This window comes from Rhizobium sp. Root491 (assembly GCF_001427205.1).
Classification (GTDB): Bacteria; Pseudomonadota; Alphaproteobacteria; order Rhizobiales; family Rhizobiaceae; genus Agrobacterium; species Agrobacterium tumefaciens.
In genome coordinates this window covers 113,317-169,898 of sequence record NZ_LMFF01000002.1, presented here as the reverse complement: position 1 = coordinate 169,898, position 56,582 = coordinate 113,317, and the positions used below count along the sequence as shown (strand labels likewise).

General features: G+C 58.7%; 54 protein-coding genes (1 of these 54 running past the window's edge). 18 read left to right on the top strand and 36 right to left on the bottom strand.

What is annotated here, in order from left to right; all coding sequences use genetic code 11:
• Positions 1-67 precede the first annotated feature (67 nt).
• A complete protein-coding gene (locus ASD46_RS07595) occupies positions 68-1,306 on the bottom strand; it encodes a saccharopine dehydrogenase family protein (RefSeq protein WP_013762136.1) in 1,239 nt (412 codons plus the stop codon).
• 59 nt (positions 1,307-1,365) lie between these two features.
• Positions 1,366-2,463, bottom strand: coding sequence for a carboxynorspermidine decarboxylase (nspC, locus tag ASD46_RS07590; RefSeq protein ID WP_013762135.1), 1,098 nt, complete (start codon positions 2,461-2,463; stop codon positions 1,366-1,368).
• Between nspC and ASD46_RS07585 the strand changes: the two genes are divergently transcribed.
• From ASD46_RS07585 to galE, 4 genes are all read left to right on the top strand, one after another.
• Positions 2,462-2,695 carry a hypothetical protein gene (locus tag ASD46_RS07585; protein ID WP_004432079.1) on the top strand — a complete coding sequence of 78 codons (234 nt, stop codon included), beginning with the start codon at positions 2,462-2,464 and terminating at the stop codon, positions 2,693-2,695. The two genes, nspC and ASD46_RS07585, sit on opposite strands and share 2 nt — an antisense overlap.
• A gap of 67 nt (positions 2,696-2,762) precedes the next feature.
• Positions 2,763-3,107: a DUF883 family protein gene (locus tag ASD46_RS07580; protein WP_004432077.1), complete on the top strand. Its 345-nt coding sequence runs from the start codon at positions 2,763-2,765 to the stop codon at positions 3,105-3,107.
• A gap of 9 nt (positions 3,108-3,116) precedes the next feature.
• The gene (locus ASD46_RS07575) at positions 3,117-3,554 is read left to right on the top strand and encodes a hypothetical protein (RefSeq protein WP_004432075.1); all 438 of its coding nucleotides are present in this window, start codon (positions 3,117-3,119) and stop codon (positions 3,552-3,554) included.
• Positions 3,555-3,752: 198 nt separating this feature from the next.
• Positions 3,753-4,736, top strand: a complete 984-nt coding sequence (gene galE / locus ASD46_RS07570; RefSeq protein WP_004432073.1) for a UDP-glucose 4-epimerase GalE — start codon at positions 3,753-3,755, stop codon at positions 4,734-4,736.
• A 100-nt stretch (positions 4,737-4,836) separates the two neighbouring features.
• Here the strand turns inward: galE and ASD46_RS07565 are convergent, their stop codons facing one another.
• Entirely contained in the window at positions 4,837-5,412 is a 576-nt protein-coding gene (locus ASD46_RS07565) for a PRC-barrel domain-containing protein (RefSeq protein ID WP_004432071.1), read from the bottom strand.
• A 238-nt stretch (positions 5,413-5,650) separates the two neighbouring features.
• Between ASD46_RS07565 and ASD46_RS07560 the strand changes: the two genes are divergently transcribed.
• The gene (locus ASD46_RS07560; RefSeq protein ID WP_004432069.1) at positions 5,651-7,375 is read left to right on the top strand and encodes a sensor histidine kinase; all 1,725 of its coding nucleotides are present in this window, start codon (positions 5,651-5,653) and stop codon (positions 7,373-7,375) included.
• Positions 7,376-7,674: 299 nt separating this feature from the next.
• Here ASD46_RS07560 and ASD46_RS07555 read toward each other — a convergent pair whose 3' ends face one another.
• Both ASD46_RS07555 and ASD46_RS07550 read right to left on the bottom strand, forming a co-directional pair.
• Positions 7,675-8,664, bottom strand: a complete 990-nt coding sequence (locus ASD46_RS07555; RefSeq protein WP_035252645.1) for a sensor histidine kinase — start codon at positions 8,662-8,664, stop codon at positions 7,675-7,677.
• A 95-nt stretch (positions 8,665-8,759) separates the two neighbouring features.
• Positions 8,760-9,554, bottom strand: coding sequence for a response regulator (locus tag ASD46_RS07550; RefSeq protein WP_004432063.1), 795 nt, complete (start codon positions 9,552-9,554; stop codon positions 8,760-8,762).
• Between the two features lie 137 nt (positions 9,555-9,691).
• On the opposite strand from ASD46_RS07550, the gene ASD46_RS07545 reads away from it, so the two are divergent.
• Together ASD46_RS07545 and ASD46_RS07540 are read left to right on the top strand one after the other, a co-directional pair.
• Positions 9,692-9,898, top strand: coding sequence for a NepR family anti-sigma factor (locus ASD46_RS07545; protein ID WP_004432062.1), 207 nt, complete (start codon positions 9,692-9,694; stop codon positions 9,896-9,898).
• Positions 9,898-10,464, top strand: a complete 567-nt coding sequence (locus ASD46_RS07540) for an RNA polymerase sigma factor (RefSeq protein WP_004432061.1) — start codon at positions 9,898-9,900, stop codon at positions 10,462-10,464. Before ASD46_RS07545 ends, ASD46_RS07540 begins: the two co-directional genes overlap by 1 nt.
• A gap of 66 nt (positions 10,465-10,530) precedes the next feature.
• On the opposite strand, the gene ASD46_RS07535 is transcribed toward ASD46_RS07540, so the two are convergent.
• On the bottom strand, positions 10,531-11,001 hold the full coding sequence (locus ASD46_RS07535) for an Lrp/AsnC ligand binding domain-containing protein (RefSeq protein ID WP_004432060.1): 471 nt from the start codon (positions 10,999-11,001) through the stop codon (positions 10,531-10,533).
• Between the two features lie 175 nt (positions 11,002-11,176).
• Between ASD46_RS07535 and putA the strand changes: the two genes are divergently transcribed.
• Positions 11,177-14,863: a trifunctional transcriptional regulator/proline dehydrogenase/L-glutamate gamma-semialdehyde dehydrogenase gene (gene putA / locus ASD46_RS07530; protein WP_060641920.1), complete on the top strand. Its 3,687-nt coding sequence runs from the start codon at positions 11,177-11,179 to the stop codon at positions 14,861-14,863.
• 43 nt (positions 14,864-14,906) lie between these two features.
• On the opposite strand, the gene ASD46_RS07525 is transcribed toward putA, so the two are convergent.
• From ASD46_RS07525 to ASD46_RS07510, 4 genes are all read right to left on the bottom strand, one after another.
• On the bottom strand, positions 14,907-15,734 hold the full coding sequence (locus ASD46_RS07525; protein ID WP_004432043.1) for an ABC transporter ATP-binding protein: 828 nt from the start codon (positions 15,732-15,734) through the stop codon (positions 14,907-14,909).
• 8 nt (positions 15,735-15,742) lie between these two features.
• A complete protein-coding gene (locus ASD46_RS07520; RefSeq protein ID WP_060641919.1) occupies positions 15,743-16,522 on the bottom strand; it encodes an ABC transporter permease subunit in 780 nt (259 codons plus the stop codon).
• A gap of 23 nt (positions 16,523-16,545) precedes the next feature.
• Positions 16,546-17,499, bottom strand: coding sequence for an aliphatic sulfonate ABC transporter substrate-binding protein (locus ASD46_RS07515; protein ID WP_004432036.1), 954 nt, complete (start codon positions 17,497-17,499; stop codon positions 16,546-16,548).
• A gap of 258 nt (positions 17,500-17,757) precedes the next feature.
• A complete protein-coding gene (locus tag ASD46_RS07510; protein ID WP_013762124.1) occupies positions 17,758-19,287 on the bottom strand; it encodes an aldehyde dehydrogenase family protein in 1,530 nt (509 codons plus the stop codon).
• 215 nt (positions 19,288-19,502) lie between these two features.
• On the opposite strand from ASD46_RS07510, the gene ASD46_RS07505 reads away from it, so the two are divergent.
• Entirely contained in the window at positions 19,503-20,405 is a 903-nt protein-coding gene (locus ASD46_RS07505; protein WP_004432029.1) for a LysR family transcriptional regulator, read from the top strand.
• Positions 20,406-20,409: 4 nt separating this feature from the next.
• On the opposite strand, the gene ASD46_RS07500 is transcribed toward ASD46_RS07505, so the two are convergent.
• Positions 20,410-21,390, bottom strand: coding sequence for a glutathione S-transferase family protein (locus tag ASD46_RS07500; protein ID WP_004432027.1), 981 nt, complete (start codon positions 21,388-21,390; stop codon positions 20,410-20,412).
• Between the two features lie 105 nt (positions 21,391-21,495).
• Complete coding sequence (locus tag ASD46_RS07495) at positions 21,496-22,383, bottom strand: DMT family transporter (protein ID WP_004432025.1); 888 nt, start codon at positions 22,381-22,383, stop codon at positions 21,496-21,498.
• Between the two features lie 376 nt (positions 22,384-22,759).
• Between ASD46_RS07495 and ASD46_RS07490 the strand changes: the two genes are divergently transcribed.
• The gene (locus ASD46_RS07490) at positions 22,760-24,091 is read left to right on the top strand and encodes a UDP-glucose dehydrogenase family protein (protein ID WP_035252640.1); all 1,332 of its coding nucleotides are present in this window, start codon (positions 22,760-22,762) and stop codon (positions 24,089-24,091) included.
• An 86-nt stretch (positions 24,092-24,177) separates the two neighbouring features.
• Entirely contained in the window at positions 24,178-25,200 is a 1,023-nt protein-coding gene (locus ASD46_RS07485; RefSeq protein ID WP_004432021.1) for an NAD-dependent epimerase, read from the top strand.
• A 1-nt stretch (position 25,201) separates the two neighbouring features.
• On the opposite strand, the gene ASD46_RS07480 is transcribed toward ASD46_RS07485, so the two are convergent.
• From ASD46_RS07480 to ASD46_RS26280, 4 genes are read right to left on the bottom strand one after another with little or no spacing between them, the layout of a single operon-like run.
• Positions 25,202-26,248, bottom strand: a complete 1,047-nt coding sequence (locus tag ASD46_RS07480; RefSeq protein WP_004432010.1) for a glutathione synthase — start codon at positions 26,246-26,248, stop codon at positions 25,202-25,204.
• Positions 26,249-26,265: 17 nt separating this feature from the next.
• A complete protein-coding gene (locus ASD46_RS07475) occupies positions 26,266-28,143 on the bottom strand; it encodes a flavohemoglobin expression-modulating QEGLA motif protein (protein ID WP_060641918.1) in 1,878 nt (625 codons plus the stop codon).
• Positions 28,140-28,970, bottom strand: a complete 831-nt coding sequence (locus tag ASD46_RS07470) for an N-formylglutamate amidohydrolase (RefSeq protein ID WP_004432005.1) — start codon at positions 28,968-28,970, stop codon at positions 28,140-28,142. Before ASD46_RS07470 ends, ASD46_RS07475 begins: the two co-directional genes overlap by 4 nt.
• Complete coding sequence (locus ASD46_RS26280; protein ID WP_075807788.1) at positions 28,951-29,214, bottom strand: hypothetical protein; 264 nt, start codon at positions 29,212-29,214, stop codon at positions 28,951-28,953. Before ASD46_RS26280 ends, ASD46_RS07470 begins: the two co-directional genes overlap by 20 nt.
• Positions 29,215-29,258: 44 nt before the next feature.
• Between ASD46_RS26280 and ASD46_RS07465 the strand changes: the two genes are divergently transcribed.
• The 4 genes from ASD46_RS07465 to ASD46_RS07450 all read left to right on the top strand — a co-directional run bounded on the left by ASD46_RS07465 (position 29,259) and on the right by ASD46_RS07450 (position 32,087).
• Positions 29,259-29,486, top strand: coding sequence for a hypothetical protein (locus ASD46_RS07465; protein WP_004431991.1), 228 nt, complete (start codon positions 29,259-29,261; stop codon positions 29,484-29,486).
• A 17-nt stretch (positions 29,487-29,503) separates the two neighbouring features.
• Positions 29,504-30,064, top strand: a complete 561-nt coding sequence (locus ASD46_RS07460) for a type 1 glutamine amidotransferase domain-containing protein (protein WP_004431989.1) — start codon at positions 29,504-29,506, stop codon at positions 30,062-30,064.
• Between the two features lie 146 nt (positions 30,065-30,210).
• Positions 30,211-31,437 (top strand): NAD(P)/FAD-dependent oxidoreductase, encoded by a 1,227-nt coding sequence (locus tag ASD46_RS07455; RefSeq protein WP_004431988.1) that lies wholly within the window; start codon positions 30,211-30,213, stop codon positions 31,435-31,437.
• Between the two features lie 149 nt (positions 31,438-31,586).
• Positions 31,587-32,087 carry a ferritin-like domain-containing protein gene (locus ASD46_RS07450; RefSeq protein ID WP_004431986.1) on the top strand — a complete coding sequence of 167 codons (501 nt, stop codon included), beginning with the start codon at positions 31,587-31,589 and terminating at the stop codon, positions 32,085-32,087.
• Positions 32,088-32,167: 80 nt separating this feature from the next.
• Here the strand turns inward: ASD46_RS07450 and ASD46_RS07445 are convergent, their stop codons facing one another.
• The 13 genes from ASD46_RS07445 to ASD46_RS07385 all read right to left on the bottom strand — a co-directional run bounded on the left by ASD46_RS07445 (position 32,168) and on the right by ASD46_RS07385 (position 46,431).
• A complete protein-coding gene (locus ASD46_RS07445) occupies positions 32,168-34,504 on the bottom strand; it encodes a glucose/quinate/shikimate family membrane-bound PQQ-dependent dehydrogenase (protein ID WP_019566511.1) in 2,337 nt (778 codons plus the stop codon).
• 104 nt (positions 34,505-34,608) lie between these two features.
• The gene (locus tag ASD46_RS07440; RefSeq protein ID WP_004431981.1) at positions 34,609-34,839 is read right to left on the bottom strand and encodes a hypothetical protein; all 231 of its coding nucleotides are present in this window, start codon (positions 34,837-34,839) and stop codon (positions 34,609-34,611) included.
• Between the two features lie 71 nt (positions 34,840-34,910).
• Positions 34,911-35,198, bottom strand: coding sequence for a hypothetical protein (locus ASD46_RS07435; protein WP_233283685.1), 288 nt, complete (start codon positions 35,196-35,198; stop codon positions 34,911-34,913).
• A gap of 152 nt (positions 35,199-35,350) precedes the next feature.
• Entirely contained in the window at positions 35,351-36,394 is a 1,044-nt protein-coding gene (locus tag ASD46_RS07430; RefSeq protein ID WP_050923926.1) for a helix-turn-helix domain-containing protein, read from the bottom strand.
• Between the two features lie 117 nt (positions 36,395-36,511).
• Complete coding sequence (locus ASD46_RS07425; RefSeq protein ID WP_025595201.1) at positions 36,512-37,297, bottom strand: 3-hydroxybutyrate dehydrogenase; 786 nt, start codon at positions 37,295-37,297, stop codon at positions 36,512-36,514.
• 4 nt (positions 37,298-37,301) lie between these two features.
• Positions 37,302-39,257 (bottom strand): acetoacetate--CoA ligase, encoded by a 1,956-nt coding sequence (locus ASD46_RS07420; RefSeq protein WP_035199957.1) that lies wholly within the window; start codon positions 39,255-39,257, stop codon positions 37,302-37,304.
• Positions 39,254-40,138 (bottom strand): 3-hydroxyisobutyrate dehydrogenase, encoded by an 885-nt coding sequence (gene mmsB, locus ASD46_RS07415; protein ID WP_025595203.1) that lies wholly within the window; start codon positions 40,136-40,138, stop codon positions 39,254-39,256. Before mmsB ends, ASD46_RS07420 begins: the two co-directional genes overlap by 4 nt.
• Positions 40,139-40,151: 13 nt before the next feature.
• Positions 40,152-41,747, bottom strand: coding sequence for a GMC family oxidoreductase (locus tag ASD46_RS07410; RefSeq protein WP_004431964.1), 1,596 nt, complete (start codon positions 41,745-41,747; stop codon positions 40,152-40,154).
• Positions 41,748-41,820: 73 nt separating this feature from the next.
• On the bottom strand, positions 41,821-42,828 hold the full coding sequence (locus ASD46_RS07405) for a branched-chain amino acid ABC transporter permease (RefSeq protein ID WP_004431962.1): 1,008 nt from the start codon (positions 42,826-42,828) through the stop codon (positions 41,821-41,823).
• Position 42,829: 1 nt separating this feature from the next.
• A complete protein-coding gene (locus ASD46_RS07400) occupies positions 42,830-43,717 on the bottom strand; it encodes a branched-chain amino acid ABC transporter permease (protein ID WP_004431959.1) in 888 nt (295 codons plus the stop codon).
• Positions 43,718-43,719: 2 nt separating this feature from the next.
• Positions 43,720-44,421, bottom strand: coding sequence for an ABC transporter ATP-binding protein (locus tag ASD46_RS07395; RefSeq protein WP_004431956.1), 702 nt, complete (start codon positions 44,419-44,421; stop codon positions 43,720-43,722).
• 1 nt (position 44,422) lies between these two features.
• A complete protein-coding gene (locus tag ASD46_RS07390) occupies positions 44,423-45,208 on the bottom strand; it encodes an ABC transporter ATP-binding protein (RefSeq protein WP_025595206.1) in 786 nt (261 codons plus the stop codon).
• 14 nt (positions 45,209-45,222) lie between these two features.
• The gene (locus tag ASD46_RS07385) at positions 45,223-46,431 is read right to left on the bottom strand and encodes an ABC transporter substrate-binding protein (RefSeq protein ID WP_004431951.1); all 1,209 of its coding nucleotides are present in this window, start codon (positions 46,429-46,431) and stop codon (positions 45,223-45,225) included.
• Positions 46,432-46,663: 232 nt separating this feature from the next.
• On the opposite strand from ASD46_RS07385, the gene ASD46_RS07380 reads away from it, so the two are divergent.
• A complete protein-coding gene (locus ASD46_RS07380) occupies positions 46,664-47,581 on the top strand; it encodes a LysR family transcriptional regulator (protein WP_025595208.1) in 918 nt (305 codons plus the stop codon).
• Between the two features lie 134 nt (positions 47,582-47,715).
• Entirely contained in the window at positions 47,716-48,738 is a 1,023-nt protein-coding gene (locus ASD46_RS07375) for an LLM class flavin-dependent oxidoreductase (RefSeq protein ID WP_004431948.1), read from the top strand.
• Between the two features lie 145 nt (positions 48,739-48,883).
• On the opposite strand, the gene ASD46_RS07370 is transcribed toward ASD46_RS07375, so the two are convergent.
• A complete protein-coding gene (locus tag ASD46_RS07370; protein ID WP_004431946.1) occupies positions 48,884-50,002 on the bottom strand; it encodes a mandelate racemase/muconate lactonizing enzyme family protein in 1,119 nt (372 codons plus the stop codon).
• A 283-nt stretch (positions 50,003-50,285) separates the two neighbouring features.
• On the opposite strand from ASD46_RS07370, the gene ASD46_RS07365 reads away from it, so the two are divergent.
• Positions 50,286-50,960 (top strand): GntR family transcriptional regulator, encoded by a 675-nt coding sequence (locus ASD46_RS07365; protein WP_004431944.1) that lies wholly within the window; start codon positions 50,286-50,288, stop codon positions 50,958-50,960.
• An 88-nt stretch (positions 50,961-51,048) separates the two neighbouring features.
• Here ASD46_RS07365 and ASD46_RS07360 read toward each other — a convergent pair whose 3' ends face one another.
• The 6 genes from ASD46_RS07360 to ASD46_RS07335 all read right to left on the bottom strand — a co-directional run.
• Positions 51,049-51,894: an ATP-binding cassette domain-containing protein gene (locus ASD46_RS07360; protein ID WP_060641917.1), complete on the bottom strand. Its 846-nt coding sequence runs from the start codon at positions 51,892-51,894 to the stop codon at positions 51,049-51,051.
• Positions 51,891-52,730, bottom strand: a complete 840-nt coding sequence (locus ASD46_RS07355; protein ID WP_004431942.1) for an ABC transporter ATP-binding protein — start codon at positions 52,728-52,730, stop codon at positions 51,891-51,893. Before ASD46_RS07355 ends, ASD46_RS07360 begins: the two co-directional genes overlap by 4 nt.
• Before the next feature lie 3 nt (positions 52,731-52,733).
• The gene (locus tag ASD46_RS07350; RefSeq protein WP_004431940.1) at positions 52,734-53,648 is read right to left on the bottom strand and encodes an ABC transporter permease subunit; all 915 of its coding nucleotides are present in this window, start codon (positions 53,646-53,648) and stop codon (positions 52,734-52,736) included.
• Positions 53,645-54,652, bottom strand: a complete 1,008-nt coding sequence (locus ASD46_RS07345; protein ID WP_004431937.1) for an ABC transporter permease subunit — start codon at positions 54,650-54,652, stop codon at positions 53,645-53,647. The genes ASD46_RS07350 and ASD46_RS07345 overlap by 4 nt, the downstream gene beginning before the upstream one ends.
• Positions 54,653-54,715: 63 nt before the next feature.
• Positions 54,716-56,320 (bottom strand): ABC transporter substrate-binding protein, encoded by a 1,605-nt coding sequence (locus ASD46_RS07340; protein ID WP_004431933.1) that lies wholly within the window; start codon positions 56,318-56,320, stop codon positions 54,716-54,718.
• A gap of 120 nt (positions 56,321-56,440) precedes the next feature.
• Positions 56,441-56,582, bottom strand: partial view of a M24 family metallopeptidase gene (locus ASD46_RS07335; protein WP_038494675.1) — the 3' end only. It continues 1,046 nt past the right edge of the window; 142 of the gene's 1,188 nt are visible here — the last part of the coding sequence; the start codon falls outside the window, past its right edge; it ends in the stop codon at positions 56,441-56,443.

Genomic DNA, 56,582 nt, shown 5'->3' with positions numbered 1-56,582 from the left:
AAGTAACCGGCAAACTTCATCACAAAAAAAGCCCCGCTTTTGCGGGGCTTTTTATTGTCTTGATGGATCAGAACGTCAGGGCGCGGTCGCCGTTTTCGTCCTTGATACGGCTTGGAAGACCGATCTTGTTCAGAAGGTTCAGGAAAGGCTGCGGTGGCAGTTCTTCCACATTGGCCATCTGCTTCACATCCCACTCGCCGGTGGCAATCAGCATGGCGGCAGCGACCGGAGGAACGCCGGCGGTGTAGGAAATGCCCTGCGATCCAACTTCTTCGTAGGCTTCCTTGTGGTCGGCCACGTTGTAGATGAAGACTTCGCGTTCCTTGCCATCCTTGATGCCCTTGACGACATCGCCGATGCAGGTCTTGCCGACATAATCGGGTGCAAGCGAAGACGGATCCGGCAATACGGCCTTGACCACCTTCAACGGCACGACTTCCAGACCTTCGGCAGTCTTGACCGGCTTTTCGGAGAGAAGACCGAGGTTCTTCAGCACGGTAAAGACGTTGATGTAGTGATCGCCGAAGCCCATCCAGAAGCGCACATCGGCGCCATCCATGTTTTTGGATAGCGAATGCACTTCGTCATGGCCGGTCATATAGGCCTTCTGCTTGCCGACAACCGGCAGATCGAATTCCTGGCCGACCTCGAACATCTGGTTCGTCTGCCACTGGCCATTCTGCCAGGAATAGACGACTCCGGTGAATTCGCGGAAGTTGATTTCCGGATCGAAGTTGGTGGAGAACCAGCGGCCATGGCTGCCGGCATTGATATCGACGATATCGACCGAGGTGACCTTGTCGAAATATTCATCCTTGGCAAGGCGGGCATAGGCATTGACCACGCCGGGATCGAAACCGACGCCGAGCAGTGCAGTCACGCCCTTTTCCTTGCATTCGGCAGCGCGCTTCCACTCGTAGTTTCCGTACCACGGCGGCGCCTCGCAAATCTTGGTGGGATCCTCGTGGATCGCCGTATCCATATAAGCAACACCCGTGTCCATGCAGGCACGAAGAACGGACATGTTGACGAAAGCCGAACCGACGTTGATGACGATCTCTACGCCGGTTTTCGTAATCAAGGCTTTCGTCGCCTCGATATCCATCGCGTCAAGCGCATGGGCCTCAAGTTTCACATCTGTCTTGAGGCTCTTCTTTTCGCGTACGGACTCGACAATCTTGCGGCACTTTTCCAAAGTCCGTGACGCAATATGAATGTCTCCCAATACATCGCTGTTCTGGGCGCATTTATGCGCCACGACCTGTGCTACGCCACCGGCGCCGATGATCAGAACGTTCTTCTTCATTTCAGGTGATGCCTCCTTTTCCCCGCAGGGATCAGCTTCGTTTCATGTTAAAACAGGGTTTAAGACAGGCTTTGCTCGAAATCGGCAAAGTCGAATTCGCGAACGGCACGCACGCTGCCGTCGAGTTCCTTGATGGCAATCGCCGGCATCTTCACGCCATTGAACCAGTTCTTCTTGACCATGGTGTAGCCGGCCGCATCCTCAAAGGAGATACGATCACCGACCTTCAGCTCCTTGTCGAACCGGAAGTCGCCGAAAATATCGCCCGCAAGGCAGGATTTACCGCAGACCATGTAGGGATGTTCGCCCTCGTTCGGCAAAACCTTGGCGGTTTCGCGATAGATCAGGAGGTCGAGCATATGCGCTTCGATGGAGCTGTCGACGATGGCGAGGTTCTTGCCATTGAACAGCGTGTCGAGAACCGTCACTTCAAGCGTCGTGCTCTTGGTGATCGACGCTTCGCCGGGCTCAAGATAGACCTGAACGCCGTATTTTTCCGAAAAGGCCGCCAGGCGATCGCAGAACTGGTCGAGCGGATAGTTGTCGCCGGTAAAATGGATGCCGCCGCCGAGGCTGACCCATTCCGCACGCGACAGGAGCGATCCGAATTTCTCTTCGATCTGCGTCAACATGCGGTCGAACAACGAAAAATCGCCGTTTTCGCAATTGTTGTGGATCATGAATCCAGAAATCCGGTCCATGACCTTGTCGACCTTGGCGACATCCCATTCGCCGAGACGGCTGAAGGGACGTGCGGGATCGGCAAGATCGAAGCTCGAAGAGCTGACCTGCGGATTGAGGCGCAGACCCCGGGTGATACCGGATGCCTTTTCTGCAAAGCGCTCAAGCTGGCTGATGGAATTGAAGATGATCTTGTCCGCGTTCGAAATCACCTCGTCGATTTCGTAGTCGGCATAAGCGACGGAATAGGCGTGGGTTTCGCCACTGAATTTCTCGCGGCCCAGACGCACTTCATAAAGCGACGACGAGGTGGTGCCGTCCATATATTGCGACATGAAATCGAAAACGGACCATGTTGCAAAGCACTTCAGCGCCAGAAGCGCCTTGGCGCCGGATTTTTCCCGCACATAGGCAATCTTCTCCATGTTGCGAAGAAGTTTTGTCTTGTCGATGAGGTAATAGGGCGTCTGAAGCATGGCGTTTCACATATTGATTGAAGTCAAGGTCCGTCTGGATGATGGGCCTTATATGATGCTTGTTACAGGAAAACAAATGTCCGGCACCGAATTCCCGGAAAATTGCCCCCGCCGCAAAATCCGCGGGAGAAAACTCGCCAAGCCGCGGAACCAAGCGGGCATCGGCGCGTTTGAATGGCGGACAATCGGGTTTACGGCTGCCGCAACGAAAGTTCGTAAGCGTCGGCATTGATCCGCGGCGGCAGTCTTTTTGACCTGACGCCATTTCCATCAACGATGTTCCAGGAAGGACTTCACCCATGGCAAGCGTGCGTAGCAGCGTCAACGACAAGATCCAGCAATCCCTCGAAAACGGCGATGCAGCCGATGTGGCAGCACAGCTTGCCCAACTTCGCGAAGATCTGGCAAATCTTGCCAAGAGCGTTAAGGCGCTGGGCGTTGGAGCCTCGCATGAATTGAAGGCGCAGGCCGCCCGCGTGGCCGACGACGCGCTGACCGCTTCCGGCGAGATGGCCGACAGCGTTCGCAACGAAATTTCCTCGCTGAACGACAATCTGACGGATCAGGTCCAGAAGAACCCGCTGCAGTCCCTCGGCATCGCCGTTGGTGTCGGTTTCGTGCTCGCTCTCCTCACACGTCGATAAGGCCGCATCATGCTTGAGGCATTGCTGGTCTATTTGGGAGACACCCAGCGTGAGGGACGCGTCGTGACGCGGCGCCTGCGCGCCACGATAATCCTTTGGGTGCTGACCGGGATATTCTTCCTGATCGCCTTCGTAGCGGCTGTCGTGGCGGGGTCCATCTATCTGGCCAGGCATGTCGGCGCGGGGCCGGCCGCGCTTGTCGTAGCCGGTACGGCGTTTCTGCTTGGTGTCATCATGCTGGTGGCGCTTGCGATCGTCAAACGTCCGAGAGCCTATGCCGCAAGACGACCCGTCGCATCCTTGACGGCGGCTCCCTTGACCGCAGCACCTCTGGCGCTGCAATCGCTGCTGACGCTGGCGATCCAGGCGCGCCCCTACGCGACGCTCGCCGTTGCCATGGCTGCCGGCTTTCTGGCAACCAGAGCCAACACCAGAAAAAAGAAATAGGCACGCCTTCGGGCGCGTTTAAGGCTCTTCGTCAAACTCTCATTTGCTGCTGCGCATCCAGACCATGGATGCGCAGTTTTTTTTATGTTACCCGCGATGGATAGACTGGTTGATGGTGCTCAGTGCCACGCCGCCCTTATTTGAACAAAGTGAAATACAGTCTCCCGCACGTCCCGTTTTTTTTCTGAAAGGCGATTGATGAAGAAGAAAGTCCTTGTCGTCGGCGGTGCCGGCTATATCGGTTCGCATACCTGCCTTCTCCTGTCTGAGCGGGGATATGAACCGGTCGTTTTCGACAATCTGTCCAATGGACATGAGGAATTCGTCCGCTGGGGACCCTTCGAGCAGGGCGATATTCGCGACCGCGCGCGGCTGGACGAGGTTTTCGCCAAGCACCAGCCGGAGGCCGTACTCCACTTTGCGGCGCTGATTGAAGTCGGCGAATCGGTAAAGCAACCCGTGGCCTTCTACGACAACAACGTCATCGGTTCGCTCAACCTGCTGTCTGCCGCCATCGATGCCGGGGTCACGGCATTTGTTTTCTCCTCCACCTGCGCCACCTACGGTTTGCCGGAACAGGTGCCGATTGACGAGACGCACCGTCAGGCGCCGATCAACCCCTACGGCCGCACCAAATGGGTAGTCGAGCAGGCGCTGAAGGATTACAGCACCTATAAGGGGCTGCGCTCGGTGATGCTGCGCTATTTCAACGCCGCAGGTGCAGATTTCGAAGGCCGCATCGGCGAATGGCACAAGCCGGAAACCCACGCAATCCCGCTCGCCATCGAGGCGGCACTCGGTCGGCGTCAAGGCTTCAAGGTGTTCGGCACGGATTATGACACCCGCGACGGCACCTGCGTGCGTGACTACATCCATATTCTCGATCTTGCCGACGCCCATGTGCGGGCAGTGGACTATCTGCTGGCGGGCGGTGAAACGGTTGAACTCAACCTTGGCACCGGCACCGGCACGACTGTGAAGGAGTTGCTGGCTGCGATTTCGGACGTATCCGGCCGCCCCTTCCCGGTGGAATATACCGACCGCCGCGATGGCGATTCCACCACCCTTGTCGCCAATAACGACAAGGCAAAGGCGGTGTTGGGCTGGGAGCCGCGTTATTCCCTGTCTGATATCATCAAATCCGCCTGGGCTTGGCATTCCTCGCGCAACGCCGGGGACTGAGCGAACGCAATTTAAAACAAAAAGACACCGGCCAATGGCCGGTGTCTCTCGCGGGACGCCTGTTGAGGTCGATCCCGCTCCTGCCTCCCAGGTAAGGGGATCAGGGCTTGGTGGCGGACGTGGTGGTGCTGTCCGGAGCTGCAGGCGTTGCCGCGCTCTTTTCGCTGGCCTGCTGTTCCAGCGTCTTGAATTCCGGAGCAGCCTTCAGCGTTTCCGCCGTTTCGGTCGTCGTCAGGCGAATGGTGCCGTCCTGCGTGTTGCGGGTCATCGTTACCTTGTCCATAGGCACCGCGACATCCTTGGCACCTATACCGAGGAAACCGCCGACACCAATCACGGCTGCGACGAGACCGCCGTCTTTTTCCATGATGAGGTTGGTGACGTTACCGATGCTCTCGTCGGCTGCGGTATAAACCGACTTGCCGATGTAATCATTGGCACTGATCTGCGTTTCGCCCTGCTGGGTGATGTAAGCACCGCCCGTCGTCGCGGCCGCGCTATCATTGGCCAGAGGAGCCGCCGGCGCCATCGGGGTGGCGGGAGGCGTTGCCGGTTCGGTCTGAGCACTCGGATTTGCCGGTGCTGGCTGGGTTGTACCCTGAGCGATGGCAAGCGGCGCGAAAGCCGTCGTGCCCATCAGGGCGGCGGTGACGAGTATCGTAAGTTTCTTTGCCATTTTCGTACCTTCCTTTCATCGTTTTCGACTGGCCGGGCGGTGACGAGTTTCGCTTTCCACTCCATGACCGGTTCGCTTTGCAAACGGGCTGACCATTGAAATGGTTCCGATTTTTTCAGTCGCATAGACGCGATTGCGACATTTTGCGGCTCCCGAACGAAAAAATCAGGCATTGCTAAAAGAAGATGGCGCGGTATTATCCGTGACGTAACAATGCCGTAACTGCCGGAGTTTTTGCATGCCTCAACCCGGCAAAAAACTGAAAAACACGTTCTCGGCTTTACGTCGACGCAGTGCGAATTTTTTTCCGACGGCCTCCATCGGCACCTATCTGGTGGTGATGGCAACCGTCATCACCCTGCCGCTTATCCTTTTCGGCGGCTACTTGATGCTGCGCCTTGAAAGCGAAAAGCGCGACGACCTGCAACGGGAGACGATCGAGGATGTCAGGGTCGTCAGCCGCAACATCGATCGGCGCCTGCAGGAAATCGCCACCTCCCTCAATCTGCTGTCGCAATTCCCGGAACTCGAGAATGGCAATCTTGCCGCTTTTCAGGGACGTGTTGCCGAAAGCCTGAAACGGGAGGGCCTGTACGCCATTCTGGCTACCATGGAAGGCGAACAGTATCTCAATACCCGGGTGTCATTTGGCCAGCCTCTCAGCAAGGTGCCGGCCGAGGCCAATCTGGCCAAGGCAATCGAATCCCGTCGGATCACCGTTTCGGACATGTTTTTCGGCGCGACGAGCAAGGAATGGGTGTTCAACGTTACCTTGCCGCTCGACCCCAATCTGGGTTCCGCCGGAGATGCCCTGATCCTGACGCAGAATACAAGTGACCTGAGCCGGCTCATTCCCACGGAAAACCTGCCGCGCAACTGGGCGGTCGCCATTATCGACGGTAACAATCGTGTTGTCGTTTCCAGTGCGCAGAATGGGGTGGAAGTGGGCAAGCCATTTGCCAGCCCCGCCATTCTTTCAGAAATGCAGGCCTTCAGCGGCAATTTCTTCGACGACAAGGGCAACCTCTATGCCTATGCCCAATTGCCGGGCTGGCAATGGCGAACTGTGATGTGGGGGCCACTTGCCGCAAGTCAGGCAGCATTGGTCGACACGTGGCGGCAAATGATGATCGGCAGCACGATGCTCGTGCTCATCGCCATCGGCGGCGCCTATCTGGTCGGCCGGCAGTTGCGCAGTTCCATTCGCGATCTCACGCTCATGGCTGAACGCATCGGTGAAGGCGAGATCGTGGCGCCCGTCGATACCAAGATCAAGGAAGCCAACCAGGTCGCCGTCGCGCTCTCCAATGCTTCCTTCGACAGAAGCCAGTCGGAAGAACGGCTGCAACTTCTGCTGCACGAACTGGTTCACCGCTCCAAGAATATTCTTACGCTGGTTCAGGCGATGATCCGGCAATTGGGGCGGGAAAACAAAAGCATCCCGGAATTCCAGAAAGAGGTGGACCACCGCCTGCGCGGTCTCGGAATGTCGATCCGGGCATTGGCGGAGGTTCAATGGCAAGGCTTGCCGATCCGTAAGCTGATCGAGACCCACCTCGACGTTTTCGGCACCGTTTCGGAACGCTTCGAGCTGTCTGGGGACGATTTCATGCTTTCTCCGGAAGCGGCGCAAAATTTCGGGCTCGTGGTGCATGAGCTGACGACGAACTCCATCAAATACGGCGCCCTGTCGGTTGCGCTCGGAAAAATCACGGTGAGCTGGAAGCCGCTCGAAAAAGATGGACGTCAGATGATTTATATCGTCTGGACCGAAACGGGCGGGCCACCGGCGACGGAACCAAGCCGCAAGGGCTTTGGTACCACGGTCATCAAAAGGCATGCGGAAGGCGCATTCGGCGGACAGGTGGTGACGGAGTATCGCGAAACCGGGTTCGAATGGTCGCTTGAAGCGCCGATGCGCTATTTTATACCCAAGCGACCCGATCAGGCAGGCCCGCTTTGAAAAATGGCGTGCTGGATCCCCGTACCAGCAGACGAAAAGCAGCTAATTTCGCCCTCCACAAAAAAAATACGTTTTAGTGGAACCGAATTAGGGCGGATGCATTTTTACTGCAGGCCAAGCAATTCCCCCGTCCCCGCCTGACGCTTGGCTGACAATAAACAGGTTTCACCCCTGAAAACCTGTCATAATAAAAAAGCACGGCTCTTTCATGGGCCGTGCTTTTTTTTGCGTTCTCGCAAAAACGGCCGAAGTGCTGCCTATGAGGCAGGTCTCCAACCGAGGGCCATTATTTCGAAATTTCAAATGTCGGTGACGTCCCCGGAAGGAAATTTAAGCCGGTAGACGATCCGCTCCGGCGTGAGGTGATATTCGGCACTCCCGCCCAATGCGGATGGAACGACCTTTTCCAGCACGACGCTGCCGAAACTGCCGCGCCTCGCCTGCGCCGGCTCTTTCGATGGCATGATCGGCTCGATCCACTCAACGATACAAAAATCGCCTTCCTGTCGGCATTGCAGCGAGATTGGCGGATGATAGGCGAGATTGCCGCTATGGCTGACCGTATTGACGACCAGCTCATGGAAAGCCAGACCGATATAAAGCGCGCCATTCGGATTGAGCAGCAGGTTTTCACCTTCCATGTGAATGAGATTAGGATATTCCGGCACATAGAGATCGAATTGCTGGCGAAGAAGCTCGAATATGCGAGCACCTCTCCAGTCGGAATCCGTGATGAGATCCTGACTTTGGGCAAGAGCGTGTAACCGGCCCCGAAACTTGCGCAGAAAATCATCCTTGGTGAGGCTGAAACGGGCCGTCTGGCCCGCAAGGCTCTGGATGATCGCCAGGAGGTTCTTGGAACGGTGGCTGACCTCGCGCAGCAGCGAGCGCAAAAGCTGCTCGCGCCGCCGTTCCGCCGTCACCTCGCGAATAGTGGTTTTCATCACCGCCTGCTTCGCCTGGTTGAAGGTGGAATGGATCTGGAACTGGAAAACCCGGTCATTGCCGGCATTAACTTCCAGCATGCCCCGACTGCCCACCACATTCATATCTTTTTTGAGTTCGGCAAGCCGCTCTGAAAGATCGGTGCCAAACACATTTTCATCCGTGGGATGGCTATCGGTCGGCAGACGCCACACATCCGGCAGATTGGCCACGAATATATACTCCCGGTTCCAGTCTTGTAACATGACTGTCTCGCCCGAATCGAGCAAAGCGAGGACGAGCGAATCGTGTAGCTCGCTCTCGTTCCTCTCCGCGTTATGCCATGCCAGCCGATGCAAATTCATCTCCCTGCAAAAAGCCGTGAGATCACCTCACGACCGTAACCGCGAACGTCCGGGTACCGTAGTTGTTCCCGGACAGTCTACGGTTTCGGCAAATTTCACGCCGCGACGCGAGAGCTTTCGTTGAAAAACAGGGCCTGGCTGATAAGCGCTTTCACCATGTCCGGGTTGAACGGCTTCGTAACGAGGAATGTCGGCTCGGGCCGCTCACCTGTCAAAAGACGCTCAGGGAAGGCTGTAATGAAGATCACCGGCAGAGACGTCATCTGAAGGATCTCCTTCATGGCATCGAGCCCGGAGCTGCCGTCTGCAAGCTGGATGTCGGCAAGGATCATCTTCGGCTGCGTGCGGTTGAAGAGATCGATCGCCTCCGCATGCGTGCGGGCAATACCCGTAACGCGATGGCCGAGATCGGTGACCATCTGCTCGATATCCATGGCGATCAGAGGTTCGTCCTCGATAATCATGATATCGGTGGCAACCTGGCGGGCGATTTCAGAGGCCGCCTCATCGATCAGCTGGCCGATCTGGGCTTCAGTTACCCTCAGAACCTCTGCTGCTTCCGAAGCTGTGAACTCTTCGACCGTGGTCAGAAGGAAAGCCTGGCGGGCGAGCGCTGGTACCGCAGAGAGGTTGGCGGAAGCGCGCTTTTCCCAACCTGACAGGTTTTCATCGGCCTTTATATTGATCGTGACGGAACTAAAAATCGATACGAACAATTGATAAAGCGAAACCCGATCGTTGCTTGTCGGCGGGAAGATGCTGATATCGGCGATCAGAGCTTCAAGTGTTGCTGCAACATAGGCATCGCCAGTGGATTGAGAGCCGCAAACGGCACGCGCGAACCTGCGCAGATATGGCAGGTGCGGTGCGATGCGTGTAGAAACTGACATGGAATTCTCCCCTTTCATGCGGTCTGCAACGCAAACCCACGATAGCAACGTGCGCATCATAAAAAAAGTTCCGGATCGCCGGAACTATTTTTTTCATCGCGCATTCTTGCCACGACACAAAAGGAATACCGGACGTTATGAACATATTTCAATCGGACCAAGATTCTCCGGACAATCCGGCCAACCCTCAGGTCCCGCACTCTGGACGTGCGGTGATTTCCCGCAAGCTCAGGGAACTCTACGATGCTGTTCAGGAAGAAGGCATCCCTGACAAATTCCTCGATCTTCTCGAGAAACTCGATGAAGCCGAAAACAGAGCCAAAGACAAGGCTTCGGGGGAATGATGGCGAAAGAGCCGGAGCAGACAGAATACAATTTCAAACGGGAAATGCTGGCGGCACTGCCAAACCTGCGCGCATTCGCGATCTCACTCATCCGTTCGAGGGATCGCGCTGACGACCTCGTGCAGGATACGATCATGAAGGCCTGGGCGAAACAGGAGAGTTTCCAGCCTGGCACCAACATGCGCGCATGGCTGGTGACGATCCTGCGTAACGAATTCTACAGCCAGATTCGCAAGTCCGGCCGCGAAGTACAGGATACCGACGGGGTTTACACCTCGCGCCTGTCGGTGCCGCCAGAACAGCATGGTTCGGTCGATCTTCAGGATTTTCGTACGGCACTTGCAAAGTTGCCCGACGATCAGCGCGAAGCGATCTTGTTGATCGGCGCCTCGGGCTTTGCTTACGAAGAAGCAGCCGAGATTTGCGGGTGCCCGGTTGGCACGATCAAGAGCCGTGTCAGCCGCGCGCGATTGCGCCTGCAGGAACTTCTCGGCATCGAAAACGAAAACGAGTTTGGTCCTGACGCGCAGATGAGCGCCGTTACCGCCGCAGCCACCGCGCGCTGAGCTGGCAGAATTCGCAAAGCATTAGACGGGTAGGCTCATGCCTGCCCGTTTTTCTTCGCCGCGTCGTCAGATACCGGTCTCCTTGACCGACTGCATCACGACGAATGTCGAAGTGTTGGAAACCGATGGAAGGCTGGAGATTTTTTCGCCGAGCACCCTTCGGTATTTGCGGATATCGCTGGTGCGCACCTTCAGTAGATAATCGAAGGCGCCGGCGATCATGTGGCATTCCTCCACCTCCTTGATCTTGCGCACCGCCGTGTTGAATTCCTCAAGCGCCTTTTCGCGTGTGTCGGAAAGCTTGACCTCGGCGAAGGCGATATGGTCGACGCCCAGTTTCTGCGGATTGAGCACCGCACGGAAGCCCAGAATATAACCTTCATCCACCAACCGCTTGAGCCGCGTCTGGCACGGCGTCTTGGAGAGGCCGACCCTTTTCGACAGTTGCAGCACCGACATGCGCCCGTCTTCGCTGAGGGCCTCGAGAATCTTGAGATCGAAGTGGTCCAGATCGTCTGTTTTATGACTATTAGCCATGTGATTTCACGCCAATTTTGAATAATAAAAGTTCATATGGCCTGTTCTATCCTCAAAATAGGACCATAGCAATTTTTACGGCAATGATATTGTACACAGCAGAATGACAAGCGGCGAGCGGAGGACACGCTGCCGCTGACAGTCTGTCTTCAACAGCTTTTTCAGGATTTTCAGAATGGCCGATGGTGCAAGCAAAGCCGATGTAAACCCGCAGCAGACGGTGAACGGTATTTTCCAGAATTTTGCACCGCCCGTGCGCGAGCAGAGCCCGTTGCGCAAAGCAATTACCGCCGCTTACCGCCGCCCAGAGGAAGAGTGCCTGGCGCCTCTGATCGATGCTGCGACCGTCACGCCCGAGCAGGCCGCAGCCATTCGCACCACGGCAACCAAGCTGATCGAGGCGTTGCGCGCCAAGACGAAAGGCACCGGCGTCGAGGGGCTGGTGCAGGAATATTCGCTCTCCAGCCATGAGGGCGTGGCCCTGATGTGCCTTGCCGAAGCACTGCTGCGCATTCCCGACACCGCCACCCGCGACGCGCTGATCCGCGACAAGATCGCCCGCGGCGACTGGAAGTCCCACATCGGCGGCGGGCGCTCGCTGTTCGTCAACGCCGCAACCTGGGGTCTTGTCATCACCGGCAAGCTGACCTCGACGGTCAATGACAGCGGCCTTTCGGCGGCGCTGACCAAGCTGATCGCCAGGGCTGGCGAACCCGTCATTCGCCGCGGCGTCGATATGGCGATGCGCATGATGGGCGAGCAATTCGTGACCGGCGAAACGATTGGGGAAGCGATCAAGCGCTCGAAACCGCTGGAGGAACAGGGTTTCCAATATTCCTACGACATGCTCGGCGAAGCGGCGACCACCGCCAAGGATGCGGAGCGTTATTACAAGGACTACGAAAACGCGATCCACGCCATTGGCAAGGCCTCCGCCGGGCGTGGCATCTATGGTGGCCCCGGAATTTCCATCAAGCTTTCGGCCCTGCATCCGCGTTATGCCCGTGTGCAGGCAGAGCGGGTAATGGCGGAGCTTCTGCCGCGTGTGAAATCCCTGATGCTGCTCAGCAAGAAATACGATATCGGCCTCAACATTGACGCCGAGGAAGCCGACCGGCTGGAACTGTCGCTCGATCTTCTGGAGGAACTGGCGCTCGACAAGGATCTTGCCGGTTGGAACGGCCTAGGCTTCGTTGTGCAGGCCTATGGCCGCCGCTGCCCCTTTGTTCTCGACTACATCATCGATCTCGCCCAACGTGCCGGTCGCCGCATCATGGTGCGTCTTGTCAAGGGCGCCTACTGGGATGCGGAGATCAAGCGCGCACAGGTGGACGGGCTGGAAGACTTCCCGGTCTTCACCCGCAAAGTGCACACGGATGTCTCCTATATCGCCTGCGCCCGCAAGCTGCTTGCCGCGCGTGACGTCGTGTTCCCGCAATTTGCGACCCACAACGCCCAGTCCATGGCTACCATCTACCATCTCGCTGGTCCGGACTTCAAACTCGGTGATTACGAGTTCCAGTGCCTGCACGGCATGGGCGAACCGCTTTACAGCGAAGTCGTCGGCAAGAAAAAGCTCGATCGTCCCTGCCGCTTTTATGCGCCTGTTGGCACCCACGAGACGCTGCTTGCCTATCTCGTCCGCCGTCTGCTGGAAAACGGCGCGAACTCCTCCTTCGTCAACCGCATAGCAGATCCCGCCGTGCCGGTGGCTTCCCTGCTGGAAGATCCGGTCACCGTGGTCAAGGCTTACCCCGTTCCCGGCGCACGGCACGACCGCATTGCTGCACCCGCTGGTCTCTTCGGCCCCGAACGGGCAAATTCCGCCGGCCTCGATCTTTCGAATGAAACGGCACTTGCCGCGCTGGACAACGTCCTTAAGGCAGGTGCGACGACGGAATGGAAAGCCGCAGCACCGCATGCAGGCGGAAAGACACGCCCGGTCCTCAATCCCGGCGACCACAATGATGTCGTCGGTTATGTAACCGAACCGACAGAGGCCGATGTCGAAGCGGCAATGCAACGGGCCGCAGCCTCCAACTGGTCTTCCACGCCGGTCGAGGAGCGCGCCGCCTGCCTGGAGCGCGCTGCCGACCGGATGCAGGCCGAAATGCCGGCCCTGCTTGGCCTCATCATGCGCGAGGCCGGAAAATCCATGCCGAACGCCATTGCCGAGGTGCGCGAAGCGATTGACTTCCTGCGTTATTACGCAGCGGAAGCCCGGAAGACCTTCAAGGCCAACGAGACACCGCTCGGCCCGGTCGTCTGCATCAGCCCGTGGAACTTCCCGCTTGCCATCTTCATCGGCCAGGTAACGGCAGCACTGGTTGCCGGTAATCCGGTACTGGCAAAGCCCGCCGAAGAAACCCCGTTGATCGCCGCGCAGGGGGTACGCCTGCTGCATGAGGCAGGCGTTCCGCAGGACGCCGTGCAGCTTCTGCCAGGTGACGGCAAGACCGGTGCGGCACTAGTCGGCTCAGCGCTCACGGCGGGTGTGATGTTCACCGGATCCACTGAAGTGGCGCGGCTCATCCAGGGTCAACTCGCAGGCCGGGTTCTCGCAAACGGCCAGCCCGTTCCCCTGATTGCCGAGACCGGCGGCCAGAACGCCATGATCGTCGATTCCTCAGCGCTTGCCGAGCAGGTCGTCGCCGACGTCATCGCCTCTGCCTTCGACAGTGCCGGCCAGCGTTGCTCGGCGCTTCGCATTCTCTGCCTGCAGGAAGATGTGGCCGACCGCACCCTGACGATGCTGAAGGGCGCGCTGCACGAATTGCGCATCGGGCGCACCGATAGCCTTTCCGTCGATGTCGGCCCCGTGATCACCGCTGAAGCTAAAGGCATCATCGAAAAACACGTTAACAGCATGCGCGCACTCGGTCACCGGATCGAGCAGATTTCGCTTGCCGGCGAAACCGGCAAGGGCACCTTCGTGCCACCGACAATCATCGAGATGAAATCGCTCGCCGATCTTAAGAAAGAGGTCTTCGGGCCGGTGCTGCACGTCATCCGGTTCAAGCGCGACAATCTCGACCGGCTGATCGACGAGATCAACGCCACCGGCTATGGCCTGACCTTCGGCCTGCATACGCGTCTTGACGATACCATCCAGCATGTCCTGTCGCGCGTCGCGGCCGGTAATCTCTATGTGAACCGCAACATCATCGGCGCCGTGGTCGGCGTCCAGCCCTTTGGCGGGCGAGGCCTCTCCGGCACCGGCCCCAAGGCGGGCGGTCCGCTCTATCTCGGCCGCGTCACACAAACCGCGCCGAAGATCGACCGCGTTGCCAGCCAGCAGGACCAGGCGGCTGTCGATCTCGCCCGCTGGCTGGATGAAAACGGCCAGAGCGTTGCAGCCGAAGCCGCAAGACAGGCCGCAGCCCTATCCGGCCTCGGTTTCGAAACCGAACTGGCAGGCCCAGTCGGCGAACGCAACGTCTATGCGCTGCATCCGCGCGGCAAGGTGCTGCTTATTCCGGCCACGGAGCAAGGGCTCTATCGCCAGCTTGCGGCAGCGCTTGCCACCGGCAACTCGGTCGTTATCGATAATGCGTCGGGGCTGGAAAAGTCGATCTACGGATTGCCGGCAACCGTCACCTCGCGCATCACATGGGCTGACAGCTGGGAAAAATCCGCACCGTTCGCCGGCGCGCTGATCGAGGGCGATGCGGAACGTGTCGTTGCGATCAACAAGAAAATCGCCGCCCTGCCCGGTCCTCTGGTTCTGGTTCAGGCCGCCACGACGGAAGCGCTTGACCGTGAAACCCAGCCCTACAATCTCGACTGGCTGGTGGAAGAAGTCTCCGTCAGCGTCAACACAACGGCTGCCGGCGGCAATGCCAGCCTGATGAGCATCGGCTGATTATCTGGTTCCGGCAGGGTCTCGACCCTGCCGGTCCATCACATCACCCACCGATTTCACCACGACCGAAAAGCTGGTTCAGAACCTGCTCTTCAAGCCGCGCGAATTCCGGGGTGCCGTGTCGGCGCGGACGCGGCAGTTTCACATCGAGATCAAGGGCGATGCGCCCCTCATCAATCACGACGATGCGGTCTGCAAGTGCGACGGCTTCCGAAACATCGTGCGTAACGAGAACGGCGGTGAATTTCTGCTTGCGCCAGATGCGCTCCAGCAGAAGCTGCATTTCGATGCGGGTGAGCGCATCTAGCGCCCCGAGGGGTTCATCCAGCGCCAGAATTTGCGGATGCGCCACCAGCGCGCGTGCCAGCGCCACGCGCTGCTTCTGGCCTCCAGACAGGACATAGGGCCACTCGCCCGCCCGGTCCTTTAGCCCAACCTCTTCGAGAATGGCAAGCGCCTGCTCGTTCGCCGCCTCACCTTTGGCGATGCCGGTCAGGCCCACGGATACATTGTTTGCGATGCGCTCCCATGGCAGAAGGCGCGGCTCCTGAAACATCATGCGAGTGCGGCTCGATGCGTCTTTCGAAACGGTGCCGCTTGTGGGCGCATCAAGACCGGCCAAGATACGCAGAAGCGTGCTCTTGCCGCATCCACTCTTGCCGATAATAGCCAGAAACTCGCCTTCCCGCACATCGAGATCGATGCCGCGCAGAACCGGTTTATCGCCAAAGGTCTTTGTCACATTGCGGAAGCTGAAAGCGACCTTGCTGTCGTTCTGCTTGCCGCGCTGTTCAACCTTGGTCTCTGCCCCGGAAGGGGAGGATGATGGGGCATCGGGGCGTCTCAACGTCGTAACATTGCTGGTCGACATGGGTTACCTCAGACTTTCTTGAAGGCTGGATGCCACTGCAGGAAGATGCTTTCGAGGAAGCGGGCGAAACTGTCCGCCAGCTTGCCAAGAAGCGCGTAAATAAGGATCGACAGCACGACGACATCGATCAGCAGGAACTCGCGCGCCTGCATGGCCATGTAGCCGAGGCCGGAAGAGGAGGAAATTGTTTCCGCCACGATAAGCGTCAGCCACATGATGCCGAGCGCATAACGCAGGCCGGTGAAAATGGACGGCAGCGCGCCGGGCAGGATCACTCGCCGGAACAGGGTGAAGGGCGACATGCCATAGGTACGCCCCATCTCCACCAGTTGCGGATCGACCCCCTGAATGCCGAGCAGCGTGTTGATGTAGGTGGGGAAAAACACTCCGAGTGCCACGAGGAAAAGCTTTGCCTCCTCGTCGATGCCGAACCAGAGGATGACGAGCGGAATGAGCGCCAGATGCGGGATGTTGCGGATCATCTGCAGCGTCGTGTCGGTAAAGCTGCGGGAAAACCGCGACAGTCCGTTGGCCAGCCCGAAGATGAAACCAATCGCGCCGCCAACGGCGAAACCGGCCAGAGCGCGAGCGGAGCTGACACCGATATTGGCGATGAGTTCCCCTGAAAGCAAAAGCCGCCAGAAGGCTTCCGCGACGGCAGAGGGAGCCGGCAGGACGTTTGCCGAAATGAGACCGACGCGGGCAGCAAGCTCCCAGCCGGCAAGAATGATGGCAGGAAGCAACCAGCCCGTGATGCTTCCAGCCTCGATACGCCTTCTGATGCTCATCGCGAAGCCCTCCGTATCCGGGATCAGTTGGTGGCGCCTGACCAGACGGCATCCTTGATGCTGATCTGCTTAGGGATCAGGCCCAGGCGATAAAAGCGGTCGGCAGTTTCCTGCTGGCTGGCAATGATCTTGTCATCGATTTTCGAAATACCGAATTCCGAACGGTTCGCAGCCAGCGTCTGCGCTTCCAGCGGTACACCTGTCACCTCATGCAGGGCTGCCGCAACCTTGTCGCGGTTGGCGGCGGACCATTTGGCCGCCTCGCCCAGGGCATCAAGCGTTATATTGATGGTGTCGGCATGGGATTTGGCATAGTCGCGGTTGGCGAGGAAATAGGTACTCACATTGAGAACCTCGCTGGTGCGGGCCAGAGTGACGGGCTTATAGCGCGTCTCGGCAATTGCATAGAACGGATCCCAGACGGCCCAGGCGTCGATCTTGTCGCTGGCAAAGGCTGCCGCCGCGTCAGCCGGGCTGAGATAGACCACGTCGATATCGCTAAATTTCAGGCCGTTCTTCTCAATTGCCGCCACCAGCAGATTGTGGGCGCTTGTGCCCTTGCCGACGCCGACCTTCTTGCCCTTCAGATCGGCAACCGACTTTATACCGCTCTCGGGCTTGGTGAAGATCGCCTCACCCTTACCGTTTGAGGGAAGAGCCGCAACGTAAACGATGGCCGAACCGGCCGCCTGACCGAAGATTGGCGGCGCATCGCCCGTCCAGCCGACATTGATGGAGCCAACATTCAAGGCCTCCACCAGCGGCGGGCCTGCGGTGAATTCGACCCACGAAACCTTGACGCCCTTGGCCTCAAGCGCCTTTTCGATAACGCCCTGTTGCCTCGCGATCACCGGCAGGCCGGTTTTCTGATAACCGATCTTCAGCTCTTCCGCCGCCTGCGCCTGCAAGGGCAGCACGGATAATGCAGCGGCAACAAGAAAACTGGCGGAGAGGGCACGACGGGTAATGGCTGGCATCTTAGCTCCTTGTCGCCGACCCCCTGGGGCCGGTTTGCGATATGGAGCAATGCTAGGGTTTTCGATGAAAACGATAGAGAGAGGATAATTCAATATGAGCGATATTGCGGGAATAAAATTCCGCAGAGACGCCTCTTTCCCGCAAATCGTCGCAGGAAGCATTACCAAGCCTGCTTAACAGACGAATGCCGGTGCGGACTGGCCGCACCGGCATGATGGATCAATATCGCTATCGAACGCGCAAACTTGCGAAGCGATTTACTCGATATCGAAGGAAACGCCCTGCGCCAAAGGCAGCGCCTTGGAGTAGTTGATGGTGTTGGTGGCGCGGCGCATATAGGCCTTCCATGCATCCGAACCGGATTCGCGGCCACCGCCGGTTTCCTTTTCACCACCGAATGCGCCGCCGATTTCCGCGCCCGAGGTTCCGATATTGACGTTGGCGATGCCGCAATCCGAGCCTTCCGAAGACAGGAAACGTTCCGATTCCTGAATGTCGCGGGTGAAGATCGACGACGACAGACCAGCGGCAACGGCGTTATGCGCGTCAATCGCCTGATCGAGATCGCTGTACTTCATCACATAAAGGATCGGCGCGAAGGTCTCTTCCAACACCGGCCCCGCCTGTTCAGGCATTTCGACAAGTGCCGGCTTTACATAATAGGCATCCGGCGCACCCGTATCCACTCGCCCGCCGCCATTCACCACGCCGTCATGCGCCTTGGCCGCTTCGAGCGCCTTCTGCATGCCGTCGAAAGCCGCCTTGTCCACCAGCGGTCCGACAAGCGCCGATGTTTCGAGCGGATTGCCGACGGATACGGAGGCGTAGGCCTTTTTCAGACGCGGCACGAGCTGGTCGTAAACACTGTCATGCACGAAGAGACGGCGAAGCGTGGTGCAGCGCTGGCCGGCCGTGCCCATGGCGCCGAAGGCAATGGCGCGCAGCGCCATGTCGAGATCGGCAGACGGGCAGACGATGCCGGCATTGTTGCCGCCCAGTTCCAGAATGGCGCGGGCGAAGCGCTTCGCCAGACGCGGGCCGACATCGCGGCCCATGCGGGTGGAACCGGTTGCAGAAACCAGGGGAACCTTGGGGTTGTCCACCAATGCTTCACCAACGGCGCGGTCGCCGATCAGAAGCTGCGACAGCCCTTCCGGCGCATCGCCAAAACGGGCTACGGCACGTTCGAAGATGCCCTGAACCGCAAGTGCCGTCAGCGGGGTCTTTTCAGATGGCTTCCAGACCACCGAATTGCCGCAGACTAGCGCGAGTGCCGCGTTCCACGACCAGACCGCGACCGGAAAATTGAAAGCGGAGATAACGCCGACAACGCCGAGCGGATGCCAGGTTTCCATCATACGGTGGCCGGGGCGTTCGGTGGCGATGGTGAGGCCGTAAAGCTGGCGGGACAAGCCGACCGCGAAATCGCAGATATCGATCATCTCCTGCACTTCGCCGAGACCTTCGGACGGGACCTTGCCCGCTTCCAGCGAGACGAGCCGACCGAGATCTGCCTTGAAGGAGCGCAGTTCTTCGCCCAGAAGCCGGATCAGTTCGCCACGGCGCGGAGCAGGCACGTTGCGCCAAATCTTGAAGGCGGCATCGGCCTTGTCGACCACGGCTGCGACACCCTCGACCGAAATGGTCTTGAGGCTTGCGATCTGTTCACCCGTTACCGGGCTGAACGACGCCATATCGCCGCCGGTATAAAGATCGCGGGCGACGCCCATTCTGTCGAGCAGGGCCGCGGCTTCCTGTTTCACGTCAAGCTTCGTGGTCGCATCCATGTCAAATTATCCTTTTTGGCTCAAAGGGGAGGAAAGGCCGTTTTTGATACGGCGCTTTCAACTCCCGTCGCTGTTCTTTCCCCGAATTTATCATTTTGTGAAACGGCGCCTCCGTCGAAGCCGGCAAAACACCATTCCATTCTTTCCCGTAATCATATATGGCCATAATGACCCTTTTCCAATGAGGAAAGCGGGTAAGTTGATGCGAGAATGGTATGGATCCGCGCAGAAGACTGGTCCCTGATATCGTAACCCTGCAAGCATTCGAGTGTGCCGCAAGGCATGGGAATTTTACCCGTGCGGCGGAAGAACTCAACCTCACGCAAAGTGCGGTCAGCCGGCAGATCGGCGAACTCGAGGCGCAGACCGGAATGCAGCTTTTCGAACGCATCCGCCGGCGCGTCGTCCTGTCGGAAGCGGGTCGCAAATTCCTGCCAGACGTGCGGCGCCTGTTGCAGCAATCCGAACAGCTGATGGTGCGCGCGGTCTCGGCCGGAACATCTCATGCATCACTTTCCGTCGCCACCCTGCCAACCTTCGGCAGCCGCTGGCTGATGCCGCGTCTGCACCGCTTCATCGACGCCAACCCGGAAATGACCATCACCATCGGCTCGCGCTCGCACCCTTTCGATTTCGATGAGGAAGGTTTCGACCTCGCCATCCATTACGGCCAGCCGGTCTGGGCGCACGGCACCTGCACCTTTTTATGCAACGAAGTGATCGTGCCGGTCGCCAGCCCCGCTCTGCTTCAGCGCGCGGGAATGAGAGAGCCGGAGGATTTTAACCGACAACCGTTGCTGCACGTGACCACACGGCCGAAACTATGGACTGAGTGGCTGGAGATGAATGGGGTGACGGCGGAGAATGCCTATAGAGGCAGCCGTTTCGACCAGTTTTCGATGATCATTGAAGCAGCCATAAGCGGCATTGGCTTTGCCCTTCTGCCGAAATATCTGATCGAGGCGGAACTCGTCTCCGGCCGTCTCGAAATCGTCTTCGACATTCCACTGCAAACCGACAAGAGCTATTATGTTGCCCTGCCGGAAGGGCGGCAGGACAATGTCCTTGCCCGCGCCTTCCAGGCATGGCTTCTCGATCAGGTCGGCAAGCCGGCCTAGATATTCACACAGTGCCGCCGATGGAAACCTCGTCAAGCCCCGGCAGATCGGGGCCGACCGGCACGATCCGGGTCGGATTGAGCGCCTTGATCGAATAATAACCGCGCTTGATGTGGTCGATATTGACCGTGTCACGCACGCCCGGAATGTTTAGCACCCGCATCATATAGGCCTGCAGGGCCCGATAGTCGGCAATGCGGCGAAGGTTGCACTTGAAGAGGCCGTAATAGGCGGCATCGAAACGCACCAGCGTCACGAAAAGCCTGACATCCGTTTCCGTCAGGCGATCGCCGAAGAGGAAGGGACCGCCTGATGCCAGGCGAGTTTCAAGTTCCTGAAGTGTCGCGAAGACGTCGGCAAAGGCTTCCTCATAGGCAAGCTGGGTGGTGGCAAAACCGGTTCTGTAGACACCGTTGTTGAGGCGGGGATAGATATGGTCGTTGAGCGCATCAATCGCGTCCCGCAGATCTTCCGGATAAAGATCGATGCCGTTATCGGCCAGATCGCCGAAACCGGAATTCAGCATGCGGAGAATGTCGGCGGATTCGTTGTTGACGATGGTTTTCGTCTTCTTGTCCCAAAGAACCGGAACGGTGGCACGGCCGGTATAATGCGGATCGGCGCTGGTATAGGCTTCGTGCATATAAGCGAAGCCGTTCAGCCCGTCGCGATCCGAACCTGGATAATCGCCGAATTTCCAACCCTCGTCGGAGAGCGCCGGCTCCACAATTGAGACCGAAATGACATCCTCGAGCTTCTTGAGCTTGCGGCCGATCAGCGTGCGTGAGGCCCATGGACAAATCAGCGCGACATAGAGATGATAGCGCCCAGCCTCGGCCTTGAAACCGCCCTCTCCCGTCGGGCCTGCTGAACCATCAGACGTTACCCAGTTGCGAAAGCCGGATGTCTGGCGAACGAAACCACCCTTCTTGTCGGTCGCCTGCACCGGGTGCCATTCGGCGGTCCACTTTCCATCCACGAGCATTTTGGGCTCTCCATTCATCTATCGATGAAAAGCTTATGGGGCCGTCTGCACCCACCCCACAAGCCGCGCTTCGGTTGACGCACTGTTTCCGATCGATGGATGACTTCAAAGCCGATTGCGGAAAAACGGATTCCAGCGAACTGTGCCGAGCCTGACCCTTTCGCGGATCATCGTCAGAAGTCCCGATGCGGCGATGACACCCAGCCCAAGCACCGCGATCGCATCCGGATATTCGTGGAAGAAAGTCATGCCGATCGCCACGGCCCAGAGGATCTGAGAATAATGCGAGGGTGCAATCTGGCTGGCCGGCGCGATACGTGTTGCGACGAGCAGCGTTATCTGTCCCGTCGCCGTGCAGAGGCCGATGAAGGCAAAGGCGGCGAACTGGTGCAGATTGGGCATGACGAACTCGGGAATCGAGGCAATGCCGTTGAAGGTGAGGCCGTAGACCAAAAGCACGCCCATTATCGAGGTGCGCTTCTCCTTGCCCGCAAGCGAGCGGAGCAGCACGATGGTCATCGCCGCCAGGAATGCGACACCGATGGCTGCGACGTGCCCGAGTTCCAGCGCCTTGAAGCCGGGCCGCACGACGAGCAGAACACCGACGATGCCGGCCAGAACGGCCGCCCAGCGCCATGGCCCTATATCTTCCTTCAATACGACAGCCGACAGCACTGTCACAAACAACGGTGAGAGAAAGATCAGCGCATAGGCTTCGGCCAGCGGAATGGTGGTGAAGGCATAGATACCGAGAATACCGGCGAACAGGCCGGAAATCGCCCGCCCGTGCACCGCAAACGGACGGCTCATGCGCCAGAATTCACGCCACCTTTCCTCACGCGGCTTGCTGAAGAAGATGAAGATGCCGGAAAACAGGATGCTGAAAAAGCCGATCTCGAAAACGCTGATCTGTGATCCAAGCGACTTGATCGTGGCATCGCCCAGGGAAAAGGTCGCATAAGCGAACAGACCGAGCAGAAAACCCTTTTGCATTTGAACTTCCCCGAACAGCGACCGCAACGCAAAGCGCACCCCGGCCGCTTAAAGCAACCCGGACGCCCCTTAAGGGACAGACAGTCTGGCAGATTTGATCCTCACCCTATGGCTAGACCCGGCTACCTATGAGTGCAAGCCGCAAAAGCCGCAAAAACACCCGATCCGACCGCATCGATGCAGATGGCCGCAAGGTGCGGCAAATTTGTCCCGTCGACGCCATCATATCACCGTCACGGAAAGAGGTTAGCCCGTGTTGATCGTGGCGCTTGGCGGCAAGCGTGAAGGCGGCTAAACAATGTGGTGTGATTGCACCCGCTGATTTCGCCTGAAGCTTGCTGCGCGAACATCGCCTCACGAACCGAAAGGAAGAAGAATGCGGATAGTGATGATCGGTGCCGGTTATGTCGGCCTTGTTTCCGGTGCGTGTTTTGCCGATTTCGGCCATGACGTGATCTGCGTGGACAAGATGCCGGAGAAGATCGAAGCGCTGAAAAGCGGCCATATCCCGATCTTCGAACCGGGTCTGGAGGTCATCGTTGCCAACAACGCCAAGGCGGGCCGATTGAGCTTCACCACCGACCTCTCCTCCGCGGTTGCCAATGCCGACGTCGTCTTCATCGCGGTCGGCACGCCCTCGCGGCGCGGCGACGGCCACGCCGATCTCGGTTATGTCTATGCGGCGGCGAAAGAAATCGCCCATTCGCTTGACGGCTTCACCGTCATCGTCACCAAGTCCACCGTTCCCGTCGGCACGGGGGACGAGGTGGAACGCATCATCCGCGAAGAAAACCCTTCGGCCGATTTTGCCGTGGTTTCCAACCCGGAATTTCTGCGGGAAGGCGCGGCCATCGAGGATTTCAAGCGACCGGACCGCATCGTCGTCGGTCTTTCCGACGAGCGCGCCCGCCCGGTGATGACGGAGGTTTACCGTCCGCTCTATCTCAACCAGTCGCCTTTGCTCTTCACCACCAGGCGCACTTCGGAACTGATCAAATATGCCGCCAACGCCTTTCTGGCGATGAAGATCACCTTCATCAACGAAATGGCGGATCTGTGCGAAAAGGTCGGCGCCAATGTTCAGGATATTTCGCGCGGCATCGGCCTCGATGGCCGCATCGGCGCGAAGTTCCTGCATGCCGGTCCGGGTTATGGCGGCTCCTGTTTCCCCAAGGATACGCTGGCGCTTGCCAAGACCGCACAGGACTATGACGCCCCTGTGCGGCTGATCGAGACCACCATTGCCATCAACGACAACCGCAAGCGCGCCATGGGCCGCAAGGTCATCAACGCGGTGGGCGGCGACGTGCGCGGCAAGAAGATCGCGGTCCTTGGCCTGACCTTCAAGCCCAATACCGACGATATGCGCGACAGCCCGGCGATTGCCATCATCCAGACCCTCCAGGACGGCGGCGCCAAGGTGGTCGGCTACGATCCGGAGGGAATGGTGAATGCCCGCCATGTCATCGAGGATATCGACTATGCAAGCGGCCCCTACGAGGCTGCCGAAGGCGCCGATGCCGTCGTGATCGTGACGGAATGGAACCAGTTCCGCGCACTCGATCTGCCGCGCCTGAAGGCCATCATGAAAAACCCCGTTCTGGTGGATCTACGCAATATCTACCGCACGGACGAGGTCACCGGGCACGGCTTCGTTTATGCCGGCATTGGCCGCCCACACGACAGCAGTTCCGACAAGGGCCAATAGCGGTTTCGCCTTCGAAGTTTCATTAAAACGGTTTTTGCGCTTCGGTTCGGCCGCAAACGCACCAACGGATTTGGGATATAGTCATCATGCGTTATCTGGTTACCGGCACCGCGGGCTTCATCGGTTTTTACGTTGCCAAACGGCTGCTCGATGCCGGCCATTTCGTAACCGGTTTCGACGGCATGACGAAATATTACGATGTCAGCCTGAAAGAAAAACGCCATGCGATCCTTTCCCGCTCCAACGGTTTCAGGGCGGAAATCGGCATGCTGGAAGACACGGATGCGCTGAAGCGCGCGGCAGAGGCTGCCGAACCGGAAATCATAATTCACCTCGCCGCGCAGGCGGGTGTTCGCTACAGCCTCGAAAATCCACGCGCCTATATCGATTCCAATCTCATCGGATCGTGGAACATGCTGGAGCTTGCCAAGAACCTGCGTGTCAAACACCTGATGCTGGCTTCAACTTCCTCCATCTACGGCGCCAATGAAAAAATTCCCTTTGCGGAAAGCGACAAGGCCGACGAGCCGATGACGCTTTATGCGGCCACCAAAAAATCGATGGAATTGATGGCGCACAGCTACGCCCATCTTCACAAATTGCCCACCACAGCCTTCCGTTTCTTCACGGTTTACGGACCGTGGGGACGGCCGGACATGGCGCCAATCAAATTCGTCGACGCCATCTCGAACGGCGAGCCGATCGATATTTACGGCCAAGGCAATATGAGCCGCGACTTCACCTATATCGATGACCTCGTTGAAGGTATCGTCCGGCTGAGCCAGGTCATTCCGTCCGAGGAAAACCGGGTAACTGAGGAAGGCGTCACCGACACGCTGTCGCACCACGCACCCTTCCGCATCGTCAATATTGGCGGCGGCCAGCCGGTAGAGCTGATGCACTTTGTCGAAACGGTCGAAAAGACGGTCGGCAGGCCGGCAATCCGCAACATGTTGCCGATGCAGCAGGGAGACGTCCCCCGCACCTTCGCTTCACCCGATCTTCTGAGAGCCTTGACGGGCTATGTGCCGCAAACCCCGGTCGAGGAGGGCATCAAGGCCCTCGTCGCCTGGTATCGTGACATGCAGTCGACAGAGCTGCGCGAATAAATCAAAGCGTCGCTAGAAGACGATTGGAAAGCATACCGCCGGAGGCGCTCTGCATGGCGATCTTGGTTTCCACGGCTTCGATGATCGTATCGCTGAAATCGACATCGGTGAGGTCGCGAATGTTGGAAAGACCGCCGGGCGAAAACACGTTCACCTCCAGTATCTTGTCGCCGACAATATCAAGCCCGACCAGGAACATACCGTCTTCCACCAGCTTGGGCCGCATCATTTCGGCAAGCGCCACAATCTCGTCCGTCACCTTCACGGCCTCGGCAGTGCCCTTGGCGTGAATGTTGGAGCGCAGATCGCCTTTTGCCGGAACGCGGCGCAAAGCCGCATATTGTCCGTCGCGCATCAGAGGCTTGCCATTCATCATGAAGAACCGAATATCGCCATCCTTGGCGGCCGGCAGATAGGCCTGTGCAATCAAGTAACCTTCGAGACTGACCGCCTCGAAAATCTGGTTGAGATTGGCCTCCTTGCTGGAGCCGATCTTGAAGACGTTCTTGCCGCCTGAACCCTGCAGCGGCTTGACGATGACACCCTTAGGGTGGGTATCCGCAAATGCGCGTATTTCATCGACATTGCGCGAGATGATCGTGGTCGGGCGTACGATTTCCGGAAAGCTCTGGAAATAGAGCTTGTTCTGCGCCAGCGCCAATCCTTCCGGGTCGTTCAAAACCACAACGCCGCGCTGTTCTGCCAGCCGCCCGAACAGAATGCCGGCATGCACCGCCCATGGCCGCGTCGTCTGATCCAGCGAGGGATCGTTGCGCAGCATCAGCGCGTCGATTTCCTCTACATCCATGGTACGCCGTTCCAGTGCTTTGTCCTGAAGTGCCGCGTGAAAAGCATCGGCTTTCTTGTATTTGGCCTTCGGTAGAACGGTGGCGTGTACGGTCAGGCTATCATCCGAGCGCAAGGTAAAATCGCCAGGCGTCAGATACACCACCTCGTGACCGCGATTGAGCGCCGCCATGGCCAGCAGGCCGGTTGCGAAAGTAGGCCCCTCAGTTTCGATGGAATTGACGAAAAATGCGATACGCATAAGCCCCTCCTGTAATATTACAATGTCGCCAGTTCGGCGATGGATAATCCGGCCCGTATCTTTTCCAGCCGCTCATTGGCCTTGGCCGGCAGCAGAAAAGCGGGACGTACGCCCGGCGGACGCAAGAGGCCGCGCAAGGCAAGCTCCTGCATCACCGGGAAATGGGCAGCGGCAATCTTGCCCATCCAGAACGGATCGAGCGCGCCACCCTTGCGCAGATGCTCCAGCACCTCCGCAAGCCCACGCAGATAGATCGCGTCCTTGGAAAGACCGCCGCCACGATAGATGCGCAAAACCATGTTGAAGGCGCCAGCCTCGTCGAAACCATGATCGCGGGTCATAGTCCGGAACGTCTCAACAAAAGTCGCGCCGTCCAGCATGGCGGCGCAGCCGACGACACGGCCGGCGATCAGCCGCAGGCGCTCGCGCGTCATGCCGCCGGCCAGATGTTCCGCCAGCACTGCCAGCCCTTCCTGCACGCCCTCGTAACCGGAAAGGCCGGTGCGGAAGAGCCGGAGGCCCTGAAACGAACCGTTGAAATAGGTGAGGAGATGCACGCCGATCTCATGCGACAGCAGCGCCTCGACCCGGCGCTGTTCCATGACGGTGTGGCGAGAAATCAGGAGCTTCTCGCCCGTCACCATCAGGCCAGGCGGCAGGTCATCCCTGATCTCGACACGCGCCTTGAATTCCGGCTCCTCCGCCAGATAGGTCTCGATCATCTCGCGCGATTTTTTGGCGACCGCATAACAATCGACCATGGCGATTTCGCCGCTCTCATCCTTGCGTGGGCAATCGGCAAGCACCTTGAGCGCCAGCGTCAGAAGCGCGGGTTCGACGGCACCGTAAAGGGCGCGGGAGAAATCGGTGAAAGTACGGCGATGCAGATTGGCGAGCATGGTCAGTTGCAGATCGATCTCCTGCTGTTTCTCCCGGTAGAGATGATAAAGCACCGGGTCTTCCAGATGATCGAAAACGACGGAATAGAGCTTGCGTTTCTGCTCCTCGACGTCAACGCCGAGCGGCCGGTAAAGCAGGCGCGGCGCATATTGGAAGCTGCCATCGCGAAATTCCTCGAAGGCCCGGCGGGCATTGATCGGCGTCACGGACAGAAGAAAATCAAAGGACGAGACGATGTCGTCTATTGAACGATCGGCACGTCTGACGGCATCAACGAAGGCCTTGCGGCCGAGCGCGCGATGGCTGGTAACCTTGAGTGCATCTTTACCGGCAGCGAATGACGAGAAGGCCTGAAGGCCGGCATCGAAAATATCCGCAATCATCGTCTCGCGCAGGCCGGGATAATCGGCGCCGGATTCAGGCTGTCGGTAGATCGGCGCGAAACGCACGCTGATGCAGGGAAAATCAAGCCCGGCATTTTGAAATCTGAGGATCGGATCGGCATCCGGTTCGGGCCGGGTTATGCGGGGCGTGCGGAAACGCACTTCGGCATCACAAACCGCCTTAATGAAAATACGGCGTGCACTTTGCGTTTCCGGCTCAGATGTTGCCGAGACGGAAACCTCATAATGCGGCAGGAAAGGTGAATCGTCAGCGAGCAGAATGTCGTGTTCCAGTTCGCCGATATCGAGAACCATGAAGGCGCCGAAACGTTCGCGCATGGCCGTGCCGACGGCTGCAATCAGGGGTGCAGCCTCCTGAATGCTCGATGCGATCAGATAAGATGCATGCGCAGAGGCGATATCGCGGGCCGCAAGGTCCTTCGTGCCACCAGTCAGATGCAGGCAAAGAAACGGCAGCGGCCGGTCGATATGCAGCCGGCCGTTCTTTCCGACATCACGACGGACGGCTTTGCCGGCCTCAAGGCAGGCGACGACATCGTCTACCAGCTCGATAACCTGTAACGGTTCACCACGCGCCGAGGAGACGTTCATCGCCGCGCCCTCAGGCATTCTTCGAGAACCGGCTGAAGTGCGGTGATAGCGTCGCGAATATCGGAAACGACGCGCTTATCCGGCTTACCGGTCCACTCGTCCATGAAGAATTTCTTGAACTCCACTGCGATGGCGCAGCCGTTCTGCGCAAAACGCTCGTGAATAAACCGGGTCTGCTCACCCTTGCCCTGAAAGGCGACGTTCTCGCGTACATCAAGGCGGCGTCCGCCGATGGTGGCTGTCGCAAAATGATGGCCCACCGCACTGACGACGTCACTCCAGCGGCTGCGATCCATGGAAAATGTGCCGATATTGATATCAGGCGCTTCCGCCTGGGGCGTTTGCGGCGCTGTAGCGCCCTGCCGGCGATGATTGTAGCTGTGTATGTCCAGCACGACAAAAGCACCATGCCGCCGCTCGACGGTTGAAAGAACTGCTTCGAGCATTGCGTAATAGTCGGCATGAAAATCGAGCGATTGCCGGGTGGCCTCTTCCGGCGGCTCCTGTTTCCAGACCTCCAGCCCCCAGGATTGTTCCGGCTTCAGATAAACTGCCTGATCGGCGAACCGGTTGAGATCGATTTCGAAACGCGAATGGTGAACGACAATGCGGTTTGTCATTCCCGCGATCATCTCGCCGGTAAAAGGGTCTTCCTCTCTCAGCCGCTGGTCGGCGGAAAGAGCCATCAGCGAGGCTATGTCCGGGCGAATGAGATGACCATCATGAATGGCCGTGCCGATGATCGGTGAATTGCCGAAGTCGATCGACCAGAAACCCTTGTTTTCGTCGTTGCCGCGGCACTCGCCGTCACTGTGTCTGGCTGTCATGCTGCCTCCCCTGCATCTGGGCTAAAACAGCACGACTTGCCGGTTTGTTCCGATAAAAATTGCGCGCGATACATTTGTCCTTGGCAAGAATCCGCCTGAAAAAATGCGGAACCATACCGGAAAGCTCACGTTGTTCTGGCAGGAGGGCCGCCGTGTCAAACGGACACGATGGCGCTGAAGAACATCGGGATTTTTCCGTTTTCTCCCGGTGGCCAACGAAATGGCAGCCGAGCTTCTTACCCATCCGGCGCCCTCCGTCCCCGCTTTCCACGCACAAGGAACCGCGACATGGAAAAGACCGAAACGCGTAAACTTGCAGAAGAATATCTGCGGCTCGGCGGCACCCGTCAGGTCATGATCGACGACAACAAGACCTTCGTGCGCCAATGGGAAGACGAACCGGCAGAAGCCGAGACCTTCTGGCAAACGAATATCGAAAAGCTCGATCCGGAGCGCCGTGAGGATGTGGAGTTTTTTCTGCCCTCCGTGAATTCGGACAAAGACGAAAACAGATAAACAGGAAGGAAACAGACATGACTGCCATCAACACTGCAAAAATCGTCATTCTCGCAACGGACGGCTATGAGCGTTCGGAACTGCGCGTGCCATATGATCAGCTGAAGGCCAAGGGCGCGGACGTCAAGATCGCCTCGATCAAGGATGGTGAGATCAAGAGCTGGGACGAAAAGAACTGGGGCGACAGCATCGCCGTCGATATGTCCGCGAAGAACGTCAGCGCCAATGATTTCAATGCACTCGTCCTGCCCGGCGGCCAGATCAATCCGGACGTATTGCGTCATGACGAGGATGCAATGCGCGTGGTGCGAGATTTCGTCAAATCCGGCAAGGTCGTGGCTGCCATCTGCCATGCCCCTTGGCTTCTGGTTGAAGCAGATGCCCTGCGCGGTCGTGACGCGACCTCCTATTGGTCGATCAAAACCGACCTGAAAAATGCCGGCGCCAACTGGAAGGACGAAAAGGTTGTGACCGATAAGGGCATCATCACGTCTCGCAGCCCCGATGATCTGGACGCCTTCGTCGCCAAAATCATCGAGGAGGTCGAAGAAGGCAACCACGAGCGCCGCGCTGCCTAAGGGCCGTAAAGCGGAAAAAAACCAGAGCGCATCCGGCCTATCCAAAATGGCCGGATGCGCTCTCTGTCTTTGTTTGTTCGCATTTTCCAGACGTAACCCGCCAGGCGTTTCCACCGTAAATGCCCTGCACCTTTCAGGAAAACTCCATGCCCACATCGGAACTGACGAAGGAACGCGACCTCAGGGAATCGAAACCCCTTTGGGCCGACACGCCACGCATAGGCCTCCGCACCAGAAACACCCCGAGTTCCGACCATTACGATACGATCGTCGTCGGCGCCGGCATCAGCGGCGCGCTTGCCGCCCATGCGTTGCAGAGACCGGGGCAATCCATGCTGATCGTCGACCGGCGTGATCCGGTGATGGGCAGCAGTGTCGCCAGCACTGCGATGATACAGCACGAGATCGACACACCCCTGATCGAGCTCAGAAAGATGATCGGCAAGGATGCTGCTGATCGGGCGTGGCAGCGCTCCGCGCGCGCCGTGCTGCGGCTGGAGGAAATCGTTTCTTCGCTTGGCATTTCCTGCAGCATGGCGCGCAAACAGGCGCTTTATCTTGCCGGAGACGAGATGGGTTTGCGTGCATTGAAGGCCGAAGCGGCAGCGCGCGAAGAGGCCGGGATCGAGGCCCGCTTTCTCGACACCGCAGAACTTAAAAACGACTATGCGATTGAGCGGACAGGGGCGATCCTCAGCGATATCTCCGCTTCCGCCAATCCGGCGCAGCTGACGGCAGGCCTGTTGCGCCACACAGCGGGCGCCGGCGCTGAGATCGTTTCACAACTTGAAATCACCGATCTTCGAAATCTCGGTGACGAGGTGGTCGTCGCCACAGCACAGGGCGAAATCATTTCCGCGCGCAATATCGTTTTCTGCACCGGATACGAATTCCTGAAATCGCTCGAAAGCCCGAAACACCAGATCATCTCCACCTGGGCGCTGGCGAGTGCGAAGGGTATCGATCTGCCGGACTGGCTGAATAGCCACATCCTCTGGGAGGCTTCAGATCCCTATCTCTACCTGCGCACCGACCGGGACGGGCGCCTTATTGCCGGTGGTGAGGATGAAGAGAACTCCACATCCTACCTGTCTGAGAGCAAGCTTGCCTCCAAGGCGGATGCAATCAAACGCAAGATCGAAAAGCTTCTTGGCGTCGACATCGGCGAACCCGAATATCGCTGGGCGGCCGGCTTCGGCACGACCACCACGGGCCTGCCGCTGATCGGCGCGGTTCCCGGCATGAAGAACGTTTATGCCGTCATGGGCTTTGGCGGCAACGGCATCACCTTCAGCCAGATCGCCGCCGAGATAGTCGCCGCTGCCGTTAATGGTGGCAAGGACCCCGACGCCGATCTCTTCCGTTTCGACTGATGCCGCTTGTCATCCTATATGCGGCGGAGCGTCTGCTGGAATATAAAACGTTGCGCGCAACAGAGCCGGAACCATAGGGGCTCCGAAAGGTTTGTCTCCCGTGCGCAATGGCGTACATCACGCACTTTCACACCATGGGAGAAGAACCAATGGCCGAGAAAAAACTCGACGACCTGTTTTACGATACGCTGAAGGATATCTATTACGCCGAAAGGCAGATCCTGAAAGCTCTGCCGAAAATGGCGCGGGCAGCGACAGACCCGAAGCTGAAACAGGCCTTCGAAAAGCACAAAGAAGAAACGCAGGGCCAGATCGAACGCCTGCAGGAAGTGTTCGAGATCATCGGCAAGCGGGCGCAGGGTAAGACCTGCGAGGCCATCCAGGGCATCATTGCCGAGGGCGAAGAGATTATGGACGATTTCAAGGGCACCGCAGCTCTCGATGCCGGTCTCATTTCCTCAGCCCAGGCGGTCGAACATTACGAAATCGCCCGTTATGGCACCCTGAAGGCATGGGCCGAAAAGCTTGGTCATGCCAATGCCGTTACCCTGCTGGATGCGACGCTGAAGGAAGAGTCCAAGACGGACGATGCGCTGAGCGCGCTTGCCAAGACATCGATCAATGCCGCAGCACAGAAAAAGGCGGCCTGATCGCCTTTTCCAACTGCACAAGCAAAAACCGGAATGGTCACCCATTCCGGTTTTTTTTGTTTGATTGAATCCGCCTCGTTTTACGGCAGGGTATAGGCGATCACATAGTCGCCCGGCTTGGTTCCAACCGAGCCGTGACCACCCGCAACCATCACAACATATTGCTTGCCGCCATCCAGCGCATAGGTCATGGGCGTTGCCTGCCCGCCAGCCGGCAGACGTGCTTCCCAGAGCTGTTTGCCGGTGGTGAGGTTGTAGGCGCGCAGATAGTTGTCGACGGCAGCACCGAGGAAGGCCACGCCACCCTTGGTAATCATCGGCCCGCCAATGCCCGGTACGCCCACCTTGAAGGGCAACGGCAGCGGCGTCATGTCATGGACCGTGCCGTTCTTGTGCTTGTAGGCGATATCGCCGGTGCGCAGGTCGGCACCAGCGACATAACCCCACGGCGGTGCCTGGCAGGGGATTTTCAGCGGACCGAGGAACGGTCCCATGAAGACGCCATAGGGCGCACCGTCATTGCGGTTCAGCCCCTGCTCACTGCCCTTCTCGTCCTGGCCCTTCGGCGGGATGTCGGCGCGCGGCACGAGCTGCGAGGTAAAGGCAAGGTATGTCGGCATGCCGAACATGACCTGACGTTCGGGATCGACCGCGACGCTGCCCCAGTTGAACGTGCCAAAATTGCCGGGATAGATGATGGAGCCGTTCAGCGAGGGCGGCGTATAGCGGCCCTGATAGTTCAGCTGATGGAAGCGGATGCGGCAGGCGAGCTGATCGAACATGGAGACGCCCCACATGTCCTTTTCCTTCAGCGGCTCCGGCTTGAACGACAGCGCCGTCGTTGGCTGAGTCGGGGAGCTGAAGTCCTCAGGGATTGTACCGCCCGGTGCCGGTTCTTCCGTAATCGGCAGAAGCGGCTCACCCGTGCGCCGGTCCAGAACGTAGATATCGCCCTGCTTTGTAGGGCCGACGAGTGCAGGAACGCTTTGACCGTTCTTGGTGATGTCGAGCAGCACCGGCTGGGCCGGCACATCCATATCCCAGAGGTCGTGATGAACCGTCTGGCGCACCCAGCGATCCTTGCCGGTATTGATATCGAGCGCCACGATGGAGGAGGAATATTTCTCCACATTCTCGCTGCGACCCATACCAAGCTGGTCCGGCACCTGATTGCCGAGGGGTACGTAAACGAGGCCAAGCCCCTCGTCGTAGCTCAACACGGACCAGCTGTTCGGCGAGTTGGTAGTGTAGGTTTCGCCTGCGGCAATCGGCTCGGTCTTTTCCGGATTGCCGGAATCCCAGTTCCAGATGAGTGCGCCGCTGTTCACATCGAACGCACGGATGACGCCGGACTGTTCCTGCGTGGAGTAGTTATCGTTCACCGCACCGCCGATGATGATCTTGCCCGCCGCGATCACGGGCGGCGAGGTCGAATAATAATAACCGGCAGGATTGTATTTCATGCCCTGTTCCAGATGCAGCACGCCCTGATCCGCAAAGGATGTGCAAATCTGACCGGTCGCTGCATCAAGCGCAATCAGCCGCGCATCCGAGGTCGGCAGGTAAACGCGCTGGGCGCAGGCGGTGCCCTGTGCGGCATTGGGTTCGGCATAATAGGAAACACCGCGGCACGTCTGGTGCTGGCGGTCCGGGTTAAGACCGACATTGGGGTCGTATTTCCATTTTTCCTTGCCGGTGGCGGCATCAATGGCGATCGCCCAATTGTGCGGCGTGCAGATATAAAGCGTATTGCCGATCTTGAGCGGCGTTACCTGATAGGTGGTTTCACCCACATCATCCGGTAGCTTCACGTCGCCGGTCTGGTACCGCCACGCTTCCTTCAGCTGCGAAACATTATCGACATTGACCTGCGTCAGCGGCGAATAGCGCTGGCCATAAGGCGTGCGGCCGTATTGATGCCAATCGCCATCCGGCACGTCGCCGCCATAGATCGGAGCTGACGCCACCTTCTCCTCAGACAAGGACCCTGCCTGGTCATGCGGATCCTGCGCCATCGAATATCCCGCCACCACAATGGAGGCGAGAACGGAGAGCGCGAGTGGCCAGGCGTTCGGGCCGTAATTCAGCCCTGTCGGGCTTGAAAAACCGAGAGGCTTCCTGACCCAGGGCACCAACAACCACAGGCCGATAAGAATGACGAAGCCACCCCGCGGCCCAAGTTGCCACCAGTCGAAACCCACTTCCCAGAGGGCCCAGGCGAGTGTCGCGACAATGAAGACGGCATAGACGTGGAGAGCTGCCCGGTTACGCTTGAACAGCAGAATGGCTGTCAACAGGAAGGCCATACCGGAAAGGACGTAATAGAAGCTCCCGCCCAACATGACGAGCTGAGAGCCAAAACCGAACAGCGCAAGGCCGATCAGCGATAGAATAACCGCAGTAACGGTGACTGCCATGAATGAAACCCCCGATTCCTGTCACTTTGCGTGAAATGGAATTGGGGGCAATCTGGTTCCATACAAACTCAACATTCACCGTGAAAAATTTCACGGCATGATGGTTATGGGTTTTGTGGCGCCGGCGCAGTCTCCGTCTGAGCGTTTTGCGGCCGGTTCTCGTCGGGTTCGAAAACCGCATATTCGACGACCGTCCAGACCACCAGCGCGAGAAGCAGACTGACAACCAGGATGACAAGAACCGGACGTCCTTTTACCCCTTGCCGCGCCCGCGTTGCGGTTTCATTTTTCGGATCATGCCGACCGCCAAGATAGCTGGTATTTTCTCTGGCCATGTCTCTCACTCCCTGTAACCCTGGTGATTTAATTCACAGGGACACAGTTTGTTCCAGACAGCAAAATCAGCTTAGCCGTACTCTGCGACCGCAAGTCTATCGCAACCGGCACCGTCGAACTCATCGACCGCACTGAAACTTTGCCCAATCCCCAGCCACGAGAATGGTGGCCGGCGATTGACGTCTTCGGTTTCGCACTGGATTTCCGGCGGGTTTTCAGAAATCGACAGCCACAGCGGTGGTCCCGCCGTTTCAAAGTCGCATTGGTCGCCGGCGGCTTCGAGGTATCTCGTCGTGTCGCGGCGACGCACCCGCCATACGGGCAGCATCTCCAGAAAATTGAGAATTCGTATCATCATGATTGTCAGGCGAAATATCTATTAAAAACAACGTCCGTACTGTGGCACGCCCGCCGCGCAAGCGCATCCCTGCGGAGGTACAAGCGGAACGAATGGTCGGATTGTGCCAACATTCCGTCATACAGTGTCAGATCGGCTTCGAAACAATCGCGTCAGCGACCGAGCTGCACGATCCAGCGTGTCCACTCTGCGCTATCCGGTTTGATAATATCCGGTATGGTATCGCGGTTTTCGGATGCGAAATGCCGCATCTGACGCGGCGACAGGCCGAAGGTCTTCTTGAAAACGCGGCTGAAATTTTCCGGGTTGGTGAAGCCATAGGACGCCGCCACCTCAGCTATCGTCATATGGGCCGACTGCGGCGCCCGCAGGAAATCCATTGCCCGTTCGAGGCGCCTATGGGTGATACAGGCCGAAAACCCGCCCAGCGGTTCGAAAAGCCGGTAGACGGTGCGTCGCGATACGCCGAACTCGCCCATGACCTTTTCCACCGACAAGGCCGGATCGAGCAGATGATTGTCGATATAGCGCCTGATGGATGCTCGCAGCGCCCGCTGAACACCCTGCGCATTGTCTTCCCGGACATGATTATTGATGGCAGCCGCGGCAAGCTCCAGCAATGGCGAGACCGTGGCCGCGCCGTCATTGGCGTTCATGACGTCAAAGTGGCGGTAAACGCTGGTCATCGTTTCCCGCAGCAGAGATACCAGCGGCAAACCGGCCGGCAGCACGCGCTCGTGATTATTGCCGGAACCGATGAGCCTGCCTTCCAGCAGCCGGCGCGGCACGACAAGGCTCAGATGATCGTGATCGGTTGTGGCTGTGGCCAGCGGCTGCGCCATGTCAATGATGTAGAGATCGCCCGGGCCGGCAGTCTCGCCCGCTCCGCGCCGCGACATGCTTTGGCCGCTGGCGTAAAATTGCAGGAGAAAGCCGTCCATCCCGTCCCGGGCAATCTTGTGGCGCGAGCGGTCGAAATCCTGCGCCGAGGACTGGGTGCGGCCAAGCGCGACATTGCCGATGAAGGCGGCATCGACACTAGCAAAAAAACCGTCATCCTGCGATCTGCGCAGGCGGGCATCAAAAAGCACGTTGATCGAATCCCGCCACAGCGCCATGGCGTCGCGCTTCGGCACATGGCGTGTATCGAAACGCGAGCGCGCTAACGGAGCTTCCGAAAACCCTGTGTTCATAATACCGCTGTTCCGTGAAAACGGCGCTGACCCCGCCGCACGCAAAACTATACAGTATTGAAATCGCCTCACAATACCGGAAGGACGGCAGATGGTTCGCTTGAGCCGGATGCGCGAAAATTATTTAGCGGTCCAGCCGCCATCGATGGAAATGGTGGTGCCGGTGATGGAGCGCGCCATATCGCCGGTGAGGTAAAGCGCCATCTCCGCCACTTCCTCCGGCTGCACGAAACGTCGCGTCGGCTGCGGCGCAAGCATCACCTTCTTCACCACCTCATCCTCGCCCATGCCATGCAGGCGCGCCTGATCGGCAACCTGCGCCGCGACGAGTGGCGTCCAGACGTAACCGGGGCAGATGGCGTTGCAGGTAATGCCAAGTTCGGCCACTTCCAGCGCCACGCTTTTCGTCAGGCCCACCACGGCATGTTTCGTCGCCACATAGGGACCCTTGAAGGGTGAGGCGCGCAACCCGTGCGCGGAAGCAATATTGACGATGCGCCCCCAACCCCTTTCCTTCATGCCCGGCAGGGCTGCACGGATCGTATGAAAAGCGCTGTCGAGGGAGATCGCGACAATATGGGAGAAATCGGCGAAATCGAATTCGTCGATCGGCGCGACCTTCTGAATACCGGCATTGTTGACGAGCACGTCAATGTGACCGAATTCGGCAATGACGGTTTCCGGCAGATGTGCACTCTCGTCATAATTGGCGAGGTTGGCAGAAAAATAGACCGGCCGGTGCCGCGCCACCTTCGCAACCGCCTCCAGTGCCTGCGTCGCCGCCTCCACGGTTTCTATGCCGTGGACGGCGACGAGAAATCCCGCCTCGGCAAAACGTTTGGCGATGGCAAGGCCAATGCCGCTGGTGGAGCCGGTGACCAGAACGGTTTTCGGTTGATCCTCCATCATCCTAATCCTTCAGTTGCGGCAGGTTGCGGAAAAGCTCGAGCGCTTCGGGATTGGCGAGCGCGTCGGTGTTTTTCACCGGCCTGCCATGAATGGTGTCGCGAACTGCGATTTCGGAAATCTTGCCCGAGCGCGTACGGGGAATGGCCGTGACGGCAATGATCCTTGCCGGAACATGCCGTGGCGTAGCACCCGAGCGGATGCGGGTACGGATGGTCTTTTCGAGGTCCTCCGTCAGCGCTGCACCCTCTTTAAGGCGCACGAAGAGGATAACCCGCTGGTCACCGTCAATGTCCTGACCCACGGCAATCGCTTCCTCGACCTCCGGCACTGCTTCCACCTGACGGTAGATTTCCGCCGTACCGATGCGAACCCCACCGGGATTGAGCGTCGTATCCGAGCGCCCGTGGATGACATATCCGCCGGTGGCACGCATTTCGGCAAAATCGCCATGCGCCCAGATGCCCGGGAAGCGATCGAAATAGGCAGCCTGATAACGAGAACCGTCCTCATCGCCCCAGAATTTGACCGGCATGGAAAGATGGGCATTGCGGCAGACGAGCTCACCAGCCACGCCGCGAACGGGATGGCCTTCGTCGTCCAGGGTATCGACATCCATACCGAGCATCGCGCCCTGCAGCTCCCCACGGTGAACAGGTTGCAGCGGATTGCCGCCAAGGAAACAGGCGCATATATCCGTGCCGCCGGAAATGGAGGCGAGATGCAGATCGGCCTTCCAGTCGCGATAGATATAATCGAAGGATTGCGGGATGAGCGGCGAGCCGGTGGAAAGGATTGTCCGAAGGGATGAAAGGTCATGGGTTTCGCGCGGTTTCAACCCTGCCTTCAGGCATGCGTCGATAAATTTGGCCGATGTTCCGAAGGTCGCGATCCGTTCGGCGTCAATGAGATCGATCAGCCGCGCGGGCGACGGATAACCCGGATTGCCATCATAGGTGACGAGGGTGGCGCCAAGCGCCAGGCCGGACACCTGCCAGTTCCACATCATCCAGCCGCAGGTGGTGAAATAGAAGAAACGTTCGCCTTGCCTGATATCGCATTGCAGCTTCTGCTCCTTCATATGCTGAAGAAGCAGGCCACCGCCGGAATGGGTGATGCATTTCGGCTTGCCGGTGGTGCCGGAGGAATAAAGGATCGCCAGCGGCGCCTTGACCGGCAGCCGGTTGAACGCGATTTCACCCGGCTCAAAGGGCGAAACGAAATCATTCAACGTCACGCAGCCGAGATCGGAAAGGCTGGCGGGAACAACGTCACCAATCAGCACTATCTTTTGAGGTGCAGCGCTTTCCACCACCGCGCGGATGGTCGGTCCGACATCGATCCGCTTGCCGGCATAACCGTATTCCGGCACGGCGATGAGGATTTTCGGATCGATCTGCGAGAGCCGGTCGGACGCTCCCGCCGGGCCGAAATCCGGTGAACAGGACGACCAGATGGCTCCGATGGCGCTCGTTGCCAGATAACCGACGATCGCCTCGATATCGTGGGTGACGATAGCGCCGATACGATCGCCTTCCTTCACGCCTGCGTGGACAAGCGCCTGCACCATGAGGGAGACATCCGCATAAAGCTGCCTGCGGCTGATTTCACGCCGCGTGCCATCATCTCGATGGGCGATGATCGCCAACCGTTTATCGGCATCGCGCAGCAGGTTTTCGGCATAATTGAGCCTCGCGCCGGGATAAAACTCGGCTTCCCGCATGGTCGCGCCAGGCTTGAAGGCCCTTTCGCCGCGCGTGCCGATGATCCCCAGCTCGTCCCACAGGGCATTGTAAAAGGCATCCGGTGCCTCAATGGACCAGCGCAGCAGGCCGGAATAATCATCAGCCGAAAGCCCATGCAGCGATGAGGTCCTTGTGGCAAAGGCAAAAAGCGCCGAGTGCTCCAGCCTTTCCATTGGCGGTACCCACAGAATATCCGACGGCGTGGCGTCCATCATGCCTCGCCTCCGCGTAGCATTTCGACGATTGCGGAAAAATCACGCGCGCCACCGCCCTCACCCACGAAGTTCTCATAAAGCGTCGATGCTGCGGCGCCGAGTGGAGTGGCAACGCCGGCTCCACTCGCGGCCGCCTGCGAGAGTAGCAAATCCTTCAGCATCAGCGCCGCAGCGAAACCCGGTTGATAATCATTGTTCGCCGGTGATGTCCGCACTGGTCCCGGCACCGGGCAATAGGTGGTGAGCGACCAGCATTGACCCGATGAGGTGGAGGCGACATCGAACAGCGCCTGATGCGAAAGGCCGAGTTTTTCGCCCAGCACGAAGGCCTCGGAAACCGCAATCATGGAAATGCCGAGGATCATGTTGTTACAGATCTTGGCCGCCTGGCCGTTGCCGCCCTTGCCGCAATGGACGATCTTCTTGCCCATGGCTTCCAGCACCGGCTTGGCCGCCGAGAAAGCCTCAGCCTCTCCGCCACACATGAAGGTCAAGGTGCCGGCACTGGCACCGCCCGTACCGCCAGATACAGGCGCGTCGACGGAGGGGCAACCGGCGGAAGCGGCAAGCTCGTGTGCCTTCAGGGCGCTGTCCATATCCACCGTCGAGCAATCGATGAGAAGCGTTCCGGCAGCTATTTTCTGCACCAGATCGCCATATACCGAAACAACATGTTCCCCCTTCGGCAGCATGGTTACGATCACTTCTGCCGCATCAATGGCTTCTGCAGAATCAAAAGCGACGGGAATTCCGGCCTCCCTCGCCGCCGCGCGGCATGCCTCGGAAAGGTCGAAACCCCTGACGGCATAACCGGCCTTGACGAGATTGGCGGCCATCGGCAGGCCCATATGGCCAAGTCCGATAAAAGCGACGGTCTTCATGGGAACGCTCCTCTTAGCGATTATCCGCAAGGATCATGTCGGCAGCCTTTTCGGCAATCATGATCGTTGGCGAATTGGTATTTCCGGACGTGATCCTCGGCATGATGGAGGCGTCCGCCACACGCAGCCCTGCAAGCTTGCGGAATTTCAGCCGCGTATCGACAACACTTTCGGCATCGGAGCCCATGCGCAGGGTGCCGACGGGGTGGAATATGGTCGTGCCGATATCGCCCGCAGCGCGGGCCAGATCGTCGTCATTCTCAAAAGTGGGGCCGGGCCGGTATTCCTGCGGTTTGAACCGCGAAAAGGCGGGCTGGTTGACGATGCGGCGCGTCAGCCGCATGGAATCGATGGCTACCCGGCGGTCGCCTTCCGTCGACAGATAATTCGGTCGGATTTCCGGCTGCATGGCGAAATCCGGTCCTTTCACATGCACTGAGCCTCGGCTTTCGGGCCGCAGATTGCAGACACTTGCCGTAATGGCCGGAAAAGTGTGAACCGGATCACCAAACTTGTCGAGTGACACCGGCTGGACATGATATTCCAGATCCGCCGTCTCCTTTTCCGGAGAGGAACGGGTGAAGACACCAAGCTGGCTCGGCGCCATCGACATCGGCCCGGAGCGGGTCAAAGCATATTCGAGGCCGATCCTTGCCTTTCCGAACAGCGTGGAGGCCCTCTCATTCAGCGTCAGGACGCCTGAAACCTTATAGACCATGCGCAATTGCAGATGATCCTGCAGGTTCTCGCCCACACCTTGAACTTCCGTCACTGTGTCGATACCGGCGGCCTGCAACACGTCGCCGCGGCCAACGCCGGAAAGCTCCAGAATGTGTGGTGAACCGACTGCACCTGCCGAAAGCACCGTTTCGCGCCGTGCACGCATCTTTTTCAAGACGCCGTCGTGGTGAAACTCGACGCCTGTGACCAGGCCCTCTTCGACGATGAGACGCTTGACATGGGCCTTGGTCATGACTGTCAAATTCCGGCGGCCAAGCGCCGGTTTCAAAAAGGCCTTGGCCGTGTTCCAGCGCCAGCCCGACCGCTGGTTCACATCGAAATAACCGGCGCCTTCATTGTCGCCCCGGTTGAAATCTTCGGTCGCAGGAATGCCGGCCTCACCCGCCGCCTGCTGAAAGGCATCAAGCACATCCCAGCGCACGCGCGCCTTCTCCACCCGCCATTCGCCGCCGGTGGAATGCATGTCGCCCTTGCCGCGATAAAAATCCTCCGACTTCAGGAAATAGGGCAGGATATCATCCCATCCCCAACCCTCGCAGCCGAGTTGACGCCAGACATCGTAGTCGCGGGCCTGACCGCGCATATAGATCATGCCGTTGATGGAGGAGCAGCCGCCGAGAACCTTGCCGCGAGGATAGATCAACGACCTTCCGTTAAGCCCAGGTTCTTCCGCCGTCTTGAAACACCAGTCGGTGCGCGGATTGTTGATGCAATAGAGATAACCGACCGGAATATGGATCCAATGATAATTATCGTTGCCACCCGCTTCCAGCAGCAGGACGCGATTGTTCGGGTCTTTCGAGAGGCGGTTGGCGAGAACGCATCCCGCACTTCCCGCTCCGATGACGATATAGTCAAATTCCGCCATGCTATTCTCCATGGGGCGCCCTTGCCGCGTCGCCCCGGACGCGGAGGAGCCTTCCCCCTGTTTCAAAAAATTCTTATCCCCGGTGCTGAAAACCCAGTTTTCGCCCGAGCCGCGAAGCGTAAAATTCACCGATCAGACCGCGCCGGAACACCAGAACGCAGGCCATGAAAACGAGGCCGGTGATGATGGTGACCGGGAAATCGGATGTCGCGAGATAGTTCTGCAGCGCGACGACAAGCCCCGCACCGAAGATCGGGCCGATCATGGTGCCAATGCCGCCGAGCAGGGTCATCAGGATAACCTCGCCCGACATCTGCCAGGCCACATCGGTCAAGGTTGCGAACTGGAACACCAGCGCCTTCAGGCCGCCCGCAAGACCGGCAAGCGCCGCCGACATGACGAAAGCACCAAGCTTGTAACGCTGCACGCTGTATCCAAGAGAAATGGCGCGCTGCTCGTTTTCGCGGATGGATTTCAGGATCATGCCGAAGGGCGAGTTGACGAAACGCCAGATGACGAGAAGTGCCAGCACGAAGGCGGCCAGCACCGTGTAGTAAATGTTCAGCGGCGCGTTGAGATCGAGAAGGCCGAAGAGGTGTCCACGCGGTACGCCCTGCAATCCGTCCTCACCATGGGTGAAGGGTGCTTGAAGGCAGAAAAAATAAAACATCTGCGACAAGGCAAGCGTGATCATGGCGAAATAGATGCCCTGCCGGCGAATGGCGAAAAAGCCGATGACGAGGCCAAGAAGGGCGGCACCCGCCATGCCGATGAGGAGGCCGATCTCGGGCGTGACGCCCCATTCCTTCACCGAATAGGCGGTGAAATAGGCAGCGCCGCCGAAAAATGCCGCATGGCCGAAGGAAAGCAGCCCGGTGTAACCGATCAGCAGATTGAAGGCGCAGGCAAACAGCGCGAAGCAAAGCAGCTTCATCAGAAAGATCGGATAAACGAACATCGGTGCAGCGATCAGCACGGCCAATCCTGCCAGTATCATCACGGTCTTGATGGTTCCAGCGGTTGCGGAAACCTCGGCCTGCGGCATCGCGCCGGCTGTCGGGTTGTGAGTGGCTTTGGACATATCAGGCGTCCTTTCCGAAAAGTCCGGCGGGGCGGATGAGCAGCACAAAGGCCATGATGACGAAGATGACGATGTTGGACGCTTCCGGGTAGAACACCTTGGTCAGGCCTTCAGCGATACCCAGCATGTAGCCGGTGACGATGGCGCCCATGATCGACCCCATGCCGCCGACCACGACGACGGCGAAGACGACGATGATGAGGTTGGTGCCCATCAGCGGTGAGACCTGATAGATCGGCGCGGCCAGCACGCCGGTGAAGCCGGCAAGGCCCGCACCCAGCGCGTAGGTCAGCGTCAGGAGCACAGGCACGTTGATACCGAAGGCCTGCACCAGTGTCGGATTTTCCGTCGCCGCCCGCAGATAGGAGCCGAGCCGCGTTTTTTCGATCAACGCCCAGGTGGCGATGCAGGCGACAAGCGAGATGACGACAACGAAAGCGCGGTAGTTCGGCAGGAACATGAAGCCGAGATTGGTGCCGCCGGCAAGCTCGCGCGGAACCGAATAAGGTTGACCCGCCGCACCATACAGCCAGCGGAACGTGCCTTCCACCACCAGCGCCAGGCCGAAGGTGAAGAGCAGCCCATACAGCGGATCGAGATCGTAAAGCCGCGACAGTAGCAGGCGCTCGATGATCGCGCCGAAAAGTGCAACGACAAGCGGCGTCACCACCAGTGCCCACCAGAAGCTGATGCCGAAATATTGCAGGCCGAGAAAGGCGACGAAAGCGCCAAGCATATATTGGGCGCCATGGGCGAAATTGATGACGCGCAGGAGGCCGAAAATGACGGCAAGGCCGAGCGACAGGAGCGCATAAAACGACCCGTTGATGAGGCCGATCAGCAATTGCCCGAGCAGGGCCTGAAGCGGAACGCCGAAGAGCATGGTCATCGTTAAACCCCCAGCACTTTATTGAGTTCGCCCATGCGGCCGGAAAGCTCGCCCACCGGAAAATTGCTGACCATCTGGCCATGATCCATCAGGTAGAAACGATCTGCGATGCGGCTGGCGAAGCGGAAATTCTGCTCGACCAGAACCACTGTCATGCCACGACTTTTCAAGGTCTTCAGCACCTCACCGATGCGCTGCACGATTACAGGCGCAAGCCCTTCGGTCGGCTCATCGAGCAGGAGAACCTTGACCCCTGTGCGCAGGATGCGCGCCATGGCCAGCATCTGCTGTTCGCCGCCGGAAAGCTTGGTGCCGGGGCTCGCCCGGCGTTCGTAAAGATTGGGAAACAGCTCGTAGATTTCATCGAGCGTCATGCCGCCGGATGCGACGACGGGCGGCAGTTTCAGATTTTCCTCGACGCTCAGTGTCGCGAAGATGCCGCGCTCTTCCGGCACGAAACCGAGGCCGTATTTCGCCGTGCGATGCAACGGCACCGGCATCAGATCCTTGCCGCCGAGCTTGATCACGCCCTTGCGGTTGCGGATGATGCCCATGATGGTGCGCAGCGTCGTGGTCTTGCCAACCCCATTGCGCCCGAGAATGGTGATGGTTTCGCCTTCGCCGACGGTCAGATCGACACCGTGCAGCGCCTGGCTTTCGCCGTACCAGGATTTCAGGTTGGAGACTTCGAGCATTGCCGCCATATCACGCCTCCTCCGTGCCCATATAGGCCGTACGCACGCGCGGATCGGCGGATACGGTGGCGTAATCGCCTTCCGCCAGAATTTCGCCCCGCTGCAGCACCGTGACCTGATGGCAGATATCCGCCACGACCTTCAGATTGTGTTCGACCATCAGCACCGCGCGCGTTTTGGCCACTTCGCGGATGAGATCGGCGACATGCGCGACATCCTCGCCCCCCATGCCCGCCATCGGCTCATCGAGAAGCAATACCTTCGGGTCGAGCGCAAGCGTCGTGGCGATTTCAAGAACGCGCTTGCGACCGTAGGAAAGATCGGCCGCAAGTGCATTTTTTTCCCGTGTCAGGCCAACCGTTGCGATCAACTCCTCGGCACGTGCATTGAGCCTGTCGAGTGAAGAGAGCGGCAGCCAGAATTGCGTTGAAAGGTTATTCGGCCGCTGCAACGCCACCCGAACGTTCTCAAGAACCGTCAGATGCGGAAACACCGCCGATATCTGGAAAGACCTGACGAGACCGAGCCGCGCCACCTTGTCCGGCGGCGTCTTTGTTATATCCGTTCCCATGAAGGTGATCGCCCCGCCTGTCGGCTGGAGAAACTTGGTCAACAGGTTGAAGACCGTGGTTTTGCCGGCGCCGTTCGGACCAATAAGTGCATGCACGCGGGCATGATGGACGTCGAGATCGACGTTTTTCACGGCCGCGAATGCGCCGAAGGTCTTGGAGAGACCGCGCGCCGAAAGCACGACGCGGGGTTCCGCCTGACCGGCAGGGGCGGGAGCGATCATCATGAAGTTCCCCCTTTTTACTGCGTTACCAGCGGGCAACCGCTTTTTGCGGGGTCCATGAAGGCTTCCTTGCCGGGGATCGTGGCAAGCACCTTGTAGTAGTCCCACGGCTGCTTGCTCTCATCCGGCTTCTTCACTTCCATCAGATACATGTCGTGGATCATGCGGCCATTGGCGGCCACATGGCCATCCTTCGAGAAGACGTCGTTGACAGGCATTTCCTTCATGGCCTTTGCCACGGCGTCAGCATCGTCGGTGCCGGCCTTATCGATGGCCTTCAGGTAATGCAGCACGGCGGAATAGGTACCAGCGTGGACCATGTTCGGCATGGCGCCGGTGCGTTCCTTGAACCGTTCGCCGAATTTGCGCGATTCATCGTCGCGGTCCCAATAGAACCCTTCCGTCAGCGTCAGGCCCTGAGCCGCTTCGAGACCGAGGCCGTGCACTTCGGCAAGCGTAAAGAGAAGGGCCGCCAGCCGCTGCCCGCCCGCAACGATACCGAATTCAGCGGCCTGCTTGATGGCGTTGGAGGTGTCGAGACCGGCATTGGCAAGGCCGATGACCTTCGCGCCTGATGACTGCGCCTGCAACAGGAAGGAGGAATAATCCGTAGAGGCCAGCGGATGGCGCACGGAACCCAGCACCTTGCCGCCATTGGCCTTGACGAAGTTGGACGTGTTTTCTTCCAGCGAATAACCGAAGGCGTAATCCGCAGTCAGAAAGAACCAGCTGTCGCCGCCCTGTTTCACCAGCGCACCGCCGGTGCCGACTGCCAGCGAATAGGTGTCGTAGGCCCAGTGGAAACCATAGGGGCTGCACTGCTTGCCCGTCAGTTCCGTGGTCGCAGCGCCCGTGTTGATGGTGATCTTCTTTTTGTCCTTCGAGAGAGCCTGCACGGCAAGGCCGACCGAGGAAGAGGTCAGTTCCATGATCGAATCGACCTGTTCGGTGTCGTACCACTGCCGGGCGATGTTGGAGGCGACATCCGCCTTGTTCTGGTGGTCAGCCGTTACCACTTCCACCGGCGCGCCCAGCACCTTGCCGCCAAAATCCTCGACCGCCATCTTCGCGGCCTCATAAGAGTATTTGCCGCCAAAATTGGCGTAGACGCCCGACTGGTCGTTCAAGATGCCGATCTTGACCTTGGCGTCCGAAATCTCGGCAGCGTAAGCGGCGGTGCCTGCCGCCAGTGCCATGGCCGTGGATAAAACGATACTCTTGCGCATGACTTCTCCTCCCAGAGATGATTGCGAGCCTCAGATAGGTCTGTGCAACGGTGAACGAAGGCGCATGGCGATCGTCCCACGGTGTTGCATCACAACGGTCGCGCCACCCTCCTCAAAGCAGCGCCTCCCTATGTAGACTTCTCGAATTCGGCCGTTGACACAAGAGCGGGGCATCATCAAATTGCGAACAGGAACTGTTCATTTTTGAACAGACCTCGCAATGGAGACCGAATTGGCCACGCCTTTTACCTGGGACGACCTGCAATATTTTCTGGCGGTGGCCCGCACCGGACAACTTTCATCGGCAGCGCGTAGCCTGCGCACCAGCCACGCCACCGTCTCCCGCCACATCGACCGGCTGGAATTCTCGCTTAAAACCAAGCTGTTCGAGCGAAATCCACGTGGTTACGAACTGACGACGGTCGGGCGGCGCCTGGTCGATACCGTCGAGCGCATCGAGGCGGAAGCGGAAAGATTGCAATCGGATATTTCCGAAAGCGGCAGCCTGCTGCGCGGCGTGGTCAGGCTCAGTGCGCCTGAAGGTTTTTCCAACTTTTTCTTCGTGGAAAGGCTGAAAGACTTCGCCGTCACCCATCCGCACATCATGGTGGAGATGGTTACGATCCAGCAGATCATGGCATTGTCGAAGAAAGAAGCGGATGTGGCGGTCACACTCGATCCGCCGAAAGCAGGCCCCTACATCAACGAACAGATCGTCGATTACACGCTGCATATCTACGCATCGCGTTCCTATCTTGCCAGCCACCCGAAAATCACGCGGCGCGAAGATTTGCCCGATCATTTCTTTATCGGTTACGTGCAGGATCTGATCTTCTCGCCGGGCCTCGATTACATGCGCGACGTGATGCCCGGCCTCCGACCCAACTTCCAGTCATCAAGCATTTTTGCGCAGTTGACTGCAACGCTGAGCGGACGTGGCCTTTGCATATTGCCCAACTTCATCGCCGCACGCTTTCCGGACCTGCAGATGGTGCTGGCAGGTGAAGTGGAACTGCGGCGGGGTTACTGGCTGACAAGCCATCAGGACCTTGCCAATGTGCCGCGCGTGCGCTCGCTGATGGATTTCATTCTCACGACGGCGCGCGCCCACCAAAATCTCTTCATCCTCGACCGCAAGACGATCGCCTGAAACAACCGTCGTTCACATTTCGGCGACACCGTGTCTACGCGTGGCGGATTGGAGAATCCGCACTGCAGCCTATATGACTGACAACAACGATGCCGGCTCAAGTCAGCTGCATCCTAAACATTTGGAAGGTCATCATGAAAAAGATCGGATTTCTATCCTTCGGACACTGGACGCCCTCGCCCCAGTCGCAGACCCGCTCTGCTGCAGACACCCTGCTGCAATCGATAGACCTGGCCGTTGCTGCGGAAGAACTCGGCGCCGACGGCGCTTATTTCCGTGTCCACCACTTCGCCCGCCAGTTGGGATCACCTTTTCCGCTGCTTGCCGCCGTTGGCGCAAGAACGAAAAGTATCGAGATCGGCACCGGCGTCATCGACATGCGTTATGAGAACCCCTTTTACATGGTGGAGGATGCGAGTTCAGCCGATCTCATCGCCGGCGGACGCCTGCAACTCGGCATCAGTCGCGGTTCTCCCGAACAGGTGATCGACGGCTGGCGCTATTTCGGCTACCGCCCTGCCGAGGGCCAGACCGAGGAGGACATGGCGCGCCAGCACACCGAAGTCTTCCTCGAGCTTCTGAAGGGCGAAGGTTTCGCCGAGCCGAACCCTCGGCCGATGTTTCCCAACCCGCCCGGCCTGCTGCGGCTGGAGCCGCACTCCGAAGGGTTGCGCGAGCGCATCTGGTGGGGTTCCAGCTCCAATGCGACGGCGGTTTGGGCGGCAAAGCTTGGCATGAACCTTCAAAGCTCCACCCTGAAAACGGATGAGACCGGCGAACCCTTCCATGTGCAGCAGGCCGAACAGATCCGTGCTTACCGCGCCGCATGGAAAGAGGCTGGACACGCCCGCGAGCCTCGCGTGTCTGTCAGCCGCAGCATCTTCGCTCTCGTCAGCGATCGCGACCGATCCTATTTCGGTTACGGCAGCGAGGGTGACGACAAGATCGGTTACATCGACGACAAGACGCGCGCGATCTTCGGGCGCAGCTACGCCGCCGAACCGGAAGCATTGATCGAGCAGCTAAAAGCCGACGAAGCTATCGCCGAGGCCGACACACTGTTGCTGACCGTGCCGAACCAGCTGGGCGTCGACTACAACGCCCATGTTATCGAGACGATCCTCAAACAGGTGGCTCCTGCACTCGGCTGGCGCTAAGTCTGGCAAAACCTGCATCAAGCCCACACCGTCACCCCGGATTAGATTCTGGGTGACGGTGCGATCAAGTCTTCGATAGCGCACGATTCCTTTGACGACGCCGAAGCCCCGTGGCCGGATGCAATCCGGGCTGAACGCCTCTGTTTCATTTCACCGCTTTGCCGTAGCGGGCGATGCTTTCGGCCAAAGGCGTGGTGCTGGCGCCGGGATGCTCCGGGCGCTTGTAAACACCATCGCGAACATGGATCGGCTCTTCGAAATGGTCCTTGATCCACGGAATATATTCGAGGATGGTCGATGCCGGATGCCAGTAACTCAGATGCACATGCACCTGACTCATCTCACCGGCATGCGGAACGACAGGCAGGCGATTGGCGAGCGCGAGGTCAGCGACCTGGATATATTCGGTGATGCCGCCAAGCCGGGTTACATCCGGCTGGACATAGGCAACAGCGCCCGCGTCGATGAATGACCGGAACGCATCCACCGTATAAAGCTGCTCTCCGAGAGCGATGGGAATGGATGTGTTGCGTGCCAGCCGCGCGTGGCTGGTCACATCGTCGTACCAGAGCGGTTCTTCGAACCAATAGATATCCAGATCCTTTGCCGCCGCGCAGAAGCGCTGGCATGTCGGCAGATCCCACTTGCCGTTGCCATCGATAGCGATGCGTATCGCGGAGCCGAGACGCTTGCGCACCGCCGCGAGGCGTCCGATATCAATATTCGGATCATCGTGCCCGACCTTGATTTTCAGGCGGGTAAAACCTTCCTCTTCAACTGCCCTGGCGCTGCCCGCCAGCAGATTTTCGAGATTGAAGGAAAGCCAGCCTATATCGGTATTGTAAGCTTCGACCCCTGTGGTGTGCGCGCCGCCGAGGTATTGCCAGAGTGGAACGCCCGCCTTCTTCGCCTTCAGATCCCAGAGCGCCACATCGACCGCAGCCAGCGCCAGATGGGTGATGCCCGCGCGGCCGACCCATTGCAGGGACGGATAACGGGCAAGTTTTGTCCACAGCCGCGAATGTTCGGATGCATCCTCGCCGATCAGCAGAGGCGCATAGCAATCGCTGATGCAGGATGTGATCAACCGGTCGGACGGCAGATGCGCATGGGTGCCGGTGAAGCCGTATCCCTCAAGGCCGTCACTCGTCGTAATTTTTGCGCCGACGACGCCCCAATGGGTGATGCTGTGGGTGGAATCGGAAATGGATTCCGATGTCAGCGGCAGATGCAGGATGAAAGGTTCGACAGCGGTTATTTTCATGATCGGTCAATTCCTCGACGCTTGAGCAGCCTTTGGGGAGGAATAAACGGAAGTTCCGTTCTGATCGAAGCTCTACCGATCAACCAGTGGAATGTCGCCACGGCCCCGCGATCAATGACCGCAGGAGATGAAGCCTCAGGGGATTGCCCGGCCACCCTCCTCCAGCAGCCAGCTTCCGATGACGGATACAGCTAAAGCAAAATCGACCATTGTAAAATAAAAAATTTTTTATTTTTTATATTCTGTCATTGCCTGTCACTCGCGGTTAGGTGATGGTGTTGCCATGAACACACTGATCAAAGTCACGCTCGCCGACCAAGCGCATCAGGAACTGCGGGCGCGCATCGTCAGCGGCAGATTGCGCGGCGGCGAACGGCTGTTGCCCAACGAACTTGCCGCCGATCTCGGCATCAGCCCCACGCCGGTCAAGGAAGCATGCCTGAAACTCGAGGCAGACGGGCTGGTGGTCAATTCCTCAAGGCGCGGCATGGTGGTGCGCGATTTTACCGTGGAGGATGTGGAAGAACTCTACGCCGCCAGAATGCTGCTGGAAAAAGGCGCTGTGGAAGTGGCCTTCGATGCCGGGCAGCTGGACGAAGCCTTGCATGCGCAGCTTCTGGAAAGCCTTGCGAAACACCGTGAATTTGCCACGAGCGCGACGCTGGACGATCTCTCCAAAGCGCTGTTTCACGATCGCAGCTTCCACACGGCCCTTGTTTCGGCCGCGCGCATTCCGGTCATTTCCGGCACGCATGGGCGCATTCTCGACCAGACCCACACGGTTTTCGTATCGATCCTTGGCGACTACGCCCGCTCTGTCGAGGAACACCAGAACATTGCCGACGCCATAGCCGCCCGCAGCAAGGCCCAGATTATCGACGCCCTATGGCGCCATCTGGAGCGTAGCCGGCAGAATACGCTGCGGCAGGTGCGTCTGCTGAGAGAGGCCGGCGCCTGAGCGTACCCCCGCAATCTTTTGAAGTCCTGAAAAAACAACAGGCCGGAAATCCGGCCTGTTCCACTTATTCATCGGTCAATCGTCGATCTCAAGCAGTCGCAGCCTGCCGTGCCGCCTTGCGGCGCTCCACGCGGGCGCGGATGGCGTCTACATCCGTTACCGGAGTGGCGGCAAAAAGCTGGCGTGTATAGGCGTGCTTCGGATCGGCAAATAGTTCCTCGCGCGTGCCCTGCTCCACGGCTACACCCTTCGAGATAACCATGACGTCATCGGCGATATAGCGAACGACGGAAAGGTCGTGGCTGACGAAGACGTAGGTCAGCTCGAACTCTTCCTGGAGATCTCTCAGCAGGTTTAGCACCTGCGCCTGCACTGAAAGATCGAGTGCCGAGACAGGCTCGTCCAGCACCAGAAGTGCGGGGTTGAGCATCAGCGCCCGCGCAATCGCGATGCGCTGCCGTTGGCCGCCAGAAAACATGTGCGGATATCGGTTGAAGTGTTCGGGACCCAGTCCAACCTTCACGAGCATGGCTTCAGCCCGCTCACGACGCTCGGACGCCGGCATTTTGGTGTTGATGACAAGCGGCTCCATCAACACGTCGCCAACCTTCTGGCGCGGATTGAGGCTACCATAGGGGTTCTGGAACACCATCTGCACCTTGGAGCGCATGTCCGTGCCGGGACGGCGCTTTGCGATATCGACCGGCTGGCCGTCGATATTCAGCTCGCCACCGGATGCCGGGTCGATCAGCGCGATGATGCGCGCAAGCGTCGATTTGCCGGAACCGGACTCGCCGACGATGGCGAGCGTCTTGCCGCGCTCGACGGCAAAATCGATGCCTTTCAGCGCCTGCACGGTCTTTGCTCCGCCGAACAGGCCGCCCGGAACGTGATAATGGCGGGTAATGCCCTTGCCTTCGACAACGATGCTCATTGAACGCCCTCCTTGCCGAAGAAGTCGGAAACCGTGGGCAGGCGGTCGCCGGTCGCATGTTCCGGCAGCGCGGAAAGCAATGCCTTGGTATAGGGATGTTGCGGGGCCTCAAACAGGCTCAGCACATCCGCTTCCTCCATCTTGCGGCCCTTATATTGCACGACCACGCGGTCTGCTGTTTCGGCCACGACACCCATGTCATGGGTGATGAGGATCAGCGCCATGCCGTATTCTTCCTGCAGATCCATCAACAGATCGAGGATCTGTTTCTGGATCGTCACGTCGAGCGCGGTGGTCGGCTCGTCGGCGATCAAGAGACGCGGTTTGGAAGCGATGGCGATGGCGATCATCACACGCTGGCATTGACCGCCGGACATCTGGTGCGGATAGGCATTGAGCTTGGTTTCCGGATCGGGAATACCGACGGACCGGAACAGCTCCAGTGCGCGTGCACGCGCCGCAGACCGGCCCATGCCGAGATTGAGGCGCAGCACCTCCTCGATCTGGAAACCGACCGTAAAGGACGGGTTGAGCGACGCAACTGGCTCCTGGAAGATCATGGTGATCTCACGGCCGATCAGCTTGCGGCGCTCCTGCGGCGACATGGCCAGCAGGTTTATACCATCGAAGATCATCTCGTCGGCGGTGATCGTCGCCGTATCGGGCAAAAGCCCCATGACGGCGAGCATGGATACCGACTTGCCGGAACCGGACTCGCCGACGATGGCCAGCACCTCATGCTTGTCCACGGAGACGTCGATGCCGTTGACGGCCGTGAACGCGCCGGTGGCGGTGGCGAACTTGACGGTGAGGTTCTTGATTTTCAGCAGGCTCATCGCTTAGCTCCGCTTCAGTTTGGGATCGAGCGCATCGCGCAGCCCGTCACCCATCAGGTTGATGGCGAGCACCGATACGAGAATCGTCAGGCCGGGAAGGGTAACGACCCACCAGGCGCGCAGGATGAACTCGCGGGCTTCGGCCAGCATCGTGCCCCATTCGGATGCGGGCGGCTGCGCGCCCATGCCGAGGAAGCCGAGAGCCGCCGCATCGAGAACGGCAGATGAGAAGGAGAGCGTCGCCTGCACGATCAAAGGTGCAAGGCAGTTCGGCAAAATCGTCTTGAACATCAGCCGGAAATTGCCGGCACCCGCCACACGGGCGGCGGTGACATATTCACGCCGAAGCTCGCTCATGACAGCTGCACGCGTCAGACGCGCGAAATGCGGCTGATAGACGATGGCAATCGCGATCATGGCGTTGGTCAACCCCGGACCCAGGATCGCAACCAGCACCAGTGCCAGAAGCAGCGATGGAAACGCCAGGATGACGTCCATCACGCGCATGATGACAGTGTCCACCCAGCCGCCGAAGAAGCCGGCGACGAGACCGATGACAATGCCGCCGACAAGGGCGATGGAAACAACGACGACGCCGATGAACAGCGAATATTGCGCGCCATAGATCAGTCGGGACAGCATGTCGCGGCCGACAGCGTCGGTGCCGAGCAGGAATGCGGTACGGCCTCCATCCTGCCAGACCGGCGGGACGAGCAACGCGTCTCTATATTGCTGGGTCGGGTCATGCGGGGCAATCACGGCTGCGAAAACCGCGATCAGAACCAGAAGAAGGAAGACGGCAAGGCCGACGACGGCGCCACGGTTCTGGCGGAAGTAGAACCAGAAATCGGCGATCATCCGGCGGCGGATGGCGGCGTCGGAAAGCCTGACGCCGGGAGCTGTGGTCACATCGCTCATTTGTGACGGATCCTTGGATTGATGAGGCCATAGGTGAGATCGACAAGCAGGTTGACGATCATCACCAGACCCGCGATCAGAAGCAGGCCGCTCTGCACGACCGGATAGTCGCGGCGCGAGATGGAATCGATCATCCACTTGCCGATGCCCGGCCAGGAGAAGATGGTTTCGGTCAGGATTGCACCCGCCATCAGCACACCGATCTGCAGGCCGATGGTGGTGATGACCGGGATCATGGCGTTGCGCAATGCGTGAACGCCGACGACACGGGACGGCGACATGCCCTTTGCACGCGCTGTCCGCACATAATCCTCACCGAGGACTTCGAGCATTGCCGACCGTGTCTGGCGGGCAATAACTGCAAGCGGGATGGTGGCAAGCACCACCGAAGGCAGGATGAGATGTGACAGAGCCGAAGCGAAAGCACCCTTCTGCCCTGAAATCAGGCTGTCGATCAGCATGAAACCGGTGACGGAAGGGAAGAAATACATCAACGAGATACGGCCCGACACCGGTGTCCATTGCAGGATGCCGGAGAACATGATGATGAGCAGCAGGCCCCACCAGAAGATAGGCATGGAGAAGCCAACCAGCGCCGTCGTCATGGAGATCTGGTCGAACCACGAGCCACGGCGGATGGCGGCGATGACGCCGACCGGCACACCGATCAGTGTGGCGAGGATGATGGCGACGAGGCCAAGCTCGACTGTCGCGGGAAAGAGCGCCAGGAACTCGGTCAGAACGGGTTTCTTGGTGACCAGCGAATTGCCGAGATCACCCTGAAGCAGCCGCCCCAGAAAATGGAGATATTGCTGCCAGATAGGCTGGCTGAAGCCGAGCTGTTCGGCAAGTTGTGCATGCCGCTCGGGCGAAATGCCGCGCTCACCCGCCATCAACAGCACGGGATCGCCCGGCAGGACGCGAACGAAGGCAAAGGCAACGATGGTAATCCCGAGAAATGTCGGAACGAGATAGAGAAGTTTGCCGAAAATGAACCGGATCATGGTTTTTTCCTGAAAAGACGCGCGAAAGAACCTGAGTTCTTCCGCGCGTCCTGTTGTTTGGGATTACTCAGCGATATCGACGGATTCGAAGGTGAAGTCGCCAAGCGGGCTCATGGTGAAGCCGGAAACCTTGGCGGACATCGGAACGAACTGCGTGGAGTGCGCAAGCGTCGCCCACGGAGCCTGTTCCTTGAAGATCACCTGCGCCTGCTCATAAAGCTTTGTGCGCTCGGCAACGTCAGTGGTCTGCTTTGCCTTGGAAAGCAGTTCGGAGAACTCCTTATTGCACCACTGAGCACGGTTTGCACCGCCTTCGCCGGTTGCAGCGCAGGAAAGCAGAACGCCCATGAAGTTATCAGGGTCACCGTTGTCGCCGGTCCAGCCGAGGATGACGGCACCGTCGCGGTTCACTTCAGTCGACTTCTTGAGGTATTCACCCCATTCGAAGGAGACGATCTCGGCCTTGACGCCAACCTTCGCGAAATCCGACTGGATCAGCTCGGCGGTGCGGCGGGCATTCGGCATGTATGGACGCTGAACCGGCATCGCCCAGATCTTCATCGTCAGATCCTTGACGCCAGCGGCTTCGAGAGCCTTCTTGGCAGCTTCCGGATCGTAAGGATCGTCCTTGATGCTGTCGTTGTAGGACCACATCGTCGGCGGGATCGGGTTCTTGGCAACCGTGCCGGCACCCTGGAATACGGCGTCGATGATGGCCTGCTTGTTCATCGCCATGTTCAGCGCCTTGCGGACTTCCGGCTTGTCGAAAGGTGCAACAGTGGTGTTGTAGGCGAAGTAGGCAACGTTCAGGCCCGGCTGTTCATCGAGCTTGAGGTTGGAATCGGCACGAATGGTGGCGAGGTCGGCCGGGGCCGGATAAGGCATAAGGTGGCATTCGCCAGCCTTCAGCTTCTGCAGACGAACGGCAGCGTCCGGCGTGATCGCGAAGATCAGATCGTCGATCTTCGGAGCTTCGCCCCAGTAGTCGGCGTTCTTCTGGTAGCGGATGACCGCGTCCTTCTGATAGGCGACGAACTTGAACGGGCCGGTGCCGATCGGCAGGTTGTTGAAGTCTTCCTTGGTGCCGGCCTTATCAAGCGTATCAGCATATTCCTTCGAAACGATCGAAGCGAAAGGCATCGCGATATTGGCAAGGAACGGAGCTTCAGGACGGGTCAGCACGAACTTCACGGTGTAATCGTCAACCTTGACGATTTCCTTGATCAGCGACGGCATTTCCATGGAGTTGTAATATTCGTAGGTGATGCCTGCGATATACTGGTTCCACGGGTTCTTTGTGTCACCCTGGCGGTTGTAGCTGAAGATCACATCATCGGCGTTGAAATCGCGGCTTGGCGTGAACTTCTCGTTGGAGTGCCACTTTACGCCCTTGCGCAGGTGGAACGTGTATTCGAGGCCATCGCTCGAAACTTCCCACTTTTCGGCAAGGCCTGGCTCAACTTCGGTCGTGCCCTTCTTGAACTCGGTCAGACGGTTGTAGACCGGATGCGCGGAGGCATCGAAGGTGCCGCCGGCGGTGTAAGGCGAAGGATCGAAGCCTTCCGGAGATGCCTCGGAGCAATAAACGAAGGTCTTCGCCATGGCGGGCACGGCGGAAGCCATCGCAAGCGCAGAGGCTATAAGCAAACTGCGGGTCAGCGTTTTCATCTGGTGGTCCTTTCCCTCTTTTTCTGAGTTTATGCGACCCCGTTTTAAGGGGCCTACCTGTCCTGGTCAGCGACGACGCGGAGCCCCGTGTCGCCGTTCGGTCCTGTGCCTCCCGACCAATTACCCGGCGACCGGCTGGAACAGCCGGTCGAGGTTCTTTTCCGGCGGGCAGAACCAGCGTGGTCCCGCCTCCGTCATATAAGCTATATCCTCGAGACGGACGCCGCATTCCCCATAAACGCACAGCATCGGCTCGATGGAA

Excerpts from the sequence above, each read along its gene's own strand:
- ASD46_RS07595 (WP_013762136.1), bottom strand. The coding sequence starts at position 1,306 with ATGAAGAAGAACGTTCTGATCATCGGCGCCGGTGGCGTAGCACAGGTC.
- ASD46_RS07585 (WP_004432079.1), top strand. The coding sequence starts at position 2,462 with ATGGCGTTTCACATATTGATTGAAGTCAAGGTCCGTCTGGATGATGGG.
- nspC (WP_013762135.1), bottom strand. The coding sequence starts at position 2,463 with ATGCTTCAGACGCCCTATTACCTCATCGACAAGACAAAACTTCTTCGC.
- ASD46_RS07580 (WP_004432077.1), top strand. The coding sequence starts at position 2,763 with ATGGCAAGCGTGCGTAGCAGCGTCAACGACAAGATCCAGCAATCCCTC.
- ASD46_RS07575 (WP_004432075.1), top strand. The coding sequence starts at position 3,117 with ATGCTTGAGGCATTGCTGGTCTATTTGGGAGACACCCAGCGTGAGGGA.
- galE (WP_004432073.1), top strand. The coding sequence starts at position 3,753 with ATGAAGAAGAAAGTCCTTGTCGTCGGCGGTGCCGGCTATATCGGTTCG.
- ASD46_RS07565 (WP_004432071.1), bottom strand. The coding sequence starts at position 5,412 with ATGGCAAAGAAACTTACGATACTCGTCACCGCCGCCCTGATGGGCACG.
- ASD46_RS07560 (WP_004432069.1), top strand. The coding sequence starts at position 5,651 with ATGCCTCAACCCGGCAAAAAACTGAAAAACACGTTCTCGGCTTTACGT.
- ASD46_RS07555 (WP_035252645.1), bottom strand. The coding sequence starts at position 8,664 with ATGAATTTGCATCGGCTGGCATGGCATAACGCGGAGAGGAACGAGAGC.
- ASD46_RS07550 (WP_004432063.1), bottom strand. The coding sequence starts at position 9,554 with ATGTCAGTTTCTACACGCATCGCACCGCACCTGCCATATCTGCGCAGG.
- ASD46_RS07545 (WP_004432062.1), top strand. The coding sequence starts at position 9,692 with ATGAACATATTTCAATCGGACCAAGATTCTCCGGACAATCCGGCCAAC.
- ASD46_RS07540 (WP_004432061.1), top strand. The coding sequence starts at position 9,898 with ATGGCGAAAGAGCCGGAGCAGACAGAATACAATTTCAAACGGGAAATG.
- ASD46_RS07535 (WP_004432060.1), bottom strand. The coding sequence starts at position 11,001 with ATGGCTAATAGTCATAAAACAGACGATCTGGACCACTTCGATCTCAAG.
- putA (WP_060641920.1), top strand. The coding sequence starts at position 11,177 with ATGGCCGATGGTGCAAGCAAAGCCGATGTAAACCCGCAGCAGACGGTG.
- ASD46_RS07525 (WP_004432043.1), bottom strand. The coding sequence starts at position 15,734 with ATGTCGACCAGCAATGTTACGACGTTGAGACGCCCCGATGCCCCATCA.
- ASD46_RS07520 (WP_060641919.1), bottom strand. The coding sequence starts at position 16,522 with ATGAGCATCAGAAGGCGTATCGAGGCTGGAAGCATCACGGGCTGGTTG.
- ASD46_RS07515 (WP_004432036.1), bottom strand. The coding sequence starts at position 17,499 with ATGCCAGCCATTACCCGTCGTGCCCTCTCCGCCAGTTTTCTTGTTGCC.
- ASD46_RS07510 (WP_013762124.1), bottom strand. The coding sequence starts at position 19,287 with ATGGATGCGACCACGAAGCTTGACGTGAAACAGGAAGCCGCGGCCCTG.
- ASD46_RS07505 (WP_004432029.1), top strand. The coding sequence starts at position 19,503 with ATGGATCCGCGCAGAAGACTGGTCCCTGATATCGTAACCCTGCAAGCA.
- ASD46_RS07500 (WP_004432027.1), bottom strand. The coding sequence starts at position 21,390 with ATGCTCGTGGATGGAAAGTGGACCGCCGAATGGCACCCGGTGCAGGCG.
- ASD46_RS07495 (WP_004432025.1), bottom strand. The coding sequence starts at position 22,383 with ATGCAAAAGGGTTTTCTGCTCGGTCTGTTCGCTTATGCGACCTTTTCC.
- ASD46_RS07490 (WP_035252640.1), top strand. The coding sequence starts at position 22,760 with ATGCGGATAGTGATGATCGGTGCCGGTTATGTCGGCCTTGTTTCCGGT.
- ASD46_RS07485 (WP_004432021.1), top strand. The coding sequence starts at position 24,178 with ATGCGTTATCTGGTTACCGGCACCGCGGGCTTCATCGGTTTTTACGTT.
- ASD46_RS07480 (WP_004432010.1), bottom strand. The coding sequence starts at position 26,248 with ATGCGTATCGCATTTTTCGTCAATTCCATCGAAACTGAGGGGCCTACT.
- ASD46_RS07475 (WP_060641918.1), bottom strand. The coding sequence starts at position 28,143 with ATGAACGTCTCCTCGGCGCGTGGTGAACCGTTACAGGTTATCGAGCTG.
- ASD46_RS07470 (WP_004432005.1), bottom strand. The coding sequence starts at position 28,970 with ATGACAGCCAGACACAGTGACGGCGAGTGCCGCGGCAACGACGAAAAC.
- ASD46_RS26280 (WP_075807788.1), bottom strand. The coding sequence starts at position 29,214 with ATGGGTAAGAAGCTCGGCTGCCATTTCGTTGGCCACCGGGAGAAAACG.
- ASD46_RS07465 (WP_004431991.1), top strand. The coding sequence starts at position 29,259 with ATGGAAAAGACCGAAACGCGTAAACTTGCAGAAGAATATCTGCGGCTC.
- ASD46_RS07460 (WP_004431989.1), top strand. The coding sequence starts at position 29,504 with ATGACTGCCATCAACACTGCAAAAATCGTCATTCTCGCAACGGACGGC.
- ASD46_RS07455 (WP_004431988.1), top strand. The coding sequence starts at position 30,211 with ATGCCCACATCGGAACTGACGAAGGAACGCGACCTCAGGGAATCGAAA.
- ASD46_RS07450 (WP_004431986.1), top strand. The coding sequence starts at position 31,587 with ATGGCCGAGAAAAAACTCGACGACCTGTTTTACGATACGCTGAAGGAT.
- ASD46_RS07445 (WP_019566511.1), bottom strand. The coding sequence starts at position 34,504 with ATGGCAGTCACCGTTACTGCGGTTATTCTATCGCTGATCGGCCTTGCG.
- ASD46_RS07440 (WP_004431981.1), bottom strand. The coding sequence starts at position 34,839 with ATGGCCAGAGAAAATACCAGCTATCTTGGCGGTCGGCATGATCCGAAA.
- ASD46_RS07435 (WP_233283685.1), bottom strand. The coding sequence starts at position 35,198 with ATGATGATACGAATTCTCAATTTTCTGGAGATGCTGCCCGTATGGCGG.
- ASD46_RS07425 (WP_025595201.1), bottom strand. The coding sequence starts at position 37,297 with ATGGAGGATCAACCGAAAACCGTTCTGGTCACCGGCTCCACCAGCGGC.
- ASD46_RS07420 (WP_035199957.1), bottom strand. The coding sequence starts at position 39,257 with ATGATGGACGCCACGCCGTCGGATATTCTGTGGGTACCGCCAATGGAA.
- mmsB (WP_025595203.1), bottom strand. The coding sequence starts at position 40,138 with ATGAAGACCGTCGCTTTTATCGGACTTGGCCATATGGGCCTGCCGATG.
- ASD46_RS07410 (WP_004431964.1), bottom strand. The coding sequence starts at position 41,747 with ATGGCGGAATTTGACTATATCGTCATCGGAGCGGGAAGTGCGGGATGC.
- ASD46_RS07405 (WP_004431962.1), bottom strand. The coding sequence starts at position 42,828 with ATGTCCAAAGCCACTCACAACCCGACAGCCGGCGCGATGCCGCAGGCC.
- ASD46_RS07400 (WP_004431959.1), bottom strand. The coding sequence starts at position 43,717 with ATGACCATGCTCTTCGGCGTTCCGCTTCAGGCCCTGCTCGGGCAATTG.
- ASD46_RS07395 (WP_004431956.1), bottom strand. The coding sequence starts at position 44,421 with ATGGCGGCAATGCTCGAAGTCTCCAACCTGAAATCCTGGTACGGCGAA.
- ASD46_RS07390 (WP_025595206.1), bottom strand. The coding sequence starts at position 45,208 with ATGATGATCGCTCCCGCCCCTGCCGGTCAGGCGGAACCCCGCGTCGTG.
- ASD46_RS07385 (WP_004431951.1), bottom strand. The coding sequence starts at position 46,431 with ATGCGCAAGAGTATCGTTTTATCCACGGCCATGGCACTGGCGGCAGGC.
- ASD46_RS07375 (WP_004431948.1), top strand. The coding sequence starts at position 47,716 with ATGAAAAAGATCGGATTTCTATCCTTCGGACACTGGACGCCCTCGCCC.
- ASD46_RS07370 (WP_004431946.1), bottom strand. The coding sequence starts at position 50,002 with ATGAAAATAACCGCTGTCGAACCTTTCATCCTGCATCTGCCGCTGACA.
- ASD46_RS07365 (WP_004431944.1), top strand. The coding sequence starts at position 50,286 with ATGAACACACTGATCAAAGTCACGCTCGCCGACCAAGCGCATCAGGAA.
- ASD46_RS07360 (WP_060641917.1), bottom strand. The coding sequence starts at position 51,894 with ATGAGCATCGTTGTCGAAGGCAAGGGCATTACCCGCCATTATCACGTT.
- ASD46_RS07355 (WP_004431942.1), bottom strand. The coding sequence starts at position 52,730 with ATGAGCCTGCTGAAAATCAAGAACCTCACCGTCAAGTTCGCCACCGCC.
- ASD46_RS07350 (WP_004431940.1), bottom strand. The coding sequence starts at position 53,648 with ATGAGCGATGTGACCACAGCTCCCGGCGTCAGGCTTTCCGACGCCGCC.
- ASD46_RS07345 (WP_004431937.1), bottom strand. The coding sequence starts at position 54,652 with ATGATCCGGTTCATTTTCGGCAAACTTCTCTATCTCGTTCCGACATTT.
- ASD46_RS07340 (WP_004431933.1), bottom strand. The coding sequence starts at position 56,320 with ATGAAAACGCTGACCCGCAGTTTGCTTATAGCCTCTGCGCTTGCGATG.